The sequence below is a fragment of the Streptomyces sp. NPDC102490 genome, from assembly GCF_044765285.1.
GTDB lineage: Bacteria > Actinomycetota > Actinomycetes > Streptomycetales > Streptomycetaceae > Streptomyces.
Genome location: NZ_JBIWJU010000003.1, coordinates 228,923 through 286,593, shown reverse-complemented (window position 1 = coordinate 286,593; position 57,671 = coordinate 228,923). Strand labels below are relative to the sequence as shown.

The 57,671-nt window shown below is 69.4% G+C and carries 46 protein-coding genes and 3 pseudogenes (2 of these 49 running past the window's edge); 23 read left to right on the top strand and 26 right to left on the bottom strand.

Annotated features, from left to right (window positions below; translation table 11 throughout):
- Positions 1–655, bottom strand: partial view of a spermidine synthase gene (locus tag ACIRGB_RS07900; RefSeq protein ID WP_403859882.1) — the 5' portion only. It extends 65 nt beyond the left edge of the window; the window shows 655 of its 720 coding nt (coding positions 1–655); it begins with the start codon at positions 653–655; its stop codon lies off the left edge, out of view.
- Positions 652–1,104 (bottom strand): MerR family transcriptional regulator, encoded by a 453-nt coding sequence (locus ACIRGB_RS07895; protein ID WP_403859880.1) that lies wholly within the window; start codon positions 1,102–1,104, stop codon positions 652–654. Before ACIRGB_RS07895 ends, ACIRGB_RS07900 begins: the two co-directional genes overlap by 4 nt.
- A 263-nt stretch (positions 1,105–1,367) precedes the next feature.
- Between ACIRGB_RS07895 and ACIRGB_RS07890 the strand changes: the two genes are divergently transcribed.
- A complete protein-coding gene (locus ACIRGB_RS07890; RefSeq protein ID WP_403859877.1) occupies positions 1,368–2,870 on the top strand; it encodes a SulP family inorganic anion transporter in 1,503 nt (500 codons plus the stop codon).
- A 35-nt stretch (positions 2,871–2,905) separates the two neighbouring features.
- On the opposite strand, the gene ACIRGB_RS07885 is transcribed toward ACIRGB_RS07890, so the two are convergent.
- A complete protein-coding gene (locus ACIRGB_RS07885; RefSeq protein WP_403859874.1) occupies positions 2,906–3,325 on the bottom strand; it encodes an arsenate reductase ArsC in 420 nt (139 codons plus the stop codon).
- A 119-nt stretch (positions 3,326–3,444) separates the two neighbouring features.
- Here ACIRGB_RS07885 and ACIRGB_RS07880 point away from each other — a divergent pair, with 119 nt between their 5' ends.
- Positions 3,445–3,753, top strand: a complete 309-nt coding sequence (locus tag ACIRGB_RS07880; protein WP_403859871.1) for an ArsR/SmtB family transcription factor — start codon at positions 3,445–3,447, stop codon at positions 3,751–3,753.
- Positions 3,750–4,858, top strand: a pseudogene (gene arsB, locus ACIRGB_RS07875) (ACR3 family arsenite efflux transporter). Before ACIRGB_RS07880 ends, arsB begins: the two are co-directional and overlap by 4 nt.
- 66 nt (positions 4,859–4,924) lie before the next feature.
- On the opposite strand, the gene ACIRGB_RS07870 reads toward arsB, so the two are convergent.
- Positions 4,925–5,290, bottom strand: a complete 366-nt coding sequence (locus ACIRGB_RS07870; RefSeq protein ID WP_403859868.1) for an ArsR/SmtB family transcription factor — start codon at positions 5,288–5,290, stop codon at positions 4,925–4,927.
- Between the two features lie 143 nt (positions 5,291–5,433).
- On the opposite strand from ACIRGB_RS07870, the gene ACIRGB_RS07865 reads away from it, so the two are divergent.
- Together ACIRGB_RS07865 and ACIRGB_RS07860 are read left to right on the top strand one after the other, a co-directional pair.
- Positions 5,434–6,831, top strand: a complete 1,398-nt coding sequence (locus ACIRGB_RS07865; RefSeq protein WP_403859865.1) for an NAD(P)-binding domain-containing protein — start codon at positions 5,434–5,436, stop codon at positions 6,829–6,831.
- 173 nt (positions 6,832–7,004) lie between these two features.
- On the top strand, positions 7,005–7,493 hold the full coding sequence (locus ACIRGB_RS07860; RefSeq protein ID WP_403859862.1) for a GNAT family N-acetyltransferase: 489 nt from the start codon (positions 7,005–7,007) through the stop codon (positions 7,491–7,493).
- A 174-nt stretch (positions 7,494–7,667) separates the two neighbouring features.
- Here ACIRGB_RS07860 and ACIRGB_RS07855 read toward each other — a convergent pair whose 3' ends face one another.
- Entirely contained in the window at positions 7,668–8,342 is a 675-nt protein-coding gene (locus ACIRGB_RS07855) for an NUDIX domain-containing protein (RefSeq protein WP_403859859.1), read from the bottom strand.
- Positions 8,339–8,722, bottom strand: a complete 384-nt coding sequence (locus ACIRGB_RS07850; protein ID WP_403859857.1) for a DUF4406 domain-containing protein — start codon at positions 8,720–8,722, stop codon at positions 8,339–8,341. Before ACIRGB_RS07850 ends, ACIRGB_RS07855 begins: the two co-directional genes overlap by 4 nt.
- Positions 8,723–8,770: 48 nt before the next feature.
- On the opposite strand from ACIRGB_RS07850, the gene ACIRGB_RS07845 reads away from it, so the two are divergent.
- Entirely contained in the window at positions 8,771–9,526 is a 756-nt protein-coding gene (locus ACIRGB_RS07845; protein WP_403859854.1) for a DeoR/GlpR family DNA-binding transcription regulator, read from the top strand.
- A gap of 886 nt (positions 9,527–10,412) precedes the next feature.
- On the opposite strand, the gene ACIRGB_RS07840 is transcribed toward ACIRGB_RS07845, so the two are convergent.
- The gene (locus ACIRGB_RS07840; RefSeq protein ID WP_403859852.1) at positions 10,413–13,790 is read right to left on the bottom strand and encodes a type ISP restriction/modification enzyme; all 3,378 of its coding nucleotides are present in this window, start codon (positions 13,788–13,790) and stop codon (positions 10,413–10,415) included.
- 259 nt (positions 13,791–14,049) lie between these two features.
- On the opposite strand from ACIRGB_RS07840, the pseudogene ACIRGB_RS07835 reads away from it, so the two are divergent.
- Positions 14,050–14,245 (top strand): annotated as a pseudogene (locus ACIRGB_RS07835) (VapC toxin family PIN domain ribonuclease); the annotation flags it as partial.
- A gap of 3 nt (positions 14,246–14,248) precedes the next feature.
- Here the strand turns inward: ACIRGB_RS07835 and ACIRGB_RS07830 are convergent.
- Entirely contained in the window at positions 14,249–15,331 is a 1,083-nt protein-coding gene (locus ACIRGB_RS07830; RefSeq protein WP_403860655.1) for a hypothetical protein, read from the bottom strand.
- A 1,036-nt stretch (positions 15,332–16,367) separates the two neighbouring features.
- Between ACIRGB_RS07830 and ACIRGB_RS07825 the strand changes: the two genes are divergently transcribed.
- Together ACIRGB_RS07825 and ACIRGB_RS07820 are read left to right on the top strand one after the other, a co-directional pair.
- Complete coding sequence (locus ACIRGB_RS07825; RefSeq protein WP_403859849.1) at positions 16,368–16,976, top strand: transposase; 609 nt, start codon at positions 16,368–16,370, stop codon at positions 16,974–16,976.
- Between the two features lie 108 nt (positions 16,977–17,084).
- Entirely contained in the window at positions 17,085–17,279 is a 195-nt protein-coding gene (locus ACIRGB_RS07820) for a transposase (protein WP_403859846.1), read from the top strand.
- A gap of 497 nt (positions 17,280–17,776) precedes the next feature.
- Here ACIRGB_RS07820 and ACIRGB_RS07815 read toward each other — a convergent pair whose 3' ends face one another.
- On the bottom strand, positions 17,777–21,250 hold the full coding sequence (locus ACIRGB_RS07815) for a DNRLRE domain-containing protein (protein ID WP_403859843.1): 3,474 nt from the start codon (positions 21,248–21,250) through the stop codon (positions 17,777–17,779).
- Between the two features lie 612 nt (positions 21,251–21,862).
- Between ACIRGB_RS07815 and ACIRGB_RS07810 the strand changes: the two genes are divergently transcribed.
- Both ACIRGB_RS07810 and ACIRGB_RS07805 read left to right on the top strand, forming a co-directional pair.
- On the top strand, positions 21,863–28,885 hold the full coding sequence (locus ACIRGB_RS07810) for a polymorphic toxin-type HINT domain-containing protein (RefSeq protein WP_403859840.1): 7,023 nt from the start codon (positions 21,863–21,865) through the stop codon (positions 28,883–28,885).
- Positions 28,875–29,213, top strand: coding sequence for a hypothetical protein (locus ACIRGB_RS07805; RefSeq protein ID WP_403859837.1), 339 nt, complete (start codon positions 28,875–28,877; stop codon positions 29,211–29,213). The genes ACIRGB_RS07810 and ACIRGB_RS07805 overlap by 11 nt, the downstream gene beginning before the upstream one ends.
- A gap of 99 nt (positions 29,214–29,312) precedes the next feature.
- On the opposite strand, the pseudogene ACIRGB_RS07800 reads toward ACIRGB_RS07805, so the two are convergent.
- The 7 genes and pseudogenes from ACIRGB_RS07800 to ACIRGB_RS07770 form a co-directional block, all read right to left on the bottom strand.
- A pseudogene (locus ACIRGB_RS07800) lies at positions 29,313–30,591 on the bottom strand (tyrosine-type recombinase/integrase).
- The gene (locus ACIRGB_RS07795) at positions 30,591–30,815 is read right to left on the bottom strand and encodes a helix-turn-helix domain-containing protein (RefSeq protein ID WP_403859834.1); all 225 of its coding nucleotides are present in this window, start codon (positions 30,813–30,815) and stop codon (positions 30,591–30,593) included. The pseudogene ACIRGB_RS07800 and the gene ACIRGB_RS07795 overlap by 1 nt, the downstream one beginning before the upstream one ends.
- Positions 30,815–32,260, bottom strand: a complete 1,446-nt coding sequence (locus ACIRGB_RS07790; RefSeq protein WP_403859831.1) for a replication initiator — start codon at positions 32,258–32,260, stop codon at positions 30,815–30,817. The genes ACIRGB_RS07795 and ACIRGB_RS07790 overlap by 1 nt, the downstream gene beginning before the upstream one ends.
- 136 nt (positions 32,261–32,396) lie before the next feature.
- Positions 32,397–33,134 carry a DUF2637 domain-containing protein gene (locus tag ACIRGB_RS07785; RefSeq protein WP_403859828.1) on the bottom strand — a complete coding sequence of 246 codons (738 nt, stop codon included), beginning with the start codon at positions 33,132–33,134 and terminating at the stop codon, positions 32,397–32,399.
- A gap of 35 nt (positions 33,135–33,169) precedes the next feature.
- Positions 33,170–34,579, bottom strand: coding sequence for a cell division protein FtsK (locus ACIRGB_RS07780; RefSeq protein WP_403859825.1), 1,410 nt, complete (start codon positions 34,577–34,579; stop codon positions 33,170–33,172).
- A gap of 1 nt (position 34,580) precedes the next feature.
- Positions 34,581–34,769, bottom strand: coding sequence for a hypothetical protein (locus tag ACIRGB_RS07775; RefSeq protein WP_403859822.1), 189 nt, complete (start codon positions 34,767–34,769; stop codon positions 34,581–34,583).
- Positions 34,766–35,119: a hypothetical protein gene (locus ACIRGB_RS07770; RefSeq protein WP_403859819.1), complete on the bottom strand. Its 354-nt coding sequence runs from the start codon at positions 35,117–35,119 to the stop codon at positions 34,766–34,768. The genes ACIRGB_RS07775 and ACIRGB_RS07770 overlap by 4 nt, the downstream gene beginning before the upstream one ends.
- A 164-nt stretch (positions 35,120–35,283) precedes the next feature.
- Here ACIRGB_RS07770 and ACIRGB_RS07765 point away from each other — a divergent pair, with 164 nt between their 5' ends.
- On the top strand, positions 35,284–36,177 hold the full coding sequence (locus tag ACIRGB_RS07765) for a GntR family transcriptional regulator (protein ID WP_403859816.1): 894 nt from the start codon (positions 35,284–35,286) through the stop codon (positions 36,175–36,177).
- Positions 36,178–36,754: 577 nt separating this feature from the next.
- On the opposite strand, the gene ACIRGB_RS07760 is transcribed toward ACIRGB_RS07765, so the two are convergent.
- A complete protein-coding gene (locus ACIRGB_RS07760; protein ID WP_403859813.1) occupies positions 36,755–37,000 on the bottom strand; it encodes a hypothetical protein in 246 nt (81 codons plus the stop codon).
- Entirely contained in the window at positions 36,988–37,230 is a 243-nt protein-coding gene (locus ACIRGB_RS07755; RefSeq protein ID WP_403859810.1) for a hypothetical protein, read from the bottom strand. Before ACIRGB_RS07755 ends, ACIRGB_RS07760 begins: the two co-directional genes overlap by 13 nt.
- Positions 37,231–37,511: 281 nt before the next feature.
- On the opposite strand from ACIRGB_RS07755, the gene ACIRGB_RS07750 reads away from it, so the two are divergent.
- From ACIRGB_RS07750 to ACIRGB_RS07740, 3 genes are all read left to right on the top strand, one after another.
- Positions 37,512–38,231: an XRE family transcriptional regulator gene (locus tag ACIRGB_RS07750; protein WP_403860631.1), complete on the top strand. Its 720-nt coding sequence runs from the start codon at positions 37,512–37,514 to the stop codon at positions 38,229–38,231.
- A 2-nt stretch (positions 38,232–38,233) separates the two neighbouring features.
- Positions 38,234–38,704, top strand: a complete 471-nt coding sequence (locus ACIRGB_RS07745) for an NUDIX domain-containing protein (protein WP_403859807.1) — start codon at positions 38,234–38,236, stop codon at positions 38,702–38,704.
- Between the two features lie 584 nt (positions 38,705–39,288).
- Entirely contained in the window at positions 39,289–39,708 is a 420-nt protein-coding gene (locus ACIRGB_RS07740) for a hypothetical protein (RefSeq protein ID WP_403859804.1), read from the top strand.
- Positions 39,709–39,773: 65 nt separating this feature from the next.
- Here ACIRGB_RS07740 and ACIRGB_RS07735 read toward each other — a convergent pair whose 3' ends face one another.
- Together ACIRGB_RS07735 and ACIRGB_RS07730 are read right to left on the bottom strand one after the other, a co-directional pair.
- Positions 39,774–40,457 (bottom strand): transposase, encoded by a 684-nt coding sequence (locus tag ACIRGB_RS07735; protein ID WP_403860628.1) that lies wholly within the window; start codon positions 40,455–40,457, stop codon positions 39,774–39,776.
- Between the two features lie 40 nt (positions 40,458–40,497).
- Positions 40,498–41,094 (bottom strand): hypothetical protein, encoded by a 597-nt coding sequence (locus ACIRGB_RS07730; protein ID WP_403859801.1) that lies wholly within the window; start codon positions 41,092–41,094, stop codon positions 40,498–40,500.
- Positions 41,095–41,226: 132 nt separating this feature from the next.
- Here ACIRGB_RS07730 and ACIRGB_RS07725 point away from each other — a divergent pair, with 132 nt between their 5' ends.
- From ACIRGB_RS07725 to ACIRGB_RS07705, 5 genes are all read left to right on the top strand, one after another.
- Entirely contained in the window at positions 41,227–42,408 is a 1,182-nt protein-coding gene (locus ACIRGB_RS07725) for a tyrosine-type recombinase/integrase (RefSeq protein ID WP_403859799.1), read from the top strand.
- Between the two features lie 29 nt (positions 42,409–42,437).
- Positions 42,438–43,778 (top strand): alpha/beta fold hydrolase, encoded by a 1,341-nt coding sequence (locus ACIRGB_RS07720; protein WP_403859796.1) that lies wholly within the window; start codon positions 42,438–42,440, stop codon positions 43,776–43,778.
- Positions 43,779–43,821: 43 nt separating this feature from the next.
- Positions 43,822–44,457 carry an MBL fold metallo-hydrolase gene (locus ACIRGB_RS07715; RefSeq protein ID WP_403859793.1) on the top strand — a complete coding sequence of 212 codons (636 nt, stop codon included), beginning with the start codon at positions 43,822–43,824 and terminating at the stop codon, positions 44,455–44,457.
- An 86-nt stretch (positions 44,458–44,543) separates the two neighbouring features.
- A complete protein-coding gene (locus ACIRGB_RS07710; protein ID WP_403859790.1) occupies positions 44,544–45,323 on the top strand; it encodes an exodeoxyribonuclease III in 780 nt (259 codons plus the stop codon).
- A gap of 108 nt (positions 45,324–45,431) precedes the next feature.
- Positions 45,432–45,839: a DUF6278 family protein gene (locus tag ACIRGB_RS07705; protein WP_403859787.1), complete on the top strand. Its 408-nt coding sequence runs from the start codon at positions 45,432–45,434 to the stop codon at positions 45,837–45,839.
- Between the two features lie 313 nt (positions 45,840–46,152).
- On the opposite strand, the gene ACIRGB_RS07700 is transcribed toward ACIRGB_RS07705, so the two are convergent.
- The gene (locus tag ACIRGB_RS07700) at positions 46,153–47,760 is read right to left on the bottom strand and encodes an amidase family protein (RefSeq protein ID WP_403859784.1); all 1,608 of its coding nucleotides are present in this window, start codon (positions 47,758–47,760) and stop codon (positions 46,153–46,155) included.
- Between the two features lie 212 nt (positions 47,761–47,972).
- Between ACIRGB_RS07700 and ACIRGB_RS07695 the strand changes: the two genes are divergently transcribed.
- Positions 47,973–48,689, top strand: coding sequence for a lytic polysaccharide monooxygenase (locus tag ACIRGB_RS07695; protein ID WP_403859782.1), 717 nt, complete (start codon positions 47,973–47,975; stop codon positions 48,687–48,689).
- A gap of 175 nt (positions 48,690–48,864) precedes the next feature.
- On the top strand, positions 48,865–50,319 hold the full coding sequence (locus ACIRGB_RS07690; protein WP_403859780.1) for a class I adenylate-forming enzyme family protein: 1,455 nt from the start codon (positions 48,865–48,867) through the stop codon (positions 50,317–50,319).
- A 42-nt stretch (positions 50,320–50,361) separates the two neighbouring features.
- On the opposite strand, the gene ACIRGB_RS07685 is transcribed toward ACIRGB_RS07690, so the two are convergent.
- From ACIRGB_RS07685 to ACIRGB_RS07670, 4 genes are read right to left on the bottom strand one after another with little or no spacing between them, the layout of a single operon-like run.
- The gene (locus ACIRGB_RS07685) at positions 50,362–51,624 is read right to left on the bottom strand and encodes a cation:proton antiporter (protein WP_403859777.1); all 1,263 of its coding nucleotides are present in this window, start codon (positions 51,622–51,624) and stop codon (positions 50,362–50,364) included.
- On the bottom strand, positions 51,621–52,997 hold the full coding sequence (locus tag ACIRGB_RS07680) for a cytochrome P450 (RefSeq protein WP_403859775.1): 1,377 nt from the start codon (positions 52,995–52,997) through the stop codon (positions 51,621–51,623). The genes ACIRGB_RS07685 and ACIRGB_RS07680 overlap by 4 nt, the downstream gene beginning before the upstream one ends.
- Entirely contained in the window at positions 52,994–54,064 is a 1,071-nt protein-coding gene (locus ACIRGB_RS07675; RefSeq protein ID WP_403859772.1) for an alpha-hydroxy acid oxidase, read from the bottom strand. Before ACIRGB_RS07675 ends, ACIRGB_RS07680 begins: the two co-directional genes overlap by 4 nt.
- Complete coding sequence (locus tag ACIRGB_RS07670) at positions 54,061–55,635, bottom strand: FAD-dependent oxidoreductase (protein WP_403859769.1); 1,575 nt, start codon at positions 55,633–55,635, stop codon at positions 54,061–54,063. The genes ACIRGB_RS07675 and ACIRGB_RS07670 overlap by 4 nt, the downstream gene beginning before the upstream one ends.
- 62 nt (positions 55,636–55,697) lie before the next feature.
- Between ACIRGB_RS07670 and ACIRGB_RS07665 the strand changes: the two genes are divergently transcribed.
- Positions 55,698–57,233, top strand: a complete 1,536-nt coding sequence (locus ACIRGB_RS07665) for an aromatic amino acid ammonia-lyase (protein ID WP_403859766.1) — start codon at positions 55,698–55,700, stop codon at positions 57,231–57,233.
- Here the strand turns inward: ACIRGB_RS07665 and ACIRGB_RS07660 are convergent.
- Positions 57,214–57,671: the 3' end of a sensor histidine kinase gene (locus tag ACIRGB_RS07660; RefSeq protein ID WP_403859763.1), read on the bottom strand. The gene runs 823 nt beyond the window's last position; 458 of the gene's 1,281 nt are visible here — the last part of the coding sequence; its start codon lies off the right edge, out of view; it ends in the stop codon at positions 57,214–57,216. The genes ACIRGB_RS07665 and ACIRGB_RS07660 overlap by 20 nt on opposite strands.

Here is a 57,671-nt window from a genome sequence, read left to right as displayed (position 1 = left end):
TGACGACGTGAGCCCGCGGTGCGGCGAAGACGTCCGCGAGCGCGGAGGTGAACTGCTCCTCCAGCGGGTCGTTCGACCACAGGGCGAACACTCCGTCGGGGTGGAGGTGCGCCGCCAGAGCGCGGAGCCCGGCGGGCCGGTAGAAGGCGGCGTTGCGGGGGTTGAGCACATGGCTCGGCGAGTGGTCGATGTCCAGCAGGACCGCGTGGAAACGACGGCCCGGCATCGTCGGGTCCAGTCCACCGGGATCGGCGGCCAGCGCGAAGAAGTCGCCGTGCACCAGTCGGCAGCGCGCGTCCGAGGTCAGTCCGGTGCCGAGGGGCACCAGCCCGCGTCGGTGCCAGTCGATGACTTCGGCGAGCGCGTCGATCACCGTGAGGGTGCCGGTCCGGGGGTCGTCCAGCGCAGCCCGGGCGGTGTATCCCAGTCCCAGGCCGCCGACGGCCACGTCCAGCTGGGCGTCGTCCGGCAGCGCCGCCAGCCCCAGTTCGGCCAGCGCGATCTCGCCGGCCGTGAAGAGGCTGGACATCAGGAACTCGTCGCCCAGTTTCACCTCGTAGACGTCCTCGCCCGTCGCCGGATGGCGGCGCCGGCGCAGACTGATGTCACCGATCGGCGTCTGTCGCCAGTCGATCTCCTCGAAACGCAGACTCATCCGTTCGCCTCTCCCTCGCCCGCTGCCGTGCGGGCCGCAGCCTGCCGGGAGTCGGTGTCGAGCCTTCGCCGCAGGGTGGCGGCGATGTCCTCGGCCATCGTCAGGCGCGCGCGCAACGTCTCGCAGCGCGCGTCGGCCACCTTCCGGTAGGAGTCCAGCCGCTCCCGCAGCCGCTCCCTCTCCTCACCGGCCGGTGCCTCGTCGGGAGCGGCGAGCCGGTCGGTGATCTCCAGCAGGTCCCGCATCTCCTCGAGGGAGAAGTCCAGCGGCTTCATGCGGCGGATCACCATGAGCCGGTCGACGTCGGACTCCGTGTAGAGGCGGAAACCGCCCTTGCTGCGGGCCGAGGGAACAACCAGGCCGACCTCTTCGTAGTGACGGATCGTACGCAGCGACAAACCGGTCCGTTCGGCCACCTCGCCGATCTGCATGTGCCGCTGTTCCGTCATCGTCCTGCCGTCTCTGTCCGCTCGGTCCGCCTGGGCTCCGAGACCACACTCTCCCCTCACGTCAGGGTAGAGTGCCCTGGCCGCACTGAAGACTTCCGGGCAATGATGCCCGACCGGCGACCCGAGGGTTGCCGCCCTGTCCGGCGAGGCCCCCGCCGAGGCGGCTGGACCGCCGGACGATTCCTCACCGGGATCACGTACGCCGAGCGCGTGTGTCCAGCGGCAGCGGACGCCTGCGCCTGCGCCTGAAAAGAAACGGTTGCATGTCCTCACCGCTGTCCCAAGCCCCCAAGCTGCGCCTGTCCAGGCCGGAGTGGCTCGCGTCACCCAAGGTCGCGCGCACCGAGGTACTGGCCGGGCTGGTCGTCGCCCTGGCGCTGATCCCGGAGGCGATCTCGTTCTCGATCATCGCCGGCGTCGACCCCGAGATCGGCCTGTTCGCCTCGTTCACGATGGCCGTCGTCATCTCCGTCGTGGGCGGCCGCAAGGCGATGATCTCCGCCGCGACAGGTGCCGTCGCCCTGGTGATCGCGCCGCTCAACCACGAGTACGGCTTCGGGTACCTGGTCGCCGCCGTCATCCTCGCGGGCGTCTTCCAGGTGATCCTCGGCACGCTCGGGATCGCCAAGCTGATGCGGTTCGTGCCGCGCAGCGTCATGGTGGGGTTCGTCAACGCCCTGGCCGTCCTGATCTTCATGGCCCAGGTGCCGGAGATGCACGACGTGCCCTGGGCCGTCTACCCGCTCATCGCCGCCGGCCTGGTCCTGATGGTGTTCTTCCCGAAGGTCACCAAGGTGGTCCCGGCACCGCTGGTCTCCATCGTCGTCCTGACCGTGATCACCGTGGGTGCGGGCATCGCCGTCCCGAACGTGGGCGACAAGGGCGAGCTGCCGTCCTCCCTGCCGGTGCCGGGCCTGCCGGACGTGCCGTTCACCCTGGACACGCTGACCACCATCGCCCCGTACGCGCTCGCCATGGCGCTGGTGGGCCTGATGGAGTCGCTGATGACGGCCAAGCTGGTCGACGACATCACCGACACCCGCTCGGGCAAGACCCGTGAGTCGATCGGCCAGGGTATCGCCAACATCGTCACCGGCTTCTTCGGTGGCATGGGCGGCTGCGCCATGATCGGCCAGACCATGATCAACGTGAAGGTCTCGGGCGCCCGCACTCGGCTCTCCACCTTCCTGGCCGGTACCTTCCTGATCATCCTGGTCGTCGTCTTCGGCCCCGTCGTGTCCGACATCCCGATGGCCGCCCTGGTCGCCGTCATGATCATGGTGTCGGTCGGCACCTTCGACTGGCACTCGATCCGGCCCAGGACGCTCAAGCGGATGCCCATGGGCGAGACCCTCGTCATGGTCATCACCGTCGTGTGTGTGGTCGCCACCCACAACCTGGCCATCGGCGTGGTGGTCGGCACCATCGCCGCGATGATCATATTTGCCCAGCGGGTCGCCCACCTGGCCCGCGTCTCCGGCGTCGTCGACCCCGACGGCAAGCGGGTCGTCTACTCGGTCACCGGGGAGCTGTTCTTCGCCTCCTCCAACGACCTCGTCTACCAGTTCGACTACAAGGGCGACCCCGACGACGTCGTCATCGACCTCTCCGGCACCCACATCTGGGACGCGTCGTCCGTCGCCGCGCTGGACGCGATCGAGACCAAGTACGCCCAACGCGGCAAGAGGGTCACCGTCGTGGGCCTGAACCCGCCCAGCGCCGATATGCGCCGGCGCCTCGCCGGACAGCTCACCGGCGGACACTGACGCACCCGTGAGTCAGTCACCGGGGCCGCGCCCGGTCACGCCCCCTGCCTCGCGTCGATCTCGGCGACGAGGGCCTCGACGCGAGCCCTGATCTCGTCGCGGATGGGGCGGACGGCGTCGACTCCCTTGCCGGCCGGGTCTTCCAGGGTCCAGTCGAGGTACTTCTTGCCGGGAAAGACGGGACAGGCGTCGCCACAGCCCATGGTGATGACGTAGTCGGACGCCTGGACGGCCTCGGTGGTCAGGATCTTCGGCCTGGCACCGGCGATGTCGATACCGACCTCCTGCATCGCCTCCACGGCGGCCGGGTTGACCCGCGCGCCCGGGACGGAACCGGCGGAGCGGACCTCGACGCGGTCGCCCGCGAGGTGCTGGAGGAAACCGGCGGCCATCTGGGAGCGGCCGGCGTTGTGGACGCAGACGAACAGCACGGAGGCGAGCGGAGCAGAGGACATGCGTTCTTCCTTCGCGGAGTGGGCGAGCCTTCGGCTGCTATCAGTGTCAGCTGCTATCAGTGTCAGCTGTTATCAGTTTCGGCTGTTATCAGTGTCGGGTGATGTGAAAGTATCAGCCCATGATGACGTCAGTCGACGCTGACCTGATCCGGGTGCTGGCCGACCCGCTCAGGCTGCGGATCGTGACCCTGCTCGCCCGCGAGACGCTGTGCACCACCCACCTCGTCGAGGAGACCGGCGCCCGGCAGACCAACCTCTCCAACCACCTGAGGGTCCTGCGTGAGGCCGGGGTCGTGGAGACCGAGCCGTGCGGGCGCTTCACCTACTACAAGCTGCGCCCCGACGTCATCGGCCGGCTCGCCGGGCAGTTCGCCGACCTGGCCGAGTCCGCCCGTACCGCCGCCGACAACAAGAGGGCCTGCCCGTGACCTCCACCGAGCCCACCACCTCCGCTCCGGCCGGGGCCGGGGACGACTCGATCGTCGGGAAGCTCTCCACCCTCGACCGCTACCTGGCGGTGTGGATCCTCATCGCCATGGCCGTCGGCCTGGGGCTCGGACGGGTGATTCCCGGGCTGAACGACGCGCTGGCGAAGGTGGAGGTCGGCGGCATCTCCCTGCCCATCGCCCTCGGCCTGCTGATCATGATGTACCCGGTCCTGGCCAAGGTCCGCTACGACAAACTGGACGCCGTCACCGGCGACCGCAAGCTGATGATCTCCTCCCTGGTCATCAACTGGGTCCTCGGACCCGCGGTCATGTTCGCCCTGGCGTGGATCTTCCTGGCGGACCTGCCCGAGTACCGCACCGGTCTGATCGTCGTCGGCCTGGCCCGCTGCATCGCCATGGTCATCATCTGGAACGACCTCGCCTGCGGCGACCGCGAGGCCGCGGCCGTGCTCGTCGCGCTCAACTCGGTGTTCCAGGTCCTGGCGTTCGGCCTGCTCGGCTGGTTCTACCTCGACCTGCTGCCGGGCTGGCTGGGCCTGGGCGACGGGGAGCACCTGGACATCTCGATGGGGAGATCGCCTTCAACGTGGTCGTCTTCCTGGGCGTCCCGCTGCTGGCCGGCTTCCTGACCCGGCGGATCGGCGAGAAGACGATGGGCCGCGAGGGCTACGAGGCCCGTTTCCTGCCGAAGATCGGCCCCTGGGCGCTGTACGGGCTGCTGTTCACGATCGTCATCCTCTTCGCCCTCCAGGGCAGGACCATCACCTCCCAGCCGCTGGACGTCGCCCGGATCGCGCTGCCGCTGCTGGTCTACTTCGCGGTCATGTTCTTCGGCAGCTTCCTCCTCGGCAAGAGCCTGGGACTCGCCTACGACCGCACCACGACCCTGGCGTTCACCGCAGCGGGTAACAACTTCGAGCTGGCCATCGCGGTCGCCATCGCCACCTTCGGCGTCACCTCCGGCCAGGCCCTCTCCGGAGTCGTCGGCCCGCTCATCGAAGTACCCGTCCTGATCGGCCTCGTCTACGTCGCGCTCGCCTGGCGCAGGACATTCCCTGCCGACGCGGTGACGACGACTCCATGACGCGGCATCCGGACGCGGTGGTGGCCGGGGGTGGCCGAGCGGGCTCGCCGCCGGCCTCGGTGGCGGTCAGCCGCGCAGGTCGAGCATGGCCGCCATGGCCGCCACCACGGACGGGGCGACCTGGTAGTAGACCCAGGTGCCGCGCCGTTCGGAGGTCAGCAGGCCGGCCTCGCGGAGCTTCTTCAGGTGATGGGAGACGGTCGGCTGCGAGACGCCGACGTCCGCGATGTCGCACACGCACGCCTCCCCGCCCGGATGCGAGGCGATCTTGGAGAACAGGCGCAGGCGCACCGGGTCGGACAGCGCCTTGAACATGGCGGCCATCTTCTCCGCGTCCGCCGGGGACAGCTCCCCGGCGGTGATCGGCGGGCAGCACGGCACGACGTCACCGCCCTGAAGGACGGGGAGTTCCAGGGCCTCTGATTTCGACATACGTCTATGTTGACACTCGTCGATACGGGTGCCAAGCTCCGAGACGGGGAGGGATATCGACAGACGTCGAATCAAGGAGCCGTAGTGGTCCCTCCGTGCCACCCCCGGCTGACCGCCGTCGCCCGTCAAGGAGACCGAGCATCATGAGCACCCAGCAGCTCCCCGTCGTCGTCATCGGGGGCGGACCGGTCGGACTCGCCGCCGCCGCCCACCTCGTCGAGCGCGGTATCGAGCCCCTCGTTCTCGAAGCGGGCGCCAAGGCCGGCGCGGCCGTGCGTGAGTGGAGCCACGTACGCCTGTTCTCCACCTGGGGCGAAGTCGTCGATCCGGCCGCCGAAAAGCTCCTCGCCGCCACGGGCTGGACCCGGCCCGACCCGGCGACGTATCCGTCCGGCGGAGAGTGGGCCGAGCGGTACCTGCGGCCCCTCGCCGACGCCCTCGGTGACCGGGTCCGCACCGGGGCCGCCGTCACCGGTGTCTCCCGGGCCGGCCGTGACCGGATCGTCGACGCCGACCGGGAGCGGCAGCCGTTCGTCGTGCACGTCGAGCACGCCGACGGCCGAGAGGAGCGCATCCTCGCCCGCGCCGTGATCGACGCCTCCGGTACCTGGGCCACGGCGGGTCCGGCCGGGGGCAGCGGCCTGCCCGCGCTCGGTGAGAAGGCGGCGGCCGACCGGATCACCTACCGCGTGCCGGACCTGCGGAACCCGGCCGTCCGCGCCCGGTACGCGGGCAGGCGCACCGCCGTCATCGGCTCGGGCGCGTCCGCGTTCACCGCGCTCGCCTCCCTCGCCGAGCTGGCCGAGTCGGAGGACGGTGCGGGCACGCACGCGGTGTGGGTCCTGCGCCGCGGCATCTCCGGCTCCACCTTCGGCGGCGGCACTGCCGACCAGCTCCCCGCCCGCGGCGCCCTCGGCCTCGCCGCGAAGACCGCCGTCGACCAGGGGCACGCCGACGCGGTCACCGGCTTCCGCACCGAGGCGTTCGAACGCGATGCCGACGGCCTCCTCGTCCTCGTCGGCGAGGACGGGCGCCGCCTCGACCCGGTGGACGAGGTGATCGTGCTGACCGGCTTCCGCCCCGACCTGTCCTTCCTGGACGAACTTCGCCTGGGCCTGGACGAGCGCCTCCAGGCACCGGTGGAACTCGCCCCGCTGATCGACCCCAACCAGCACTCCTGCGGCACCGTCTACCCGCACGGCCACCGCGAGCTCTCCCACCCCGAACAGGGCGTCTACCTGGTCGGCATGAAGTCCTACGGCCGCGCCCCCACCTTCCTCGCCATGACCGGGTACGAGCAGGTCCGCTCCGTCGCCGCCGCGATCGCTGGCGACCTGGACGCCGCCGACCGCGTGGAACTCACCCTTCCCGAGACCGGAGTCTGCGGCGGCGCGGGCCTGTTCGACACCCCCGACTCCCGGCAGACCGACGCCGGCGGCTGCTGTGCCGCACCGGAACCGCGGCTCGTCCAGCTCACCGCGCCCGCGGCGGTGCGCGCCGACACCGAGGACACCGCGGCGGGCGGCTGCTGCGGTTCGTGAGGGCGGCGCCGGGTGGACGCGAACCCGTGGTGGGCCACCCCGTTTTCCGGCTCCTCCGCAGCGGTTCGGGCGTCCTAGTTGCCGAGCGGTTCCCGCTAGCGGTGTGCGAAACGCCTGCCCCGGGCAGCCGACCTGCCGCACGAAGGCACTCCCCGGTGCGAAATACTCTCCCGATGACGTCACGCACTTCTCCGATCAGCCTGCCGGTCACGATTCGGAGGGCGGTCGCGGGGGATGCCAAACGGCTCACGCGGCTCGTGCGTGGCTCAGGCGCCTACGAGGGTCAGTACGCGGCCGCAGTCGCGGGCTACCGGGTCGGGCCTGACTACATCGAGGCCCACCGCGTTTTCGTGGCCGTCGGCGCCGACGAGCGGGAAGGCCGGGTCCTCGGGTTCTACTCGCTCGTCCTCGCCCCACCGGAGCTCGACCTGCTGTTCGTCGCCGACGAAGCGCAAGGACGGGGTATCGGACGGCTGCTTGTGGCGCACATGCAGTCCGAGGCCCGTGCCGCCGGGCTCGACCGTGTCAAGGTCGTGTCGCATCCTCCCGCCGAGGACTTCTACCACCGCGCAGGCGCGGTGCGGATCGGCACCGTGCTCGCGAACCCGCCCGCCGTGCCGTGGGACCGCCCCGAATATGAGTTTCGCCTGTCTTCGGAATGACGCGGTTCGCAGGGAACCCGGCTTCGCTTGCATGGTGGGACGCCGCTACGCGCCGTAATGCTGCCGGAGCCGTCGCGGCGGGAGCAGGCGCGATGGTCGTCGGCCCGCGGCGTTCGTCATCAAGCGAAGGCGTTGAGCGGGCAGAGTCCGGCCGGGGTCTCTGGAGGCGGGCTTTCAGGCGTTCTGCTGCCGGGCGAAGGGCCCCGACAGGGCCGCCCATTGCAGGAGCATGACGGTCTTGCCGTCGCTGATGCGTCCGTCGCCGGTCATGGCGAGGGCCTCAGTGAAGGGCAGTTCGAGGACTTCGATGTCCTCGCCTTCCTCCTCGACTCCTCCGCCCGCGCCGGTCCGGTCGGCCGGGGTGTAGGGGGCGGCGAAGAAGTGGAGGCGCTCGGTGACGGAGCCCGGGCTCATGTAGGCGTCGAGCACGTGAGTGAGGGGGCCGAGCCGGACGCCGAGTTCTTCGGCGCTTTCGCGGCGGATCGCGGTGTGCGGGTCTTGCGCGTCGAGCAGTCCGGCCGCCGCCTCGATGAGCATGCCGTCGGGATGGCCGTTCACGTAGGCGGGGTAGCGGAACTGGCGGGTGAGCAGGACGCGGCCGCGTTCGGTGTCGTAGGGCAGGACGACAGCGCCGTTGCCGCGGTCGTAGGTCTCGCGCTGCTGGGTCTCCCACCGTCCGTCGCGGCGTCGATAGTCAAAGGTGGTGCGGCGCAGGACGTGCCAGCCCTGGGAGGTGAGTTCGACGTCGCGTATCCGGACGTCGGGGTTGCGGGCGAGGTCGCGTCCGGCGAGGTGGAGACCGGTGCGTCCGCGGTGATCGGGGGTGTCGACACCCGGGCGGCTTCTCACATGGTCTCCTGCGGGATGCGGCGCGGAATCTCAGCGACGTCGTGGTAGACGGGCAGGCCGCGGCGGCGGGCGGTGGCGACGTCCTGGTCGGCGCCGGCGGATGCGCCCGGCAGACGCAGCACGGCGTCGCAATGGGTGAGGAGCCGGTCGGCGGTCGGGTACAGCACCTGGTTGGCCAGTGGGTCGGTGGGGCCCGCGCCGGCGGAGCGCAGGACGGGCAGGGCGATCCACTCGCCGATCACAGGGAGATGCCCGGCCGCGAAGACGGGCCAGGCCGCCGCCTCCAGACGGGCGAGGTTGGCGGCCATGGCCTGCGGGTCGCCGCCGGTGCCGGAACGGTAGGGGCCTGCGATGAGGATGAGCAGGGGCTTGTCGGTCATGTCAGCTAAGATACATGCAGAAACGTGCAAGAACAGGAAGGAACGTGGATGCTGGCCGCTGAACGACGCGAGCACCTGCTCGGTCTGCTCGCCCGCGCGGGAAAGATCGTGGCCAAGGATGTCGCCGCCGACCTGGGCATTTCCGAGGACAGCGTGCGGCGTGACCTTCGCGATCTCGCCGCGGAGGGGTTGTGCCAGAGGGTGTACGGCGGCGCGCTGCCCGCGTCTCCCGCAGTGGTGGACTACGGCTCCCGGCAGTCGGTGGCCCCGGACGGCAAGCGGAAGGTCGCCTCGGTGGCCGCCGGGCTGGTGCGGCCGGGCGGCTCGGTGATCCTCGACGGCGGCACCACCGCACTCGCCGTGGCGCGGGCGCTCCCGAAGGACCTCGCCTGCACGGTGATCACCCACAGTCCGACGATCGCCACGGCCCTGATCGACCATCCGCGGGCGGAGCTCTTCCTCCTCGGGGGGCGCGTCTTCAAGCACTCGGCCGTCACCTGTGGCGCCGCCGCGGTCGAGGCCGCGCAGAACGTCTCCGCCGACCTGTGCCTGCTCGGCGTCACCGGCGTCCATCCCGAGGCCGGGCTGACCACGGGGGACGCCGAGGAGGCGGCCATGAAGCGCGCCCTGTCCGCCCGGGCCGCGGACACCTACGTCCTCGCCTCCTGCGAGAAGATCGGTACGGCATCGCCGTACCGCGTCCTGCCGTGGGAGAAGATCACCGGACTGATCACCGACGCCGATCCGCACGACCCGGTCATCGAGCAGCTCAGAACACTCGGCGTGGAGGTCCGCGCCGCCTAGTGAGCCGAAGAACCCCGGACCGGCAGCTGCCGCGAACCTTCTGGGCCTACGCGATCCGGTGAACCGGCCGGCCGGACACCGGCAGGGCCCGACGAGTCGAGCCGCGGAAGCGCCGGGTCGCAGGATTCCCCCGGCTGTGTGAGATTTCGTGAGACGTGAGAGGGTGCGGGGCGTGAGTGAGACACCGCCGAACACCCTGCAATACCGCTTTGACGGGCCGGAAGACGCACCAGTCCTGATCCTGGGTCCCTCACTGGGCACCACCTGGCACAGGTTGTAGAGACCGTCCAGGGGCGTCTACGCCAGTCCAGCGCGGGCATGAAATAGCAGGTCAGGACCTGCTGGTCTGGGAGGGTCCGCCCAGTTGGTGATCCCGGTGTGATAGACGAGTGATACGGCGTGGCCCCGCCTGGGGGCTGTGCGTGGAGCCGTGAGACGACGAAGCCGCACCGGAGAGCTCCGGCGCGGCTTCGTCGTGAGATCGGCTGCGCTGTCAGGCACAATGCGTTGGGCGCCTCATGCGGCCCGTGTCCCTGTACCGTTTTCGGGGCGCGCCTACACTTTGCGATTGCACTCGCATATGAGTCTGAAGAGCCGTTTCCTTCAGAGAGCGCAGCACCTCCTCGAGCACGGATCTGCCCAATCGGGGTGAGGTCGACCTGGGTGTGGACACGCACGGCGAGGTTCACGTCGCCGCTCCAGTCTCCCAGCTGGGGAAGGTCATGGGCACCGAATCCTCTCCGGCAAGGGCCGCCGGCTGCCGGCAGCAGACGTGTGCAACCGCCAGACTGGATGCGGTTGCGCCGAGCCGGGGTCTGCGGCGGGGCGTCGTCGCGCAAATATTCCGTTGATGTTGCGGGCGTCAGGCACTCAGGCCGGGCGGGTATCAGTCCGAGAAGCCGAGGCTCTCCTGACCAGGCCCGGGGGCGCGTCGAGACTTCCGCGGCGGTTTCGGTTCCTTGGTTGCGTAGGCAGGTACCGGCAGGATGCCCTGGCCCCGTAGGTCGTCGGTGGTGATGAGCGGGCCACTGCTCACGGCGTCCAGCAGCCGGGCCTGTCGGGGTTCGAGGGCTACGAGGAGCCCGAGCGCGTTGATGAGGTCAAGCAGGTCGACGGTCCACCGGGCAGGCCAGGTCGGGGGCAGGATGTCGTTCAACGGGGTCTGCCGTTCCACGTCTGGCTTGCGCTTGCGGAAGCTGAACCACTTGCGGATCACCTGCACCCCGCCGATCCGATAGTGCCAGACTTCCGGCGCCACCGGACGTATGCAGCCCGTGCCCACCGTGAGGGTTCGCGTGGACGCGTCGTAAGAGATGTCCGCAGGTAACCCGTCGTCCTCTCCGATCACGACGACGCATTCCGGTTGTTCCTCCGGGGGAAGCCTTGGGGACGAGCCAGGTGAACTGTCGTGGTGGGAGGCGAAGCGCTGGCCGTACGTGTGGATCCACACCGTGCGCCTGCCCACTTCCACGAGCTCCGCCCATAGAGCCGGGTCGCGTGTTATGGGGATACGGACACCGCGCTCGGCGAGGTTCGCGGCGAAGCGGCGGGTGTAGCCGCTGTGGCTGGCTGTTCCGGCGATGTACGCGAAGAGGTCCTCGGCGGTGACCGTTACGCCGTGCGTCTTGGTGAGAAGACGCAGCAGGCCAGGGGTGACGTTTGGTTCAGCCTGGTGAGGGTGGCGGTAGAGAGGGGCGACGCGGCCGCCTTCGGTGCCTTTGAAGTGGTGCATGTCGGGCAGCAGGGCAGTGAAACTCACCGCCGGTCCCGGTCGGCCTGATTCCGTGTGGAGTTCGGACAGGTAGATCTGACGCTGGTCGTTGTGGGCGAACCACAAGGCCGGCCGCGGAAAGTCGATCACTCGTCTGTCCGCGATGATGTACTGCCTGTCGAAGGTCATCCGGCCGTAGGGAACAGTGACCGGCAACGGCTCCTTCTCCGCGGCAAGGCTTTCCCTCTCCTGCTGGCGGGGCAGTGGTGGTTCCGGCTTATCCGGACGGCGGTCTCTGGTGGTTTTCAGCAGTGCAGCCTTGTCCTCCGCTGGGGCTTGGACGAGTCTGCGCCACCGGCTCTCCAGGACGTCGCGGCTGGGTGAGACGGGCCAGCTGCGGTTGTTCTTGTTGCCGGAGCTCGTCCAGGGCAGTAGGGCGTCCACCGTTGGCATTGCCGACCACTCGGAGTCGGACAGGACGTGAAAAGGCGCGGTCCACTGTGTGGGGCATAGTTGCCAGGAGGTCCCGTCGCGATGACCGTCAAGGCCAAGCCCTTCCAGCCAGTTGAACTTCTCCTCGCGTGTGCCCGCGGGGACGTCGAGTCGCCAGACCCGCGCCGGTGTACCCGCGTCCGGGGCGCCACGGCGGACGAATACGGCGATGCAGATCTCCCGCTTAACATCCTGGAAGACACGGGTGCGCGTGTCGGAGTAGGCGCCCTCGGGGGAGAGACCTATGATCCAGCCCTCGTCGGCGGCCTCGCGCAGGTAGTGGCGCATGCCGGCCGAGCCCTCGCTGTCCAGGTATCCGGAGTTGGTGATGAGGGCAACGATCCCGCTGGGGGCCTTCGGCGCTCCCGAGGCGGCCAACTGGTCGAAGACCTTCCAGGTGGACCACGCCCAGAAGTAGACGTAAAGGTTGTCGAGGGCGTATCCGACGCGTCCGTTGTCCTCTGGGTGGAAGCGGGCGAGGATCGGGCCCTGGCCGTTCGGGTTGCCCTCGGTGACCCAGCGTCCGACGCCCGACTGTCTCGCACCCCGCAGGTAGGGCGGATTACCGATGACCACCATGACCTTCTCGTCCGCCTTGATCTTGTTCGCCATTCGGCGGTGGCGGGCGATCGCCTCGTACATGAAGCCCAGGTGGTGCTCGACGGCAGGGTCGTCGAGTGTGTCGGCCACCAGAAGCCTCGGCGGGCGGCGCGTGATGTCGGCGTCGTGGGACCGGAAGGCGTGGTGCACACGGAGTTCGGCGACGGCGTACGGCCCGGTCTGTTTCTCCAGCCCGACCAGTCGGCCTGAGAGTTCTCGGAGAAGCCCGGACTTGAGCGTCCTGCCGTACTTCAGTGACAGGGACTTGGCGACGTGGTCGATGATGTTGATGAGGAAGGTCCCGGTGCCCATGGCCGGATCGACGACGGTGACGTCCTCGCTTCCGTACCCGTCCTCCTGGCCGAGCCGGTCTCGCAGCACCTCGTCGGTGAAGCCGACCATGAAGCGGACGACCTCGCCGGCCGTGTAGTACGTACCCGTCCGCCGTCGCAGTTCCGGGTCGTAGGCGCTCAGAAAGCCCTCGTACAGGTGGAGGTAGGCGTCTCCGGTCTCGTCCTTGAACATCTCGGGGTCGACGGCCGACAAGACGTCGATCAGCGGGTCGATGATGCCACGCAGATCGTCGAGGGCGTCGTCCGTCAGCACCGCGAGCGCCTTGCCCATCAAGGAATGCCGCTTGCCCAGTCGGATCGCGACCTCGGGAAGCGTGAGCCTGCCCAGATCAATGTGCTCAAGACGAGCCAGCAGCATGGCAAACGTCAGCGTCTGACTGTATTGGTCCGCGAACTCCTCCGGGCGAGCGTCGGGGAAGAGCAGGTCCTTCCAGTTGTCGGCCAGGATCGAGAACGCAGCGTCAGCCTCCCCGTGCTCCTCGCGGGTGAGACGTTCGGTGACCTCGTCACGCAGTAGGGCGCAGATTCCCGCGATGCGCTTGACCAGTTCGTTGACGCTGTCGTGGACGATGGGCGCCGGCAGGAAGAAGTGCGTGAGGGCACGCTCGAACCCGGTGTCCGCGACGACGAGTTGCCGGCTACCGGAATCAAGGTCTCCGACCAGGATTCCGGTCGGGCCGACCTGTACGCCGAAACGGTAGACCGCCCACTGGTATCCGTCGGTGTACAGCACATTGTGGAGTGCCTTGATCTTCTCCCACTGCTTGCGGTCGTGGCTCTTCACCGACCACTTCTCCGGATCGGCCCCCGAGCCCGGCTGCTTCAGCTCGACGTGCCCTATGGTCCTGCTGCCGCAGGCGATGGCGAAGTCGGGCCGTATCCCGAGTTCCTTGATACGACTCTGACCGTGGACGATGAGCTTGAGGCGTTGCCGCGAGGCCATGCCGCGCAGCAGATGCTCCACCGGCGCGGTCAGGGTGTCCTCCTTACTGCTGACTGCCCCTGCGGGACCTTGCAGCTTGGCCCTGACCTCCTCGCCGAACTGGGCGACGAGGTCCGCGACCGATCCGGTCGTGCCCTTTCCCGCCCAGACGTCCCCTCTTGCCATCGGCCCCCCAAGGTCGCACCCACGCCGACGATCAGACCCATACAGAATGCCCATGACATCTCAAGCAGCAAACACCAGTGGATGTAGGTTGATTGGTGACAAGCCGCCAAAGCTGCGCGTACGGAGGTGGGTTGGAGCGTGAGCCGGGAGTGCGTCCCGGGCGTGCGTCAACGTGCGGAGCGCAATCGGTGGACGGTACGGCGATCTTGCAGACACGCTGGGGCGATCGCGGGGGCAGCGTGCGTCAAACGAAGCCATCATGGCTGCGGGGCTCCCGGTATGTCCCCGCTGCTGCTCTCGGAGATCGACCACGTCGCCACGCGCGAGCTCGGCCGTGAAGCGGCGCTCAGCGCGGTCGACGACATCCGACATTGGGTGCGACGAGGCCGCGCCGTTCTGTCCGAGATCACCGATGATCATCTGAGTGCCACCAGTCGGTGCGCGTCCGCTATCGCGGCTCAGGGGCCGTAGGGGCTCCAGCGCCCGAGGAAGGGTTTCAGGTCGTCGGCTCGTGGTTCGGGGATGTCGGGCAGTCGGGGCGGTGTGTGCAATGGGTCGAGGCGCTCGACGGTGGATGCTGCCCAGCTGATCCATGCTTCGGCTTCGATTCTGGTCTGCCCCGGTGGCATGGCCTCGACGCGTGTGCGTACCGCGCTCACGTACTCGATCAGTCGGGTGGCGTGGCGCCATGCCGCTTCCTGGGATTCCAGGTGCCTGACGCGGTACGCCTCGGCGTACCGGATGCGGGCTTGTTCCATGGCGGCTTCCCAGCGGATCCGCTTCTGGCGTGCCGCTTCGGCCTCATCCCGGCGTCTGCGTTCGGCGGCTTCGCCGCGCAGCGTGACCTCCTGTGCGATCTCGGCGAGCTGCTCTTCGAGGGGACGGCCGGGAGTGTCGGCCCATTCGCTCGCTCGGTGTGGCTGGCCGCCGCTGATGATGAAGCGGAGGCGTTCGGACGGGGTGTAGTCGAAGCGGGGGATCCTGACCCAAGAGTGCTTCTTGGCGTCGGCGAGTTCCTTCTCGGTAGCGACGTGTTCGGCTCGGTCCTGCTCCTGGAGGACAAGAAACCCCACGGTCTGGCCCTGGGCGGTGATGGTGAAGTGAGGATTTGCCCTGCGGCGGCGATGAGACGGAGGTGCGAAGCCGGTTTGACCGGCCGAGCAGGTGTGTCCTTCGGCCTCGGCAGCGGTGATCAGTGCTTGGATGAGCCGGAGAGCGCGTCCTTGAACGGGCTTGGTCAGGCCGAGCGGCTGCCGTTCGTTCTGCATGGCCCGGACCACGGCGTGCGGCCGAGTGAGCCGCGAGGGCACCGGGACGGTGTCGAGGACGGCAAGACGCCAGGCGGGAATGTCGACGAGCTTAATCTCGTACCCGTCGCGGCACCAGTTTCCGTACAGTTCCTTCGCCTCCGGAATCCGTCCGGATCTGCGTGCGGCGGCGACGCGGGACGGCCACTTCTCCAGGTCAGGACCGCTGCCGCTCTTGATGATCCTGCCGCCGGCCTCCGCGAGCTCCTTTAACAGCTGCTCCGTGAGCGTCACACGAGGCTGCGAGGGAGGGCTTGGCTTCCGCAGGGCGGCCTGAGTTACCTGCGCTCGGGGAGACTGGGGACGTGGAGCGGCGACCTGGGTCTTCCGCGGGCTTGACCCGCGGGGAGGGTACGTGCCGTGTGCCAGGTAGTGCTGGCCGGCGCTTGTCAGGGTGACGCTCCACTGCCCGCTTTTCCGGGAGACCGTTACCAGGCCCCGGTTGTGCAGTGCCTGACAGGTGGTCTTGTAGGAGTTGGTCTCCCAAATGCCAGCAGGACACCCGGCTTCCACCCACTGCAACACCGAGAGCTGTCGCTCATTGACCTGCCGTTCCAATGGTCCGCCTTCGACTTGCAGTGACGTACGACGGCGGCATGGTGTCAGTTCCGTTGGCAGGCGACCGGTGCTTCGACTCGATTCGTCCGAACGAGCGAGCTGACGTGGGTGCAAGCCCGCTAGACATCACGTGGCTACGCGGTACCCACGCCACCCTGCAGACGCACCTCGCAACCAGCAGCTATTCCAACAACATGAACCCGGAACCCTCGACGGATTTGCCGCCCTCCTCCCGCGGACATGGCCGCCCGGTCGAGACTGTCCGGCGGGGACCGGGTGGTCAGTCATTGCCGGTCATGACTGGGTGGGGAGTCGACTCGTTCTCAGCCTGCTTCGGCCGCGTTGGGCACTGGTTCGGGCGAAGCTTTCCGGCTGTGGTCGGGAGGTGCCGATGCGCCGGGGTCGATGGGACGGTTGCGCGATGCCGTCCCGGTTGGGGGTCTGACTCGTGAGATCTATGACCGAAGTGTCCAGTCACAGGCTTGTCGACTGCCGTTGCGGGATGGTGCCAGCTGGTACCGAGCCACAGGGCGTGTCCCTATAGGGGCCTTGCCGAGTTCCAGGCGCCATCACGGTTCAGACCGTCCGAGCGGGCCGATGCCATCCGTCCAGCAGCACGTCATCACGTGGGAGGCGAATCATCATGGCGAGCCGACATCGCAGCACCTCCTCGAGCACGGATCCTCCCGTTCGGCGCGAGGTCGTTCTGGGCGTGGACACGCACGGTGAAGTGCATGTCGCCGCCGTGATCTCCCCGCTCGGGAAGATCTTGGGGACCGAGTCCTCTCCGGCGACGGCGGCTGGCTACCGGCAGCTGCTCCTGTGGGCCCGGAAGCGGGGGCCCGTACGTAGGGCCGGTGTGGAGGGTACCGGCACCTTCGGCGCGGGCCTGTCCCGCTACCTAATGGCCCAGCAGATCCAGGTGTTCGAAGTGAACCGGCCTGACCGCTCGGCCCGCCGACTGCTGGGCAAGTCGGACCCGCTCGACGCTCAGGCCGCCGCGCGGGCCGTGCTCAGCGGCCGCGCCCAGGCCCGGGCCAAGTCCGGCGACGGTCCGGTGCACAGTGCCCGGTTGTTCAAGCTCGCCAAGGACTCCGCGGTCAAGGCCCGCACCCAGGCGATCAACCAGCTCAAGGCCGTCCTGGTCATCGCTGACCCCGCCCTGCGAGAACAGCTGTCCAGCCTGGGCAATGCCGAGCTGTATCGAACCTGCGCGCGCCTCGCCCCGTACGACGGTGGGGGAGACGAGGACGCGGTGGCCCAGGCCACCCACCTGACGTTGCGTATGCTCGCCGAGCGCATCGAGCAGCTCACCGCTTAGATCGACGAGCTGAACCAACGCCTGACCCGGCTCGTCGAACGCCACGCCCCACAGCTGCTCGTGCCGGTGGGCATCGGTCCGGACAGCGCCGTCACTCTCCTGATCACCATGGGAGACAACCCCGAGCGGCTGAACACTGAGGCGTCCTTTGCTGCCCTTTGCAGAGTCAGCCCCATCGAGTACTCCTCCGGCCGGCGAAGAACCCGGCGGCTCAACTACGGCGGCGACCGGCAGGCGAACGCCGCCCTGCACCGCATCGTCTTCACGGCTGCGCCACGACCCGCGCACCCAGGCGTACTATGAACGCCGCACCCAGGAGGGCAAGACTCGACGCGAGATCATCGGATGCCTCAAGCGATACGCAGCCCGCGAGGTATTCAACCTGGTCAGACCGGTTGCCCACACCCCCGCGTTATAGGGGCGTCTGTGATACGCGGGTGTTAGGGCGAGGCCCCGCTGAGGTACGTCCTAGCGGGGTCTCTGCCCGGATCCGTGAGACCTCGAAGCCGCACCGGAGCGCTCCGATGCGGCTTCGACGTGAGGTCGAACGCACTGGCGCGCACGATGCGGTCGGTGCCCGAAGGAGTCCATGCCCCTGTGACTCTCTCGAGTGCCTGATTTGCGATCGCACCCGCTCATCCCCTCGAACGAGGGGTCTGTCCCTCTCAGCGCGACCCGGTCATGTAAAGCAGCACGCGGGGGCCGGTCATCAGCTGTGCCCAGGTCTCGATCTCTTTTTCACTCAGCGCGCCCGGACCCGCCATCCCATGGAGTCGCTCCGGGCGCGCGGCGGTCGAGGGTCATCCGATGGCGATGCGGTCCTTCCAGTATGAGCGGGATGTGATGATCTCGGAGCCTGCGCCGGGGAGTACGTCGGGTTTTCCGGCGTATATCCGGACCGAGCCGTCTGCGCGGACGGTCCAGACGTCGGGGGTGGAGTCGCCGGTGACGTCGGGGGTGCCGAGGATGTGCGGGATGGAGGCGCGGGACCAGCCGCCTCCGGAGTAGGCGATGTCCGCGCCGCCTGCGGAGTTGGCCCCGGAGGCCAGCGAGTTGAGGTTGACGCCGCTGCCGGATGCGTTGGCGATGCCCTTGCGGAGGCGGAGGGCGGCGTCGGGGTCGGACCGGTAGATCATGTCGGCGATTCCGTCGCCGGATACGTCTCCGACGGTGACGATGTCCCGCGCGTCCCAGAGGGTCGAGGTGAGCCGGGTCGCGCTGCTGATCGTGGCCCCGTGGTATCCGACCAGTGCCCACAGTTCTGTGCCTACGCGTGCGAGGAAGTCGGTCTTGCCGTCACCGGTGATGTCACCGGCGGCCATGATTTGGTCCATGGACGCGGGTGACGGGGCGCCGGCCGGAAGGATGATCTCTCTGCGTTTGTCGACGTTCACCGCGCCGTAGCCGTCGCCCGGGTAGACCCACAGCTTCCCGCCGACCCTGACGACGAGGTCCTGGAGGCCGTCACCGCCGTAGATGTCACCGTTGTGTGTGATCAGGGATCCCTTGAAGTGACCGGAGGGTGCGGCGACGAACGGGGGCAGGCCGTCCTCCGAGCCCGGGTCCTTGGCGGGGTTGGCGCGGTAGGCGCCGGGCATGGAGTAGTCGAGGTCACCGCTGGCGCGGGCGAGGTCGGGTGTGGCCTGGGACGGGTAGAGGGCGAGGTTGCCCGCGGCAGTCACGACCATGAGGTCGGCGAGGTCGTCGCCTGTGAAGTCGCCGGCGCTGTCAGCTTCGTCGCGCGGGCTGACGTAGAAGAAGTAGAGGGCGGGGGTGGAGGCGTTGCCTGCTCCGTCGATAGCGCGGATGTACAGGACGTTGGGGCCGGCTGTCGGGGGTTTGGCTCCGGTGATGGTCGTCGGGGTGGTGACGGCGGTTCCGGCGGTACGGCTCTTGGAGAAGTTGTAGTTGGAACCGTTGAAGGAGTATTCGAAGCGGACGGTGTCTGTGGAGCCGGCGTAGACCGTGAAAGAGCCCGCCGTACCGAACTTCAACTTCGACCAGTTGGCGTCCTCTGCGTCGTTACCGAAGCCGTTCTCCGAGCCGTCGGCGTCGGGGAAATCGGTGGAGGTGACTTTCGGACGCTTGGGGGCGGTGGTGTCGAGCACGAACCGGCAGGGCGTCTTCGCCGGCGAGTAGCCGGAAGTGGCGCCCTTGTCGTCGACGCTGCGGACCCGCCAGGAGTACAGGGTGCCGTTGGTCAGTTTGCTGGTGGGGAAGGCGGGCGTGGAGCGCAGGGCATCGCCGCCGTCACTGCCGGTGGACACCTTGCCCGTGGAGCCGAGCACGTCGCCGGTGGTGCCCCACTTGCCGGTGGGCCAGAGGTCGAAGTCCAGATAGTCGAGGTTGCTGTCCTTGTCCTTGCCTCGCGCGGTGAAGGTGACGCTGCCTGCGCCCATGCGGACGTACGGCTCTGTGGTGGTGCACTTGGCGTCGGGGGACAGGTCCAGGTTGGTGGGGGACGAGGGGCGCCGGTTGTAGACGAGTTCGAGTGCAGGGCCGTTGTCGCCGTTGGCCTGGAACTTCTTCCACGCGTACTGGGATTTCTCGTCTCGGGCGCGCATCCCGAAGGTGATTTTGGAGCGGCCGAGGTCGGCGTAGTTCTGTGCGGCCTTCTTCACGTCGAAGGTCTCGTAGGCGTCGCGGCAGCCGGATTTGTAGCCGTGCGCGAAGCTACGGGTTTGCAGTTTGTTGCCGTCGGTCAGTTTCGGGGCATTCTTCCAGTTGGTCTTCTTGCTGATCGCTCCGGTGACGTGAACGCTCATCGACCGGGCGCTGCAGGACCAGGAGTACGTTTCCAGCAGGCGCAGCTTGGCGCTGCTGATCTTCGCTCCCTTGAGGTTCTTGTCGAAGTTCATGTTGAAGAAGGAGCGGGACGTGCCCCAGGTGTCGGACTCGAAGCCGACCCGGGCCTCGTGGGTGCCGCCCTTGTTGAACCCCTTGCCGTTGTAGAAGGTGGCGTTGGGATGCCGGCTGTAGGCGGTTGTCCAGTTGTCCATGTGCTTGGTGACGGACGGGTCGACGAAGACCGGGTACTTCGTCTCCGGATCATTGAGGAAGTTCAGGTCTGGCGTGATGACCCAGTTGTCGCCCGAGAGATCGGATTCCACCGTGTTGCCCAGGGAGTCCGGTGACGGGCCGTCGAGCAGCGGGAGGGAAAGGGTTGCCGCCGATCCCGTCTGTGACGGGCTGGGGGTGGGTTCGGCGGGGGCGGTGGGCGTGGCGGTCTCTGAGGGTGTGACCTCAGGGCCGTCGGTGGGCGTCGGCAGGCTCGGGGCTTCGGATTCCCGGTCGGTCTGTTCGTCGGACTCGGCGTCGTTCGTCGCCTCCTCGGCCGGTACCGGCTCTGGCGTCCAGGACTCCGAGTTGCTGGGCTCGGGGCTCTCCGAGCCCGTTGGCTGGGCCGTGGCTCCCACCTGTCCGTCAGTGACGGCGGGCTGGCCGGTGGAGTCCCACATCAGCGGGGTGCCGGAGCTGGCCACCTCGGTGCCGTAGAAGGTCTCGGCCGTCAGTACGCCTGACAGCGGGGCGAGGCGGAAGGTCAGGTCTTCGGAGGTGATGCCGTACGAGAGGTGTTGCACCAGCGGGTTGGCCGCGGCCGCACGGTTCTTCAGGACGAGGAGCTGGGCGAAGCCGTCGTTGTCCGCGGTGAGCACCAGGTCGGCGCCGGGGAAGATCTCCGGGTACAGGGCGCGAGAACCGTCGATGACGGGAGCGGGGACCGGGCCCGGCCAGGTGAGCTGGATGGCGTACTCACCGGCGTCGCCCACATAGAGCGTGACAAGGTCGCTTGCTCCGGCTGCGGCCGCGGCTGGAGCACCTTTTGCCAGCGACACACGCCGCACCCCGGCTCGCGAGGCCCGCTCCGGGGCCTGCTTGCCTGAGCCCGCGGTGAACACCATCCGGGTGCTGGTGGCCGTGGTCTCCCAGCCGGCTTCGCTGCGCCGCAGATCCGTGTTGATCGCACGCCATTCGCCGTCCTTGTGGACCCGGACCGGCGAGGCGTGGAAGCGCGTCGCGAGCTGGCCGTCGGGACGGGCCCATGTGGTCGAATGCTCGGTACGGTCCGCCGTGACCTCGACCTGCTTGCCTGAGCGGGCGGCCTGGACGAAGGCGGCGCTCTCCGTGACCGCCTTCGCCCGCTGAGGCTTGGCAGGCTGTCGTGCATCGGAGCCGTCGAACCCGGCATAGCCGATGCCGGTCGCTGCGACCGCCGCGGCGAGGGCGAACACCAGGGTGCGCCGTCCGGGCATGCGGAACTGGCTGGTTGGCATCGTAAGAGGTCCCCTTCCCCATGCCCGGCACGCAGATCCACGTGTGCGGGCTCCTCCGGAACGATGTGGCCGGCCATGGCGAAGCGAACCGTTCCGTACGGGGGCGCGGGCATGGCAGGGCGAGCTGATGATGACTCATGAGCCGCCTGTCGTCACCCTGTGAATTCACACGCCAGAGGCTCGGGCCGGCTGGCTCGTCTTCGTACGGGTGCGTCACCCCGCCGGGCTGATGGGTGAGGAAGAAGTCGAGCGAGGTCCCCATTTCGGCATCAAATACCCTCTATGCGGTCGGCTTTGAGTGGGTATCAGACGCCATTCCGCGAACTCATGCCTTCCGCGGGATCTACACCCTCTCAGGTCAATACGGCCTGCTTGCTGCACTCTGTGAGTGACTTTGTCGATACATGGCGTGACGATGATCACTAATACTCCGAGTGTCTGGCATTTCTTCACAGACCTCTCACAGAATTCGCCCGATCTGTTTCGTCCTGCGCGAGGTCCCTCTCCGACCCCGCTCCAAGTGGTCCGGGGGGACCCTCCGTGTTCGGTCGAACTCGCTCGTCTCGAAGCCTGCGCGTCCGCAGAGCCGTCGTCGCAGCAGCCGGTGCCGCCGTGCTCGTTGGTCTGCTGCCCGCGACATCGGTGGCCGTGCCACCGGTCCCGCCGGTCAACGAACCGGGGCGCGAAGCCCTGCTGCTCGAGTCGCTCGACAAAGTCGTTCCGGCCGACGGCACTTCGGTCAACCAGGACGTCGAGAGCCTGAAGACCGACGTTCCGCAGGACAGGCAAGAAGCACCGTCCGGTACCGCCACCCCGCTTCCCGCGTCCACCGCAACGGTCACCTTTCCGTCCGGTGCCGCACGGAGCCTGTCCGCCACCGTCGAGCCCGAGTCCTCGGACCAGATCCCGGTCACGCTCGCCCCGGCCGAGGGGCAGCCCGCGCCCACCGGTGCGTGGGGCGTGAGCGTGGACGCCCGCGTCGACGTCACCACGCAGGGCGTGGACGGTGCGGTCATCCGCGTCGACCCGCCGGACACGGGGGCGGTGCCGGTCGCGCTCTCGTTGGACTACCGGACCTTCGAGAACCTCTACGGCGCCGACTGGGGCTCCCGCCTGCGCCTGGTCCAGTTCCCCGCGTGCTACCTGACCACTCCCGAGGCCGAGGAGTGCCAGACGTACACGGAGCTGGAGACGGTCAACGACCCGGACACCAACACGGTCTCCGCGACCGTCGATCCGGCCGCCGACGACACCGTCGCCGCGGCGTCCGAAGGCACCTCCGCGCAGTCGGCGGGCTCCCGCCTCCTGAACGCGGAAGGCAGCGGCGACTCCACGGTGATCGGTGCGGTCGATTCCGGAGAGGGCCCCGGCGGCTCGTTCAAGGCGACGCCCCTCGCTTCGACCGGCTCCTGGTCCCATGCCGGCAGTTCCGGCGCCTTCGTCTGGTCCTACCCGCTGACCGTTCCAGCACCCCCGGCCGGCCCCGTGCCGAAGATCGCGCTCACCTACAACTCGCAGTCCGTGGACGGCCGCACCGGCGTCTCCTCCCCGCAAGGCTCATGGATCGGCGAAGGCTGGGACTACGACCCCGGTCACATCGAGCGCCGTTACCGCAGCTGCAAGGACGACCGGAAAACCCTGGATGCCGGCGCTCCCAACAACACTGCCAAATCCAACAAGACTTCCGACCTGTGCTGGGTCTCGCACAACGCGGTGATGTCCCTCGCCGGCCGAACCACCGAACTGGTCCGCGTCGGCACCACCAACACCTACCGGCCCGCGTCCGACGACGGCACCAGGGTCACGCTCAAGACCGGAGCGGCGAACGGCGACAACGACGGTGAGTACTGGGAGGTGACCAGCACCGACGGGACCGTGTACACCTTCGGTCGGCACGAGGTCGGCGCAGGCCACGCCGACACCAACTCGGTCTCGACGGTCCCTGTCTTCGGTAACCATCCCGGTGAACCGTGCCATGCCACCGCCTTCGCCGACTCCCGCTGCGGAGCGGGCAAGCAGCAGGCGTGGCGCTGGGGCCTGGACAAGGTCGCGGACGTCCACGGCAACGTGATGGTCGTCAACTGGAAACAGGAGACGAACTACTACGCCGTCCGCGACAAGCGGAAGACTCCGGAAGCCTACGAGCGCTTCGCCTACCCCACCACCATCGACTACGGAATGCGCTCGGACGACCTGTCCAAGCCCTCCGCGCAGGTCAGCTTCGGCGTCAAGCAGCGCTGCCTGAAGTCCACCACCGCCTGTGACCCGGCGAACTTCGCCAAGACCCACGACCCTGGCGCCTACCGCCCCTGGTGGGACACTCCCGGCAACCTCAACTGCAAATCGACGTCCAAGCTCTGCCCCGGCTTCCCGTCCTTTTGGACACAGATGCGCCTGGAGACCGTCACCACCCTCGGTGCCCGCCCCGGCGTGACCGGCCTCGGCAAGGTCGACGTCTATGCCCTGCACCAGTCGTTCCCCGACGACTGGTATGACACTTCCCCGGGACTGTGGCTCAACTCGATCACCCGCACGGGATACGGTCCCGGTGACACGAGCGGCACCGTCCAGTCCAAGGACGGCGTGAGCTTCGCCGAGTACCGCGTCGGCTCCTCCTCTCCGCTCCAGTCCCGCCTGCGTGACCGCCAGCTCCCCAACCTCGTCCGCACCGGCCCCAAGGACCAGCGACCCGCCTTCACCCGTCCCCGCATCGGCACCGTCGCCACCGAGGCCGGCGCCGACATTGAGGTCGAGTACACCGGAGGCTGCGCCACCCCGCCGTCCGAGGACAAGGGGAAGGCGAACGGAACCTGCTACCCCGTCCGCTGGTCACCGGACGGCGACGAGAAGACGCCTGCCAAGCAGTGGTTCAACAAGTACGTCGTCGACTCCGTTGTGGAGACCGACAAGGTCACCAACCACGGCGTGCCGATCGTCACCAAGTACAAGTACACCGGACCCGCCTGGGCCAAGTCCGACGACGAGTTCCAGCGTCCCGCTTTGCGCACGTACAGCGACTGGCAGGGCTACCGCCAGGTGTCCGTCACCAAGGGCAGCAAGACCACTTCGAGCAAGACCGGCAACGACGACCCGCAGTCGCAGTCGTACTCCGAGACCCGCTACTTCGTCGGCACCGGCGGTGAGGTCAAGGACTCCACCGGCGCGTACACCCTGGTCAGCGACGATGCCCCCCAGTACGCGGGCCAGGTAGCGGAGGCCCTCGTCTACAAGGACTCGGACAAGCAGCTCGTCCGGCGCACCCTGAACTTCCCCTGGTCCAAGCAGACCGCCTCCCGCGCCCGGGAGGCGGAGGACGGCTCGGCCATGGAACCGCTCCTCGCCCACCGCGTCGGCATCAAACGCACCGACGACATCCAGTCCCTCGACAGCGGATGGCAGTCCAAGCGCACCCTGACCACCGTCGACGACACCTACGGACTGGCCACCGAGATCGAAAGCTTCGTCGTCAAGCCCGACGGCACCGGCGAAGCGCGCTCCGAGCAGGAATGCACCCGCAACACCTACGTCCACAACACCGACGCACACCTGATCGGCCTGATCTCCCTGAGCCGGACGATCGCCGTTCCCTGCGCCCAATACGACAGTGCCAACTACGCCACGCACCTGCTGAAATCGGTCCGCACCAGCTACGACAACCTCGCCAACGCCGCCACGCCGCTCAAGGGCATGCCCACCACCGTCGCCGAATCCAACGGCGAGGGCGACGCACACAGCGTCGTCACCACCACCACCTACGACCCGCTCGGCCGCGTCCGCAAGGTCACCAAGCCCAGTCAGGGCACCACCGAGAACGTCTACACACCAGCCGACACCGGAGGCCCGCTCACCGGCCTCAAGACCATCAATGCCCTCGGGCACGCCACCACGACCACCTTCGACCCCGGCCGCTCCCTCCCGCTCACCGTCACCGACCCCAACGGCCGCGTGACCCGGTACGAGTACGACGACCTCGGCCGCCTGGCCAAGGGCTGGTCCCCGACCCGCTCCAGCGGCACCCAGACCCCCGACGTCCAGATCAGCTACCAACAGGCCACAGCCACCCCCTCCAGGACCAGCCCCGCCGCCGTCACCACCAAGACCATCAAGGACGACGGCAGCTACGCCTCCTCGGTCACCATCTACGACGGACTGCTCCGCCCGGTCCAGACCCAGAACGAGGCCCACGGCCCCGGCCGCATCATCACCGACACCTCCTACGACGACCACGGCCGGACCAGCATCGTCACCAACGGCTACCTCGCCGCGGACCAGCCCACCACAACCCTCTTCCAACCCAGGTCCACGACCCTCATCCCCAGCTACCTCAAGACCCAGTACGACGGCATGGGCCGCACCATCCGGCAAGCGACCTACCACGACGGTGACTTCGAGTACGAGACCTTCACCTCGTACGGACCGAACACCGTGCACGTAGACCCCCCGGGCAACACGTCCCCGTCCACTTGGACCACCACTGACGCCCTTGGCCGGGTCACCGAGATCGAGCAGTACACGGACGCCGCCCAGACGACCACCCGGTCGACCCGCTACGCCTACGACGTCCGAGGCAACCGCTCGGAAGTCACCGACCCGGCCGGCAACAAGTGGACGTACAAGTACGACGTACGCGGCCGTCTGGTCGAGGCCACCGACCCGGACACCGGCACCACCAAAACGACCGCGTACGACGGCGCCGACCGCCCCCTCACCACCGTCGATGCCAACGGCAAATCCCTCCACACGACCTACGACGCACTCGGACGTGTGACGGCCGTCCGCGAGGGTTCAGCCACGGCGAGCCCCATCAAGTCCTTCACCTTCGACGCTGTCGGTGCACTCGGTATGCCGGTCGCCTCGACCCGGCACATGCCGGACGGCGACTACGTCACCAGGATCACCGGCTATACCACGGACTACCAGCCCATCGGGCGGGACATCACCATCCCCGCCAACACCAAGACCGCCGGGCTCTCGGGCACGTACAGCTACACCTACAGCTACACACCGACCGGCAAGCCCCTCTCGGTGACCTACCCGGCCAAGGGCGGCATCGCCTCCGAGAAGGTTGTCACCCGCTACAACGAGGACGGCCTGCCCGAGTCAACAGCGGGCGCCGACTGGTATACCGCTGACGCCACCTACTCCCCGTTCGGTGAAGTCCTGCGCACCGTCTCCGGCTCCCAGCCCTATCGCGTGTGGACCACCAACTTCGTCGACCCCCACACCGGGCGGCTGCAGCGCACCGTCGCCGACCGCGAGACGGCGTCACCGCACCGCATCACCGACAGCTACTACTCCTACGACGCTTCCGGCACCATCACCTCGCATGCCCGCAAGCTGAGTGAAGCCGCAAGCTCCACCTGGGACACGCAGTGCTTCACCTACGACGCCCTCGGTGAACTCGTCCACGCCTGGACCTCCAACATCGCCCCCACCGGTACGGGCAACGGCTGCAAGACCGCCAACGGTGCCACCTTCGGCTACCGAACCGACTACGCCGCCTCGTCCGGCCCCGTCGCGGACGCTCCGAACGCGGACACCGACACCTCCAGCCCGGACACCTCACTGACCAGCACGCTCGCAGCAGCCGCCCCGGCCACCGGCACCGTGGCATCCTCCACCACCGCCTACCGCCAGGCATTCACCTACGACTGGATCGGCAACCGCTCCACCCTCACCGAGCACCACGTCACCGACCCCACCAAGAACATCACCTACCGCTCCAACTACGGCACCACCACCGGAAACGGCACAACCGAACCGGTCGCCACCCAGCCGCACACCCTCGCCTGGGTCTCCACCACCCCCACCGGCTCCGGCAGCTCCTACACCTACGACCTCGCCGGCAACACCACCAAACGCGACCTCGCCAACGACACCCAGAACTTCACCTGGACCACCGAAAACAAGCCCGCCACCGTCACCACCGGCGCCACCACCGTCAACTACACCTACGACACCGGCGGCCAACGCCTCCTGGAGAACTCCAGCGAAGGCTCCACCCTCTACCTTCCCGGCGGCGAACTCACCACCGACAGCACCGGAAAGATCACCAAGGCAACCCGCAACTACGTCCACCCCGGCGCCCCGACAGTCGTCCGCACCTCAAACGGCACCAGCACCGGCCACACCCGCAACATCCAACTCGCCGACCATCTCGGTACCGCCAACACCACCATCCAGATGGCCGCCAACCAGTCAGTCACCAGACGGGCCTTCAAACCCTTCGGCGAGGCCCGCGGCCCCCAGCCGACCTCCTGGCCGGACAAGCGCAGCTACCTGGGCACCGGCATCGACGACACCGCCACCGGCCTGACCCACATCGGCGCACGCGAGTACGACCAGGCCAACGGACGCTTCATCAGCGCGGACCCGCTCCTGGACATCACGGACCCGCTGCAGATGAACGGCTACGCCTACGCCAAGAACAGCCCCATCAGCACCAGCGACCCCGACGGCATGAAGCCGGTCACCGACTGCTGGAGAGGCTGCAAAGACGGCGACAGCATCTACCGGGACTGGGTGGTCCCCGGCAGTGACGGAGGCTGGTCCACCCGTCACGAACAATCTGTTTACACCTACGACTCGGAAGGTGACGTCCACAGCGTTACCCGAACAGGCAGCTACCACCCGACGATGGGCACAACGACCCTCATCAAGCCGTACAACCTGACAGCCCAGAAGAACGCCCTCAAATTCATTTCCGGTCTCGTCTTCCCTGACGTGGAAGCATGGAAAAAGGCAATTTCCGGACAGGCTGACGGGTGGGACTACTTCGGTATCGCCTCGGACCTTCCCTTCGCGAAGGTAGCGAAACTGGTACCTGATTCGGTTGTAAAAAAGGGCAGGGAAGCCGTCGAAAAGTGGCTCGCACGGGTCAGTTCGGGATGTAAGTGCTTCCTTGCCGGCACCGAAGTCCTCATGGCCGACGGCAAGACCAGGGAAATCGAGAAAATCAAGGTCGGTGACGAGGTCGTTGCCACAGACCCGGAAACAGGGCAGACCCGCCTCCGCAAGGTCACCCGCCTGATCATCACCGAAGACGACAAGCACTTCAACGAACTGACCATCAAAACACCCAACGGACCCAAAAAGCTCACCGCCACACACGAACACCCCTTCTGGGTCCCAGAAATCGGAGCCTGGGTCGAGGCCCGCAACCTCGCCGCCGGCACGACCCTCAGAACCCCCGACGGCACCACCGTCCGCGTCATCAGCAACCGTGCCTACACCAAGCACGCGCGGACATACAACCTCACAGTCGAAGACCTGCACACGTACTATGTGCTGGCGGGGGCCACGCCGGTTCTGGTTCATAATTCCAGTGGCTGCCTTACGATGTCTTCCGCGATTGGCGGGGACTCGTCCCTGGTGAAGGCTGCGCAGCAGGCAGGGAAGAATCAGAAGGTTCAGGCCGACCTGGATAGCCTGTTCCAGCAGCTGTCGCGCGGAAATATGAATCCGGGACTCGGAAGTAAGGCATTGTCTGGAACGGATGTCACCTACGCGCGAGGACGAAACGGCGGTCGCCTATTCTTCCGGAATGTTGACGGAGGGATTCAGATCGTTGGGAAATCCGATAAGGCAAACGAGTCAAAGGTGATTGCGAGGCTGAACCAGCTCTATGGTCAGTGATTCTCTCTACCGCGTAGAGAACCAGCAGTTCAGTGCCCTCTTCATGTTGGGTGCGGAGGACGACAAGGAAACCGTTGAGAACGTTGACGCTGAACTAAGCCTCCCGGATGGGACGCGATGGAGCGCCACGTTCATGACGCTACGGGCGATCGAACAGGTGATGAATCGATGGCAGGAGACTGGGGAATGCGCCAGCGGTGCGTACTTCCAGTGTTCCGACCTCGTGATCATTCCAGAGGGCGGTCTGGCGGCGATGCTGGATTCCTTCAAGGGGATTATCGATTCAGGTGGGCCTGAAGGAGTTTTGCAACTCCTGAGTGACGACTGAATCACCGTAGATGCTCCTGTGGAGCGAAACAGGATGCCCCTTTCCCGGGTGACGGAGAAAGGGGCATCCTGGGTTTTGACGGCAACGGTGACGGCAACGTCAGCGGACGACGGCTGCGGTGGGCGGGTCGTCCGGGGCGTCGGTCTGGCTGAGGATGCTGCCGAGGGTGTCGATGGCCTGGCGTTGGAGGCGGAGTCGGACGTGGGCGTAGACGCCGGCGGTAACGCCGATGTGGGCGTGGCCGAGGAGTTCCTTGATGACGACGAGATCGACGCCTTGCTCCAGGAGCAGGGTGGCGGTCGAGTGTCGGAGGTCGTGGAAGCGGATCGTCCGGAGCCCTGCGCTGTGGAGGAGGCGGCGGAAGCGGCGGGTGAGGTTGGTGGGGTCGAGTGGCTGGCCGTTCGGGGTGGTGAAGACGAGGCCGTTGTCCGTCCAGCCCGTTCCGGCCGCCTGGCGCTCTTCCTGCTGCTGTTCCTGGTGGATCTTGAGGGAACTGAGGCACTCGGTAGGGAGGGCGATGCGCCGCTCGGAGGCCAGGGTTTTGGTATGCAGGACGGTCAAGCCCTGGGTGCGGGTGCGCTGGAGGGAGCGGTGGATGGTGGCGGTACCGCCGTCGAGGTCGAGGTCTTCCCAGTTGAGGCCGAGGAGTTCGCCCTTGCGGAGTCCGGTGCGCAGAGCGAGTTCGTACAGGGCGTGAAGCCGGTCGCTATTGGCCGTCTGAAGCAGTTGCCGGGCTTCGACGGCAGTGAGGGGCTGGAAGCGTCTGGGCGGGCGTGGCGGTCTTGACGTTCCGGGCGACGTTGCGCGGCAGTTCGTCCTCGCGGACGGCGTGTTCCAGGGCGGACTTGAGTACGGCGTGGACGTACGTGACGGTCAGCGGTGAGAGCCGCTTGCCGCAGCACTGGCCGATGGCGCAGCAGGATCGCCGGGCGGAGTCCCGTTTCTGGGCGCAGCACTGGCAGGTGGTGCGGAGTCCGTCGAGGAAGGTGCGGACGTCGCGGGTGGTGAGCCGGGCGAGCTTCTTGGCGCCGAGGCCGGGATTGATGTGGAGGCGGATGGCGGCGGCGTAGCGGGTGTGGGTGTTCTCCCGCAGGTGGTGAACGGCGACGCCGTCCAGCCAGTACGCGAGGTAGGCGCTCACGGTGCTGTCGGCTGCGGCGATGGGGAGGCCGCGGTTGCTGGCGGCGATCTTCTCGGTGAGCTTGGTCACCGCGTCTTTACGGGTGGTGCCGTAGACGCGGACGCGCCTGCGGGTGTTACCGGGGGCGAGGACGTATCCGGCGGCTTCCCAACGTCCGTCCTTGCGCTGGTAGACGGTCCCGTCGCCGTTCGCACGGGTGCGGGAGCGGCGGGACGAAGCGGGGCGGGCTGTGGTCATCAGGCGGCTTCCTGTTCCATGCGGGTGCGGATGAAGTCGGTGAGGGCGTGGGTGGGGATGCGGCGGGCGCGGCCGAGGGTGATCGAGGCGAGTTGTCTGGTGCGGAGCAGGTCGTAGACGGCGGAGCGGCCGAGCTGGAGGCGGGCCATCACCTGGGGCACCGTGAGTAGATCCAGGGCAGGGGCCGCTTCCGCGTGGAGGACGGCGAGCGGGGGCGAGGCCATCAACAGCCCCCCTCGGCCGCGAACTGCCTTTCCAGTTCCTTGCGGTGCCAGACGTGGGCTGCGAGGAGTGCGGCGCCGGGGCTGTACCCCGAGCCGAGGTAGTCCCACCGGCTGATGACGAGGGTGGTCGTCGGGGCGAGATCGGGCAGGCCGGCGTGGATGCGGGCCTGTTCGGTGCGCCAGGCGCGGCGGGCGTCGCGTAGCGCGCCCAGGGTGATGGAGTAGCTGCGGGACTTGGTGGAGAAGTGGCCCCGGAAGCCGAGCATGTGTGCCCACTTCCGGAGCTTGAGGTGGGCGAACTCCGGCAGCCTGCCCAGCTCCCAGCAGGTGCGGATCATCTGCCGGACGTGTCGGGTGACGGCGAGGCGGGGCAGCGGGCGGGCCTGTCCGGTGCCGTCGCAGGCGGTGCACGGGAGCGGGGTGCCGTGGGGCAGGAGGGTGGCGCCGCGTCCCTGGCAGGGGCGGCAGAGGAGGGTGTGGTCGAGGATGCCGGAGGCGTCGGCGGACTTGGTGGCGTATTTCGCCACGTAGGCGGCGACGGCCTGGTCGGTGAATTCGGTGTCGGTGCCGAAGGCTGCGATCTCGCGTACGTCGAACTGTTCGCCCCAGGTGAGTTCGCGTTTCCCGACCGCATCTGGCTCGACCGTGACGCGGACCCGCGCGGCGGCGGCGCGGGCGGCCTTGGTGAGTACGGCGACGGTGGCGTACGGCGGTGGGGGCTGGTTGTTGCCGTCGGGGCCGTCGAGTCGGATGACGGCGTGGAAGTGGACCAGGCCGCGCTGCTGGTACTCGGCGACCTTCGCGAAGGACACCCGCAGGACCGCGTGGGCGGCCTTCTGGGTCATGCCGAGCTCGGCGGCGATCTCGCGGCGCAGGTAGGTGGTGAAGCGGGCCCACAGCGTGGAGGCGTGGGCGTTGAACAAGACCGCGCCTTCGTAGTCGTACGTCCCGGGGTTTAGCGGCGTCCCGATCAGGGCGTCCGTGGGTTCGTGGAGCTTGCGGCAGCGGCAGCGCCGGATGTCGCCGTCGGGAGTGGTGAGGCGGTTGTGGACGGGGCCGAAGGATGGCGGGGTGAGGGTGACGAAGACGCGGGGGTGGGTGCGGACGGTGTCGGGCACGGTCTTGCCGCCGGAGAGGCCGGCGCGGATGAGGTGATAGGTGTCGGCGGAATAGATGCGGGAGCAGGCCGGGCAGCGGGAGGCGCGGCGGTTGCCGCACATGGTGAGCAGGCTGCCCGTCGGTTCGGCGGAGGATGTGTAGGAGCGCAGCACCTCACCCGTCGCGGAATCGGCGGTGGTGGTGTGGCCGGTCAGACGCACGGGCTCGGTGCAGCCGCCGAGGCGTTCGATCTGCTGTTGCGCGCGGTCGAAGTCGGGGTGGTTGACGAGGTGGAGCAGGTCCCGCACGGCGGGGCTTGCCACGTGGCGCAGGTCTAGGGTGACCATTCGAGGCGTGTCCCTTCTGTCGGGTGGGTGGCCCCGAGCAGCAACCAGCCAGGCCAGAGGGCGTGTTGGTGCTGCTCGGGGCATGACGAACCAGGCCCTGGGGCGGGCGAGGGGGATGCGGCCGGTGAGGGCCGGCTCAGAGCTGAGCGAGTGCGGCGGTGGCCACCGGCTGGGCGACGCCCATGCGCGTTCCTAGGTGGGCGGCGGTGATGGGTGTTCCGTGCTCGGCGTGGTGGGTGTCCGCGATGCGCCGGGCCGCGTCCAGCAGGGCGGCAGGCAGGGCCGGGCCGGAGGCGGGCCGAGTCGTCTTGGCGACGGCGATGGGCAGAGCGGCGGCCGGAGCCAGAGCGGGCTCCAGTTCCTCGGCCGGGGAGGCGGCGACGACCGGGGCGGGCGTCGGGGGCTCGGGTGCGGGTGCTTCGTCGGGCACCGGTTCGGAGATGGCGGCTGCCTCCAGGTGCGGGGTGGGGCGGGTGAGGGTGTGGAACTGGGCGAGGAAGGCGGGGCCGACGTGTCCCCAGCCGAGCAGCAGGAGCGGAGCGACGGTGTCCAGGCAGGCCCGTCCGTAGCGTCCGGTCAGCAGCGGTTCGGTGGTGTTCAGCGCGAGGGTGAGCAGGCCGCACAGGTGCAGCAGCCGGGTACCGGCCTCCAGCTCACGCTTGGGGACGCCGCGCAGGGCCAGGAAGCGCAGTGCGACCAGGAGCCCGACGACGGACAGGTCCACCATGGGGGCGATCAGCGGCGCGATCGGGCGGGGGACACCGAGCCGCAGGGCGAGCGCCCAGACGTTGCCGAAGGAGAAGACGAAGGCCAGCGCGGCGATGACCACCATGACCACGGTCACGGTGCGCCGGGTGAACCGTTCCTCCGCCATGCGATCAACCTCCCTTCTGACGTGGGCTTTTCGTGTCACTTGACGAGCGGGACGGGGGTGCCGTCCGGCCCGCTCTCGGGGAGCCTGCGGCCGGTGTTGTCGACGAGGGCGTCAAGGAGGAGGGTGGGATCGGCGGTCAGATCGGAGGTGTCCTCGGCGACGCGGGCCGCGTCGGCGTCCGAGACGTAGGGGGTGCGGATGCGGGTGTAGCCGGGGCGGCCCTGCATCGCCATCACGGCGACGCCGACATAGGCGGGGTCCTGCAAGGTAACCGGGCTGGCGTCGGGCCAGTTGCGGATGTCGTCACCCAGCGCGGCCACCGCGGCTTCCACCGTCTTCTGCGCGAAGGACAGCCCGATGGGGCACACGTCGCGGATGAAGGTTGGGAGGGCGTCACCGGTGGTCTTCTGGCTGATCAGGATCACCAGGAGGCTGACGCTGCGGCCCTTCTTGACCAGGTCCTCCACCAGCCGGGCGTTCTCCGCCGTTAGCGCGCCCAAACGTTTCGTCTCGGCGTCGCTGCCCTTGTACTCGCGGAAGAATGTGTGTGCCTCGTCGATGATCAGGACCGTGAGCGGCCACTGCGGCGAGGGGCCGACGTGCCACATGTTCTTCACGCCCAGTACGTCACGGATGGTCGAGGACCGGCGTCGACGCAGCTCCACCAGCCGCTTGAACAGTGCGTTGGCTTCGTCAAGGTCGTCCCCGCAGAACGCGAACATCCGCTTGACGAGGTCGGCGTAGTCGCCCTCCGAGGCCCGCGATACCTTGCCGTCCGCAGTCGCGATCTGCACGGACGGAGACGGCGCGAAGTCACAGACGAACTTGTTGACGGTCGAGGTCTTGCCCGCACCGGGAACGCCGGCCACGGTCACGCCGGGCACGTTGGCCAAGGACACGCACACCTTGGCGGCGTACTCGTCCACGCCCAGCTCCCAACGCGTCAGGTCCGTGGGCGGGCGGCCGATGGGCCGGTGTGCGGTCGGCGTGGTCAGCGGGTCGGAGCGCACGCCCCGGATCACCACCCGGCCAGGCCCGTCCGGCAGGACGGAGACCCGCGTGCACCGCCAGGCGTCCGCCAGGAACCGCGCCGCCTTCTGGTACTCCTCCAGCTCGACCTGCGGCAGAGTCTTTGCTCGCACGACCACGCCGAACCGGTCGGGCTTCACCTTGATCCGGGGAGTGAGCACCCGAGGTGCGGGGGCGGGGCCGTCTTTGGACGCGGTGATCTGCGCGAGCAGGCTCGGGGTCTTGTCGGTGACCGTCAACCCGGCCATCCGCGCGAGCCGTACCCAGCCACACCGCACCCGGACGGCCTGCCGCATGCTCACCCGCGTGCCCCGGTCGGCACGCACGTAGCGCACCACCGTCACCAGCAGCCACACACCGACCAGCGCAGTAGCGATCGGCAGCGCGTACGACGCGTATCCCGCGATGGCTTCCATGTCATGCCCCCTCTTCGCGTATCAGGTGGAGCACATGCCCCAGGTCCAGGCGGGCCGCCTGCACCGGGTTCAGGCCGAGCAGATCGAGCACCGCGGCCGAGACGGCGAACACGGCCTTGCCTTCGGTCCCCGGCAGCGGCCGGAGCGGGTACAACTCCCGCTCTGGTACGGAGTTTTCGAAGCGGCTCACTGGGCCGCCTCCGCCGTCACCAGCTCCAGGCGGGCGGCCCGGTAGGCGACGCCGTCGGAGAGCTGTCCGTTGAAGATTCGCGCCCACGGAGTTGCGAACAGCTCCACCGGCCGCACCATCGCCCCCGGCTTGAGCCCGGCCGCCAGGCCCGTCTCCGGAACCGTGATCTTCAGGACCTCGGCCCGGCCGTCCTCCATGAGCATCACAGTCACCGTGTACAGCGACGCGCCGGTCTCCCGGTCGGTGGCGACCTCCCCGGTCTGCTGGTCCTTGATCTTCAGCGTCGGGTCGGTGCCCGCGATGCAGACCGCCGACGGCAGCAGGGCAACACGGATACGGGTCATGGCCATGCCATCACATCCTCGTTCGATGGAGCCGCTTGATCGACTGGCCATGACCATAGCGGCACACTCGCTACACCCGCGACACTCGATTCGTATCGTTACAGCGATACAGCTAAAACGCCGAGGACGCCTGAGTGTGCCGCGAGTGCTGGCCCCGCTACCCTCATGCCATGAAGCTGCCCCTGGGAGAGGACCCCCGGCCGCCATACGTCCAGGCCGCCGACGTCCTGCGCGTCGCGATCCACGACGGCGAGCTGCGCCCAGGCGAGCGGCTCCCCGCCGCGCGCGAGCTGCAAAAGCGCTTCGGCATCGCCAGCTCCACGGTCCAAAACGCCCTGCGGCTGCTCAAGGAGGAGGGGCTGATCTACTCGGTCCTGGGCCGGGGCAGCTACGTCCGAGCGCCGAAGCCGATGGCACCCGCCGAAGTGAAGACAGACGCCGTCGAGGAAGACGAGGTCGATCCTGGCGAGTCCGATCCTGAGTACATCGGTCTCGGCGACCTCCGACGCGGTTGGCGGACCGCCGACAGTCCTGCCGACGATCCGCGCCCCCCGTACGTGCGGACTGCGGACGAACTCCGCGAGCAGATCCAGGACGGCCGACTTGCGCCGGGCGCCAAGCTCCCGTCCGCCCGCGACCTGCAAGCTCAGTACGGCATCGCCAACTCCACCGCGCAGAACGCCCTGCGGGTCCTCAAGGAGGAGGGGCTGATCTATTCCGTGCAGGGCCGGGGCGTCTTCGTCCGCCAGCTCAGCCCGCGCGATCAGTTCCTCAAGCGCTACAACGAGGGGTTGGAGGAAACGGCGGCGCAGCGCCGTGCGGACGAGGAAGCGGTGCGGCTCAGCGGAAAGAGCGACGACGAAGTGGCCGCCGAACTCGCCGCCGCCGAGGAACGGTTCACCAAGGCCAGCACGGAGTTCGAAGCCGCCACCGCCCACCGTGATGCCATGCGCGCCGTCATGGAGCAACGCAAGCGTCTCAGCGGCAACTACACGCCAGAAGAGACCGCCGCCAAGGCCCAGCGCCTGCACGACCGGCTGAACGAAGGCAGACGCCGACGCTGAACCGACCGCACGCGGTAGAGCGGCAGGACACGAGGCATCCAAGGCGAGCTGTTCAGAGTTTCTTTACTTGATCAAGGGCGTCCCGCTGACGCGGGCCGCCGCGCGCCGGCGGTCGGCGACCGCCGCCCGCTCCTGTCTGCCGCCCCGCTGGCGACGGCCGCCGACCACTCGGCGCGCAGAGCCCGGGAGCGTAAGCCGGACCCCCAATCGGAAGCCCCGGTCCGACCCCTCAGCAGCAGGTTGGCCGGGCACCTGAGAGGCCGCCCGGCGGGCTCGCGCCGTCCCGGACGCGCCCATGCTTGCTGCCTGGCTGGGGCCGTGACGATGGAGATAACGGGGCTGATGCCGGTGCGGGGTTGAGCGAGACACACGTGGCGGGTGGTCGGTCGGCGCGCCCACCGTCGTGGCTGACTTTCTGTGGCAGAGGCCAGAACCCCCACAGCCATGGGCACGGCACGTACGTGAGGCCCGTCCCTGCCGGGGCTGACGAGTGCGGGGGAGCCTCGATCGGCTGCGCCCGGCAGGGACGGGAGTCGGGTGGGTCAGCGCGGTGCGGCACCTGGGCGAGCGAGGCGGATCACGTCTGGCGCCAGGTCCGCCAGGGGCGGGTGATGATCTCCCGGTAGGTGTGGTGGGACGGGTTCTGCCCACAGTGCCGCAACACCCACTCCTGCGGTTCGGCGAACTCCTCGCTTGTCAGCGAGGTCTCTCCGTCCACGGCGCACTGCATCGCGTAATGGACTGGCTCCGCGTCCGGCTCGCGGTCGGGCTGGAGCGTCCAGGTCTCGTAGCGCAGGACCGAGCGAGGGGTCACCGTCCCCACCTCCGGTTGGCCACGGCCACCTTCGCGCTCGGCTCCTCCGTCGGAGTCGGCGTACGTACGTCCTCGGGCGGCACGTCCCACTCCCGGCCACCGCACGGTGGCCGAAGCTGCACGTACGTCCCCACATGCCCCATCACCACGCCCACCTTGCCGCTCCGCCGGTCGACCACCAGGGCGCCGGCATCGGGCGAGACGGTGTGCCCGTCGGCATCAGGGGTGGGGGCCGTCATCGTGACCGCCCCGGCGAGGCGGCCCGCGACCGGGCGTCCAGTCGCAGGGCGGGAACACATGGGGTGGCGCTCATTCGCACGGTGACGCTCCTCGGCGGCGTTGATGCGTGCCCTGGGCCTGTTGGTGCCGCAGGGTCGGCACCGATCCTCACGCCGGTCACCAGGACGAAGGAACCTCCACCAAACCCCAATTCGGGACGTCCCGCACCGTGTAGAACGTCCCTGGTGCCGTCCTGGGACGAAGGGGGAGACTCGTGCCGAACGAGAGACTACGAGCCGTCATGGCGGCGGGAGGCTGGACGTACGCCGCACTCGCTCAGCAGGTCGAGGTCGACCCCAAGTCGGTCGAGCGCTGGGTCAACCTCGGGCGTATCCCACGTCGTGCCACCGCCCTCCAGGCGGCCAAGGCCCTGGGAGAAGACGTGCACGCACTCTGGCCGGCGCTCCGCCAGGCCCGCCCCGCCCGCGCCATCAGCCCCGAACTGCTCGCGCTCTACGAACAGCGGGCCGACATCCCCGTCTCGACGTTCACCGACCTGATGGCCCAAGCCCGGGAACGGATCGACATCCTCGTCTACGCGGCGGTCTTCCTCCACGAGGCATACCCGCGGCTGAACGAACTCCTCACCGAACGCACCGCCGAAGGCTGCACCGTCCGCATCGCGATCGGGGACCCCGACAGCGAAAACGTCCAAGCCCGCGGCCAGGAAGAGCGGTTCGGCCACGGCATCGAATCCCGCTGCCGCCTCGCGCTCATGCACTACAAGCCGCTCGCCGACACCCCCGGCATCGAAGTCCGCACCCACGGCACCACGCTCTACAACTCCCTCTACCGGGCCGACGACCAGCAACTCGTCAACGCACACGTCTGGGGCGTCAACGCCTACGCAGCCCCCGTGTGGCACCTTCGCCGTCACGAGACAGGCGGCATGTTCGGCACCTACGCCGACAGCTTCGACGCCGTGTGGGCGACGGCAACCCCCGTACGAGAGGAAGGCTGACCGTGGCCCGCACCGAGTACTACGACGACCCCAACGCGCCCAAGCCGAACAGCATGGTCGTCGCCGCATCCGCCGTCGTCACCGACGACCACGGGCGCATCCTCCTCCAGCGCCGCCGCGACAACGACCTGTGGGCCCTGCCCGGAGGCGGCATGGACCTCACCGACTCCCTGCCAGGCACAGCCGTCCGAGAGGTCAAAGAGGAGAGCGGCCTCGACGTCGAGATCACCGGCCTGGTCGGCACCTACACCGACCCGAAACACATCATCGTCTACACCGACGGCGAGGTCCGCCGTCAGTTCAACGTCTGCTTCACCGCCCGCATCACCGGCGGCCAACTGACAATCTCCGACGAGTCCACCGAACTCCGGTTCGTGCCATCAGAAGAGATCGAGCGGTTGCCGATGCACCACACCCAACGACTCAGGCTCCAACACTTCCTGGAACAACGCGAGAAGCCGTACCTGGGCTGAACCCTCTGACGGCAGTAGCGACGGCAACAACCCCGCACAACCACGGACACCCACGCACCTCACCGGACCAGCAGACCGCACTTGACCTGCGAAAAGGCAGGTCAAAGGCTTCGCGTAGCACACGTACTATGTACTCGCTGGGCAGACGCCGGTCCTGGTGCATAACGCGAATTGCGCAACTGCGACGGTCGATGACCTCCTTAATCTGGCCACCACTGGGGGCAAGGGGCAGCTTACCCCAGCCGGGCGGGCCCTGCAGAAGCACGGAGATCCCAGCCCGGGAAACATCGCGAAACGTGGTCAGGCCCATGTGGACATGTACGACTTCGGTCGGCTCACCAACAGTGAACGTTCGGCGGTTGCCAAGGAAATCATCGAGGAAATCCTAACGAACCCGTCGGCCCGGACTACGATTAGGCCCCACAACAATCCGCAGTACGGGGGAATGGTGCGGGATGTCAAAATTGATGGTGGATGGGGAGCTCGCTGGAGTATGCGGGGGGGGGACCTGACGTTCGAAGGATTCCTGTGATCTGGAAGGGAAGGTTGAGGGTGCATTGCTGTACGATAGTGGACTCTTTGCGGTGGATGGGGCACTCAGGGATGTGTGCGTCCTGGACGCCGATGTGGAGGACTGGGAGCGAGTGGTCCGCGACCTCGTGGCTTCAGGGTGGGTAGTCGAGTTCTCGACCACCCACCCGCGGGGCGAGGAACTGCTCCGGTCTGGGGCGCCGGAGTTGTTTGCCGCGCTTGAGCGGAGCGGGGAGGATTCGGTGACGTTAGCTGTCCGCATCGACGACATTTGGTTCACATCCTATTTCTTCGACCCGTCAGAGATTGAGTTCACGTTCGACCCTCGAGATGTCGTGGACGAATCGGACTTTGCTGTCGTCGAGAAGTTCATGAAAAGGATTGGCAACGCATGTGGAAAGCGAGTGGTCATGACCATGGAGTCTTCAACTGACCATGTGGGACTTCCCGCTTTGCTCGAGTACAGGCCCTAAGGATTGTCCCGTAAATGATCTCCGGGTCGCCTCGGGCATGGTTGATCACGGTGAAGCCCGTTGATCTATCCGGTGAGGACGAGGTTGTGCATCCGCGCGATACCGAGCATGGCGTGGTGGACGCCGTCACCTTTGAGGCGGCAGTCGCGGAGGATCTTCCAGGTCTTCATGCGGGCGAAGACGTGCTCGACCCGTGCCCGGACCTGCTTGTGGGACCTATTGTGATCCTCTTTCCAGGCTGGGAGTTCGGTCTGGCCGCGCTCCCGACGGTGCGGGATGACGAGTCCGGTGACCGGGTAGCCGCCATCGGCGATCGTGAGGGTCTTGCCGACGGCGGCCTTGGCGCCGGACTCCTCCCATGCCTTGCAGTCGTTGCGGTTCCCGGCGAGCGGTCGGCCGACCACGACGATCAGGCGGGTGACGGCGTCGATGACGACCTGGTGGTTGGTGGAGTACCGATAGTTCTTCGACCGCTCGGCGATGGTGTGATCCCGGGTGGGGACCAGGGTGCCCGTGGACTTCGAGACGCCGAACATCGGTGCGAGCTGTCGCAACGTCAGGTTGGTACGCCAATAGGCCGTGACCAATAACACCCGGTCCTCCAGCGGCAGGCTCCACGGCCGGCCTCGGTGGACTGCATCTGCTCCATCGCGCCGCAGTGTGGTCAGCAGCTTGCCGAAACAGCGCGGGCTCAGCCCTGCGAATGGGGCTATCCAGGACGGCTTCGAGGCCGTGATCACACCAGGCACGACAGAGATCATTTACGACCGGTACCATCTGGCGGCAGTCTCAGCCGAGGAAGTCCTTCCAGAACGGCACGGACGCCTGCGGAGCCCAAGGCGCATCCTCGTCAACCTCACTGAACTCGCGGTCGATGTAATCGGCCAGATCGTGGCCGTAGCAGACGATGTCGGTTCCCCACACCGACAAGACCGGATGCCCCGGGGTGTGGCGACCCGCAGGTATGAAGCGGTGCGCGTATACGGGAACGAGTTGAGGCGCTTGCGCAAGTACCGCTCGGGTCACCTCCACGGCCTCATCATTGGTGGCGGGACGCGCCCCCAGGGCCGGATGCCAGCTGCCATGAGCGACGTCGGCCAGCACCTCTCGTGCGGGCCACTCCAGCCGATGGCGCAGGTCGTCTAGATCCGCGTGACGCCAGTCGGGCCAGGGCTGCTGCCACGTCGCGCCTTCCTCGGGAGGTGAGGCAACAGGCAGCCCTCCCGTCAGGAAGGCACGATGCTCTGGGGAGAACTCAAATCCATAGGTCGCCTCGATCCGGCTGAACTCTTCATCCGTGAGCCCTGGAGCTATCTCACAGCAGTCCGCCTCAGCCAACCGCCGCGCGGCCTCCGCACCCAACCGAGCGCTATCAGTGTCGATCACTCCAGCACCGTACGCACACTGCTCGCACGGCATCGCCACTTTTCGAACCCCGGCATGGGCTTCCAGGTCGTTGCGGGACAGCCCTTAGGGGAGATCGCGAGCTGGCCGACCGCACCAGGAAAGGAAGTTGAGATGCCTGAACCGATCAAGAAGCTGCCCCCAAACGCAAAGGGACAGGTGCGCTACCGCTTCGTGGTGGACGCCGGCACGGATCCGGAGACGGGGAAGCGGAAGCAGCTCCGGCGTACCTTCAACACGCTGAGGGAAGCGAAGGCGGAGTACGCCCGCATCACCAGCAAGCGGCACGAAGGGACGTTCGTCCCGCCCAACAAGATCACCGTGAACGAGTGGCTGGATCAGTGGCTCGTGATGAAGGCCGAAGACCTGGAGCCGACCACGGTCTACAACTACCGGGTGACGCTGGATCGTGTACGCGGGAAGCTCGGGAACGTCCGGCTGCAGGAACTCACGGAGGACCATGTGATGGCGTGGATGCGGTGGGCTCTCCAGGGAGGCCGTGCGCGGGGCGGGAAGGCGGGAACGGGTCTCGGGGTCACCACGGTTGACATGAGCCTGGCCAGACTGAAGGACGCCCTGAACCGCGCTGTCACACGCGGTCTGGTGACCGTCAACGTAGCCAGCGAGGTGCACATTCCGCTGAAGGCCCGGAAGGCGGAGCGGAAGACCAAGGAGGTTGTCCAGCCATGGAACGCCTCGGAGGTGGGTGCCTTCGTCGCTGCGATGAAGAGTGACCGCCTGTTTGCGCCGCTGCTGCTGTCCCTGATGGGGCTCCGTCCGGCGGAGGTCTGCGGCCTGCGGTGGTCGGACATCGACCTGGACGCGGCCACGCTCAGCATCGCCAACACCCGGACCATGATGGGCAACCGCACGGTGGTGGAGAAGGACACGAAGAGCATGGCGGGGGAGCGTGCGTTGCCGCTCCCGAGCCTCGTACGGGAGGCGCTGAAGACGTTCCGCGCCATGCAGGCAGTGGAACACCTGGCGGCGGGCGAGGGGTACGGGGGTGGCGGGTATGTGCTCGTGGATGAACTTGGGGGCGCGCTGAACGGTCGGCAGCTCCGAACGCGGGCCTACAAAATAATGGATGCAAACGGCCTCCGCAGGGTCCGTCTGTACGATGCTCGGGCGTCTTGCCTCACGTACCTGGCCAACAACGGGGTGCCGGATCACCTGCTTGCCATGTGGGCCGGGCACACCAACGTGAAGACGACGAAGAAGTGGTACGTGAAGCCGGACGTGGCGGACCTGCTTCCAGCGGCGGAGGCGTGGGGAGGTCTCGCAGGGGGCGTGTGACAGATCGTGACAGATGAAGGTGTGAACCCGTGACCGAAGCCAAGATCGAAACACTGCAATACCGCTTTGACGGGCCAGAACACCTCCCCGTGCTGATCTTGGGACCGTCCCTCGGTACCACCTGGCACATGTGGGACCGGCAGGTGCCCGAGCTGGCTCAGCAGTGGCGGGTCTTCCGGTTCGACCTGCCCGGACACGGCGGTGCCCCGGCCCACCCGGCAGGGTCCGTCGCCGAACTCACCACGCGTCTGCTGGCCACCCTCGACGGGCTCGGCGTGCAGCGCTTCGGGTACGCCGGGTGTGCCTTCGGCGGTGCCATCGGCATCGAGCTGGCGCTGCGCCACCCCGAGCGTCTCGCCTCCCTCGCGCTGATCGCCGCCTCGCCCCGGTTCGGCACGGCCGACGAGTTCCGCCAGCGCGGCGTGATCGTGCGCACCAACGGGCTCGACCCCATCGCCCGCAGCTCCCCGGAGCGCTGGTTCACCGGCGGGTACGCGGCCGCCCAGCCCGCGATCACCGAGTGGGCCGTGCAGATGGTGCGGACCACCGACCCCGGCTGCTACATCTCCGCCTGCGAGGCCCTCGCCGCCTTCGACGTGCGCGGCGAACTCGGCCGGGTCGGCGTCCCCACCCTGGTCCTCGTCGGCTCCGACGACCAGGTCACCGGCCCCGCCGAGGCCCGCACCCTGGTCGCCGGCATCCCCGACGCCCGCCTCGCGGTCGTCCCCGGCGCCTCCCACCTGGTCCCGGTCGAACAGCCCGCGGCGGTCACCGACCTGCTGGTGCGGCACTTCACCACCGCCTGGCAGGTCGCCCACGACGCCACCTCCACCGGCCAGATCCCCGTCCCGGTCCACCCCGCCGCACACCTGGCCCCGGTCGCCGGGCCCGCCGCCGCGCCCGTCCAGCCGGTGCCGGCCCCGCCGCAGACCGCGCCCATCGCCGAGATCGCCCCGGCCCCCGTCGTGCCGCCGCAGGCACAGGGGCGGCCCGATCCGTACGACGCGGGGCTCAAGGTGCGCCGCGAGGTCCTCGGTGACGGGCACGTCGACCAGGCGCTCGCACAGGCGGACGAGTTCTCGGGGGACTTCCAGGAGCTCCTCACCCGGTACGCCTGGGGAGAGGTCTGGAACCGTCCCGGTCTCGACCGGCGCTCGCGCAGCTGTGTCACCCTCACCGCCCTCGTCGCTGGCGGCCACCTGGACGAGCTGGCACCCCACCTCCGGGCCGCCCTGCGCAACGGCCTCACCCCCGGCGAGATCAAGGAAGTGCTGCTCCAGGCGGCCGTCTACTGCGGCGTGCCGGCCGCGAACGGCGCGTTCCGGGTGGCCCAGCAGGTCATCCGCGAGGAGACGACACCACCGGAGTGAGCCCCTGGGGCGGGGAGCGGGCGCGCGGCGGCAGGATGGAGTCATGAAGCTCACCAAGAAGTCGCACGCCTGTGTCCGCCTCGAGAAGGACGGGCAGACGCTCGTCCTGGACCCCGGCGGGTTCAGCGAGGAGGACGCCGCCCTGGGTGCGGACGCGATCCTCGTCACCCACGAGCACCCGGACCACTTCGACGAGCTGCGGCTGCGCGCCGCCATGGAGGACAACCCGGCCGCCGCGATCTGGACGCTGAAGTCGGTCGCGGAGAAGATCTCGGCGGCGTTCCCGGGCCGCGTCCACACCGTCGGCCACGGCGACACCTTCACCGCCGCCGGTTTCGACGTCCAGGTCCACGGGGAGCTGCACGCGGTGATCCACCCGGACATCCCGCGCGTCACCAACGTCGGCTTCCTCGTGGACGGCGGCAAGGTCTTCCACCCCGGTGACGCCCTCACCGTCCCCGACCGTCCGGTCGAGACGCTGATGCTGCCGGTCATGGCTCCCTGGAACAAGATCGCCGAGGTGATCGACTACGTGCGCGAGGTCAGGCCCCAGCGGGCCTACGACATCCACGACGCGCTCCTCACGGATCTCGCCCGCCCGATCTACGACCGTCAGATCGGCGAGCTGGGCGGCTCCGAGCACCTGCGACTGACGCCGGGCGACTCGGCCCGGGTGTGAGACACGGGTGTGGGACCCGGGTGTGAGACCTGGGGCCGGACCCCGGGCGGGACCCGTTGTCAGTCCCGCCCGGTAGGTTGTGGGACATGCGCATCGCGACCTGGAACGTGAATTCGATCACCGCCCGCCTGCCGAGGCTGCTCGCCTGGCTGGAGAGCAGCGGCACCGACGTGCTGTGCCTCCAGGAGGCCAAGGTCGCCGAGGCGCAGTTCCCCTTCGACGCGCTGCGCGAGGCGGGCTACGAGGCCGCGGTCCACGCCACCGGCCGGTGGAACGGGGTGGCGGTGCTCTCCCGCGTCGGCCTCGACGACGTGGTCAAGGGCCTGCCCGGCGACCCGGGCTACGAGGGCGTCCAGGAGCCCCGCGCGATCTCCGCCACCTGCGGCCCGGTCCGCGTCTGGTCCGTGTACGTGCCGAACGGGCGCGAGGTGGACCACCCCCACTACGCCTACAAGCTCCAGTGGTTCGAGGCCCTGCGCGCCGCCGTCGAGGGCGACGCCTCCGGCAGCCGCCCCTTCGCCGTGCTGGGTGACTACAACGTCGCGCCGACCGACGACGACGTCTACGACCGTGCGGCCTTCGAGGGCGCCACCCACGTCACCCCCGGCGAGCGTGCCGCCCTCGCCTCCCTGCGCGGCGCCGGCCTGTCCGACGTGGTCCCGCGCCCGCTCAAGTACGACCACCCCTTCACGTACTGGGACTACCGCCAGCTCTGCTTCCCCAAGAACCGCGGCATGCGCATCGACCTGGTGTACGGCAACGAGCCCTTCGCCAAGACGGTCACCGACTCCTACGTCGACCGCGAGGAGCGCAAGGGCAAGGGCGCCTCGGACCATGCGCCGGTCGTCGTGGACCTGGACCTGTAGCCGCGCGCACGCCCCACCCGTACACCCACGTCCCGCCCGCATGTCGCACACGCACACGTTCCGCGTGCCCTGTGGTGCACATGGCGGTACGAATGACAGTGTGGAGGTATGAACTTCCCCTTCCTGGGCAAGCGGCGCCAAGATCCCCGGGCGCACGACGCGGAGGGCATCGGCGACCTGCTCGCCGACTGTGACCTGCTGCGCTCGCAGGCGCTGCGGGAGGGGGTCAGGCTCGACGACTCCGCGCTCTCCCTGGAGCAGTTGGACCAGGTGCTGCCACGCTGGCGCAGCGACGAGGAGATCCTCAGCTGGCTCGGCAACGACGCCGGTCTGTACCTCGGCACCGTGATCGTGCGCACCGTGCCCGGCGCCGTCTGGGCCATCCGCTCCGACGGGCAGCCGGTCGTCCGGCTCGCCTCCGGCCGGGAGTTCGACGTGGTGGCCAACGGCCACGCGTGGGCGGAGGACGGAGTCCCCGAACTCTCCCAGCTGTACGGCGAAGTCGCCGAGACGTGAGGCGAAGCGCGGGCCGCAGCGCGGGTCGCAGCGTGCGCCGGAACACGCACCGCAGGGCCGCCGCCACGGTCGCCCGCCGTCATGCCTTCCGCAAAGCCCGCCTTAAATAGGGGTAATGATGAAAGGTGCGTGTCGGTGGCATTCATGCCGTTTGTCTCGATACGTTGCAGTGGTCGGAGCGGACACGAACGCACGGGGGACTACGCAGGGTGCAGCCGGAGATCACTGCTCGCGGGCGAGGAGAAGGTCAGCTGCATACCGGCGAGCTACCGCGTCGAGGCGCTGCTCGACGACTTGGCGCCCGCCGGTCGGCTCAGCGTGCGGTACCGGACGGAGTCGAGGGCAGATACCGGGGCGCCCGCCAGGCGTCCAGCCGATGCTCCACCGCCGCCCCCAGGGACAGCAGTTCGGCGTCCTGGCGGTGGCCGGCCATGAGGAGCAGCCCCACCGGCAGCTCGCCGACGAAGCCGGCGGGCACGGACAGCGAGGGGTACCCGGCGACGGCGGCGGGGGTCGAGGACGGGATCACGTCGTTGTCGCCGCGGGCGCAGTCGGTGGTCCAGGCGGGCGGGTTCGTCGGGGAGGCGATGGCGTCCAGGTCGTGCGCGGCCATGACCTCGTCTATGGACCGCCGGGACAGGTCGGTCAACTCCGCCCGCATCGCCCGGTACTCCGGGTCGGTGGTGGGCGGTGCGGCCAGCGCCTGTTCGAACAGCTCCTGGCCGGCGAAGCAGGACCGCTCCCGCGGGTGCGTGCGGTTGAACTCGATCAGCCCGGCCAGGTCCTGCGGCCCGCCGCGGGTGGGGAGGTAGGCGTCGATGTCCCGGTGGAACTCGCTCAGCAGCGCCGGGAACTCGAGTGCGGCCAGCCGTTCCTGATACGGCATGGTCACCTCGACGACCTCGGCCCCCGCGGCGGTCAGCCGCTGCGCGGTACGGGTCATCAGGGCGTCGACCTCGGCGCCGAGGGACGGCAGCCGCCACAGGCCGATGCGTTTGCCGCGCAGGGTGCCGGGACGGCCGACCGCGTCCGTGAGGCTCGGGGCGCCGTCGGCGCGCACGGTGTCACGGCCGCCGAGCACGGAGAGGGTGAGCGCGGCGTCGATCACGTTGCGGGCCATGGGACCCGCGGTGTCCTGCTCGGCGGAGATCGGTACGACGCCCGACTGGCTGACCACTCCGAGGCTGGGCTTGAGGCCGACCACGCCGTTCATCCCGGCGGGGCACACGATGGAGCCGTCCGTCTCGGTCCCGATCGCCACCTGGGCCAGCGACGCGGCGAGTGCCGCGGCCGAACCGGAGGACGAACCGCAGGGATTGCGGTCCAGGACGTACGGGTTGTTGGTCTGCCCGCTCACCGCCGACCACCCCGACGTAGGCTTCGCGGCGCGGAAGTTGGCCCACTCGGAGAGGTTGGTCTTGCCGAGGATCACCGCGCCGGCCGCCCGCAGCTTCCCGACCAGGTCGGCGTCCGTGTCCGGTGGGCTGCCGGCGAGGGCCAGCGACCCGGCGGTGGTTGGCATGTCGCGGGTGTTCACATTGTCCTTGAGCAGGACGGGGATGCCGTCCAACGGGCCCCGGGTCCTGCCGAGGCGGTGCCTGAGGTCGCTGGCGGCCGCCTGGCGCAGGGCCGTCGGGCTGGTGCGCAGCACCGAGTTGATCCTCGGGTCGACGGCCTTGATCCGCCGCAGGTAGGCGCGGGTCAGCTGGAGCGAGGACAGCGACCCGCGGTGCATGCGGGCTTGCAGTTCGGGGATGGTCACCGTGTCGAGGTCGACTCCGCCGACCAGCGTCGACGCGGCGGATCGCGCCGCGTCGCCGGGTCCGGGGCCGGCGGCCGCGGCCCGTTGACCGGGCGCCGCCGCGACGAGGGAGGCCACGACCAGGATCGCGGTCAGGGCCGCCATGCTTCTCTTCTTCATGGCGGACAGCCCACTACACGGGACCGCCCGGCACAAGGGCCGCCCCGGCCTTGGTCGTTGGCGCGGCGCCGACCCCCTTGACGGCCCCCACTCCTTCGCTAACGTCTAGACCTACGCGTGCAGGTCTAGACCTGCGGGCGGGGTGGCCTCATCGGCACCGTCGTAAGCCGGGGCAGGCTGATGCGACGCGGACCGAAGGGAACAGTGATGTCATGCGCATGAAAAGAAGGACGGCCGCCGCCGTGGGAGCGCTGGTCGCTCCCGTGGTGGCCCTGAGCCTGCCGGCGCCTACGGCGAGCGCCCACGGCTGGGTGGTCTCGCCGGGGAGCCGGCAGGACCAGTGCGCCCACCGCGTGGTGCAGTGCGGCCAGATCAAGTGGGAACCGGCGAGCGTCGAGGGCCCGAAGGGGCTGCGCGATTGCAGTGGCGGGGACGCCCGGTGGGCCGACCTGGACGACGACGGCAAGGGCTGGCGGGTCACGCCGATCGGCACCACGCACACCTTCACCTGGACCATCGAGGCACGGCACGCCACCAGCAACTGGCAGTACTTCATCGGCGACCGGAAGATCGCCCAGTTCGACGGGCACGGCGCCCTGCCGCCCGCCTCGGTCAGCCACCAGCTGGACTTCGGCGGGTTCAGCGGGCGGCAGAAGGTGCTCGCGGTCTGGAACATCGCGGACACCGCCAACGCCTTCTACGCCTGCATCGACGTCAACATCGGCGGCGGTGACGACGGTGGCGGTGACGGCGGTGGCGACCAGCCGGGCGACTGCGCCGCGGGAGCCTGGAACGCCGGGAGCGTCTACAACGGCGGCGAGACCGTCTCCCACGACGGCCACACCTGGCGTGCCAAGTGGTGGGTGACGGGTGAGGAGCCCGGCACCACCGGCGAGTGGGGCGTCTGGGAGGACCTCGGCGCCTGCTGAGCACGACCGGCCGGCGCACGCACCGGAAGGAGTGTGCGCCGGCCCGGGCCGGGTCCGGACCGGGCCCCCGTCTCAGAGGCTTCTGATACCGCGCCGTTAGCGTCCGGCCCGGACGTGCGATCAACCGGTCGACGCCCTCGCCCCCGTGCCGCAACCGGCCTCGTGAAGGAGCGCCATGACGGAACAGTTCCCCGGTGCAGTCCTCGACCTCCTCGACGCGGCGGGCGACCGCACGGTCTTCGAGCACGACGGCCGGGAGGTGAGCGGACGGCACCTGCTCGGCACGATTCGGCGGGTGGCGAGCGCCCTGCGGCAGCGCGGCCTCGGGCCGGGCAGTGCCGTCGCCCTGCTGCTCGGCGTCACTCCCGAGGCGTTCGCCGCCGTCATCGCCGCGTACACGGTCGGAGCCCGCGTCGTCGGGGTACGGCCCGGCATGACGGACGACCAGCGTGCGGCCCTCCTGTGCGACGCCGGGGTCACGGTCACGGTCACGGACCGGCCCGGTGGTGCGGACGCGGGGCCGCCGACCGTCGTCCTGCCGCTCGACGAGCTGCTGGCGGCGTCGGACGACGGTCGGCGACCCTGTGTCTCGGGCCGCCCGCAGGACGTCGCCCGGCTCATCCACACCAGCGGCAGCACCGGTGTCCCCAAGGCGTGCGTCCAGACGTACGCGGCGATGACCGCGGCCTGGGCGCTGCGGCCGGGGGACTGGCCGCCGGCGGTCCGGGAGCTGGCCGGCCGGCTGGACCGGTTCCTGGTCTTCGGCACCCTGGCCAGCCAGGTCATGCTGGAGTACGGTCTGCTCGCACTCGCCGCCGGGGGCGTCCTGGTCGCCGCCGACCCGCCGGACGTCCCCGGGGCCCTCGTGCGGCACCGGGCGACCGCGAGCGTCATCACGGTCGGGCGGCTGAACCGGCTCGTGGCGGACCTGCGTGCCGCGCCCGTCGACCTCGGTACCCTGCGCGCGCTCATGGTCTCCGGCTCGCCGCTGGAACCGGGCCGGGCGCGTGCGGCCGCGCGGGTGCTCGGCCCGGTCGTCTTCCACGGGTACGGGCAGACCGAGACCGGCATGATCTCCATGGCCACCCCTACCGACCCGCCCGGCTCGCTCGGCGTGCCGCCCGTCGACCTGGAGGTCCGGGACCCCTCCGGCCGCCCCGTCCCGGCCGGCACCGAGGGGGAGATCTTCGTCCGCACGCCGTCGCAGGGTGCCGGGTACTGGGGTGAACCCGCACTCAGCGGAGAGGTGTTCGTGGACGGCTGGGTCCGCACGCGGGACCTCGGGAGCCTCGACGCCCAGGGCCGCCTGTGGCTCTCGGGACGGACCCGGGACGTGGTCATCGTCGACGCCAACATGTACTACACCGGTCCCGTGGAGCGGCTGCTCGCCCGGCACCCGGCCGTGACCGAGGCGTACGTCGTCGCGGTGCCCGACGACGCCACGGGAGAGGCCGTGCACGCCTTCGTCGTCCCCGCGGCCGATCGCGTGCCCGCCCTCGACGACCTCCGCGCGTTGGTGACCGAACAACTGGGCGGGGCCTGCGCGCCCACCCGGCTCACCCTCATCGACGAGGTGCCGCTCACCGCGACCGGGAAGCCGGACAAGCGACGGTTGACGACGGGTACCTGAGCCGGCGGGCCGGCCCCCCCGCCGACGAGGCCGGCCCGTGTCTCACCGGCCGCCGACGGCGACGGCCTCCGGCGGCCGACCGGCGCGCACCCGGTCCCGCCGGTCCAGCAGGGCCAGCAGCGGCGTCGCCATCACGGTCGTCGTGATGGCGACCACCACCAGGGCGCTGAACATCGCCTGGGTCACGATGCCCGCCGCGAGTCCCAGGTTGAGGGCGACCAACTGCATCAGGCCCCGCGCGTTCATCAGCGCCCCCACCCGCAGCGCGACCGGGTTGGGCTCGCCCGCCACCCGTGCCGCGAGCCAGCAGGCGCCGAACTTGCCGACGACCGCGACCACCACGCACCCCGCGGTGAAGAACAGGACCGGTCCGGAACCCAGCAGGGAGAAGTCGGTGTTCAGCCCCGAGTAGGTGAAGAACAGCGGCACGAAGACCGCGCCCACCGGCTGGAGGGTCCCGACGGTGTGGTCCAGCCGCGGTGAGCGGGGGAAGACGACGCCGAGAGTGAACGCGCCGAACACCGCGTACAGCCCGATGACGTCGGTGTACCAGGCGATCAGGAACAGCACGCCGACGAGGGCGAGCAGGAGCTGGTCGGGTCCGGTGCGCTCGGCGAGCAGCGCGGTACGGTCGCGCAGCCGCAGGGCCACGGCCATCACCGCGATCAGGCCGAGGCCCCCGGCGACGGCCACGGAGACCTTCCCGGCGCTGCCCCCCGCGATGCCGAAGACCCCGGCGAGCAGGACCCAGGCCGCGGCGTCGTCGACCGCCCCGGCGCCCAGGGACAGGGCGCCGAACCGGCTCTTCGCCAGGTTCCGTTCGGCGATGATCCTGGCCAGCATCGGGAACGCCGTCACCGCCAGCGCGACGCCGACGAACAGACCGGACACCGTCAGCGACACGTCCGGGGCGAGCGCGCCGGTGCGTTCGCCGACGGCGGCGATGAGCGCCACCCCGAGCACCATCGGGACCACCAGCCCGGCCGCCGACACCAGTCCGGCCGACCGGGCGACTCCCCGGAGCCGGTCCGCGCGGAAGTCCCAGCCGACATGGAACATGAACGCCACGAGCCCGATCTGCCCCACCACGTAGAGCACCGGCCGCAGTTCGGTGGGGAAGAGCGCCGACTCGACGCCGGGCAGCAGGGCGCCCAGGACCGACGGGCCCAGCACCACGCCCGCGAGCATCTCACCGACGACGGGTGGCTGCCCGACTGTCTGGAGCAGTCGGCTGACGGCCCGGCAGACGAGGAGGATCACGACGACCGCGAGGAAGAAGGCGGGGCCCAGTTCCGTGGTGCTCATCCGTTGCTCTCCTTGCTCTCCGTGTGGTGGGCGACCGGACAGCGTCCGGAGCGCGATTCCTCGAAGTACCGGGCAGCCAGGCGCAGTCGGCGGGCGTGCAGCACCATGAACGTGCCGAGCACCAGCTGCCGCACCCCCCGGGTGACGTCCTCCACGCCGTCGCGCAGCCGGACGAACCGGCGCAGGGCCGCCAGCCGCCGCCGGCCGGGGGTCAGCGGGCGGGGGATCAGCAGACAGGGCGCGCGGTGCGGGTTGGAGCGGGTGTGCGAGGCCGTCGAGTCGAGCCGGAACCGGCGCAGCACCTCGCGCACCGCGACGCCCAGGACGATCGGGGACACGCGCCACGCGGGGCAGGGACGGTTCGCCGCCATCCCGAACGGGATGTACGGGGCCTTCCTGGCCGCCGGGTCCGACCAGCGGTCCGGATCGAACGCGTCGGGCCGTTCATGGCCCGTGGCCTGGTAGTCGGGGTAGCTGAAGCACACGACGGACCCGGCCGGCAGCACCGTCGAGTCGTCGAGCGGCACCTCGTCCGTGGTGATGCGGTGGGCGATCCCGAACAGCGGGTACAGGCGCAGCGTCTCGTCGATCACCCGCGTCAGGTACCGGTCGTCGTCCGGGCGTTCCGTCAGGCGGCGCTGCACGCGCGGGTGGCGGGCCAGGGCGAGCAGGACGTGCGCGGTCGCCTCGGACAGCTGGACGACCGCCGTGTTGAAGAACGTTCCCTGCAGATACAGCGCCTGCTCGGCCGGCGTCAGGGAGGGCGGCAGCCGGTGCGGCACCTCTCCGGCGGCGATCCGCTCGTCGAGGTACGCCGTCAGCCGGGCCCGGCGGCGCGGGTGGCGCAGCCCGGTGCACTTCAGGGCGGTGATCACGTCGTCGGCGTGCGCGGTGATCAGGTCCCGGGCGTGCGGCGGGCACGGCCGGCGGAAAACCAGCTCGTAGGCGAAGGCGGCCCACGCGGGCATCAGCAGGTCCCGCAGCCGCACCAGGCTGACCCGGGTGAGCGGGACCGTGTCCAGTACGTCCGCGACGGCCCGCCCGGCCGCCTCGGCGAGACCGGCGGAGGAGCCCGCGAGGATGCGCCGCGTCGTCGCCGCGACCTCGTCGTAGCGCTCCCCGGGCTCCAGGTGCTCCTGGTGCACCTCGGGACCCGGCGCGAGCCAGTACCAGAACAGGTCGGACAGGCCCGCGCCCGCGCTCCGGCCGTTCGCCGCGGGATGGGCGTACACCCGCTCGAACACCTCGGGTCCGTGCGTGGCGTTGGGCAGGGTCACCACCCGGTCGCCGTTGACCTTCTCGAAGACGCGCACGCGCAACGCCACCACCGCGCGCGGCAGCCACCACGAGGCGGGCCGCCGGGCGCCGCTCACCACGCCGCGTCCCCGCGGACGACCATGTCGGCGCTCAGGTCGGTGTTGCGGCGCCCGCCGCACAGGGCGAGCGTGTGGTCGTACTCGGCGAGCAGCGTGCGCAGCACCTCGCGGACGCCCGCCTCGCCCTCGGCGGCCAGCCCCCACAGCACGGGGCGTCCCACGCCGACGGCCGCCGCGCCCAGCGCGAGGGCGACGGCCACGTCACCGCCCCGGCGCACCCCGCCGTCCAGGAGCACCGGCACCGCACCGGCGACCGCCTCGACCACCGCGGGCAGGCAGTCGACGGACGCCGCGGCGGTGTCGCACTGGCGGCCTCCGTGATTGGACACGATCACGCCCGCCGCCCCGTGCCCGGCGGCCAGCCGCGCGTCCGCCGGATGGAGCACCCCCTTGACCCACACGGGCAGCGAGGTCATGCCCACCGTCTCGGCGACGTCCCGCCAGGACGCCGCCGGGTGCATCGGGATGTCGGTGAGCGCGCCCGGCGGGGCGCCCGGCAGGTCGCGCATGTTCTCCGCGGCGAAGCCGGGCGGCAGCTCGTCGAACCCGTTGCGCAGGTCCCGGGTGCGCCGGCCGAACAGCGGCGAGTCGGCGGTGACGACCAGGGCCGAGCAGCCGGCCTCCTCGGCCCGCCGCACCAGCGCTTCGGTGACCTCCCGGCGCGGGTGCGGGTAGAGCAGGAACCACACCGCCGGGTCCGGGTCCGCCTCGCGGGCCGCCGCGACGACGGCCGGCACCGCCGTCGTCGCGGCGACACCCGTCACCAGGACGGCGCCCTCGGCCGCGGCGGCCCGCGCCGTGGCCCGCTCGCCGTCCTGGTGCAACAGCCGGTGAAACGCGGTCGGCGCCACCACCACCGGCGCCGCCCGCCGGGCGCCCGGCAGGTCGACGGCGGTGTCCCGCCGCGCGGCGCCGCTCAGCACCCGGGGCAGCAGCGCGTACCGGTCGAAGGCCCGCTCGTTGGCCGCCAGCGCGCGCTCCTCGCCCGCGCCGCCCGCCACGTAGTCGTAGTGGACGGGATCGAGCGCCGCGCGCGCCGCGTCGTGCAGTTCGCGGAGGGTCACGGCGCCACCGGGGCCACCGCGTCGCGTCGGGCGGCGAGGAACGCGCGCAGCGGGGCGCGGTGGTACTCCTCGCTGTCCCACTCGTTCTCCAGGTTCGACGCGAGGTGGTGCTCGGCAACGAACGCGCCCTGCCGGTACCAGCGCACGACCGGGTGGAGATAGCGGCCGTCCAGGCCGGAGACGTCGTACTGGGACCCGCGGCCCGCACTCACGTCGAAGGGGTCGACGAGGTCGTGGTCCTTGCCGTACTCCAGGGTGATGACGGCGTGCGCCGCGACGTCCCCGAAGTCCCCGGCGGCGACGGCGTCCGGCACATGGGCGACCGGGACCTCCTCGGCGTAGCGCATGGTGCCGTCCGGGGCGAGCGTCAGCAGGTCGCCGAGGACGGCGAACTGCTGCCACAGGGCCGAGGACCGGTTGACCCGGCCGATCACGGCGTCCACGGCCCGCTCCGTGGCGTCCCCCAACTGCGTTGCGGGCCACGGCTCCTGGTGGTGGCGTTGGCGCAGGCCCCGGTACATGGCCCGGACCATGTAGCGGAAGCCGTGGATGAAACCGGTCGTGGCCTTGCGGAAGTCCCGGCCCTGCATCAGCGTCCCGGCGAAGTACAGGCCGGGCACGTTGACCGACTCGCTCAGCGGCGTCAGCTCCGGGAAGCGGCCGTCGACCATCAGGTCCGGCGTACAGGTCCCGTCGAACAGCGAGGCGTCGAAGCGGAACCCGGTCGCCACGATCACCCGGTCGTAGCGCAGGTCCTTGACCACGTCTTCGTTGCGCTCGAAGGCGAACTGGACCCGGTAGCCGTCCGCGTCGCGCCGGATGTCGAGAACCCGGCCGTCCAGGAGGGCGTTCTGCGACTTGAGCTGGTAGCTGTCCAGGAAGTTGTTGTAGACCGCCCGCAGGTGCCCCACGTAGTGCGTCCGCCAGGCCATGCGCAGCGAACCCGAGCCGGCCACGTGGATGACCGCCGCGTTCTCCATCAGGTTCTCGGCGGTCTCGAACGCCGAGTTGCCCCGCCCGATGATCAGCACCCGCTGATCGGTGTAGGCCGCCGGGTCGGTGTCGATGGTGTCGTAGCGCTCGGCCAGTTCCACGCCCGGGACCGACGGCAGGTTCGGCACGTGCAGGCCGGTGGCGACCACCAGGTGCCTGGCCCGCCACTCGGTCCCGGCCTGATCGGTGACGGTGAACCCCTCGGCGTCGCGGGTGACGTGCCGGACCTCGGTGTCGTACCGCACCCGCACCCCGGTCCGCTCGGCGAAGTCCGCCAGATAGCGCACCAGGTCGTCGGCGGCCGGGAAGTAGCGGGGGCTGTACCGGGTGAACAGCAGCTCCGGGTCGTCGCTCAGCAGCGAGTTCCAGTCCATCCGCAGCCGCAGCTCCGGGTCGTCGTAGCCGGTGTGCACCTTGTTGTTCGAGATCAGGTAGCGGTGCCGGGGGAAGCGCGTGAAGAAGGCGCCCGGAACGCCGCCGCGCTCCAGGACGACGTAGTCCGCGCCGTCCCGCTCCAGGAAGGAGGCGAGTTGCAGACCGGCCGGGCCCGCTCCGATGATGAGGTAGTCATGGCTCATGGCACGGAAGGTAGCCACGGGATTTCAGAGCCCTCTGAGATCCCGGGCCTACGTTCCCCGGTGTGCTCACACCCACGGACACCGTCACGCTCACCGGCCCCCTGAACGCCGCCGCCCTGCGCCGCGCGGCGCTCCCCCTCACCGTCACGGTGGACGAGGCGGCCCGCGCACGCGTCGCCCGCGGGCGCCGTCTCTTCCACGCGCTGCGCCGCGGACCGCGCGGCGCCGACCGCCGGATCTACGGCGCCGACACCGGCTTCGGCGCCCTCGTCGGCTACGCCGGCCGCACCGACGACGCCGACCAGTGCGACAACACCCTGGCGCACCTCGGCGCCGGCCAGGGACCGGACCTCCCGCCCGGGATCGTCCGCGCCGCGCTGCTCCTGCGCACCCGCTCCCTCGCCCAGGGCCTGTCGGGGGTGTCGCCCGAGGTGGTCGACCGGCTAGCGGCAATGTTCGCCACCACCTTCGCCCCCGCCGTCCCCCGCTACGGCTCCGTCGGCGCGAGCGGCGACCTCATCCCGCTCGCCTACGCCGCCCAGGCACTGCGCGGCCGGGGCCATGCCTACGTGGACGGCGACCGGATGCCGGCCGGCGAGGCGCTGACCGCCGCCGGGCTGCACCCCCTCGCCCTCGACGGACGCGACGCGCTCGCGCTGGTCAACGGCACCTCCGTCACCACGGCGGCCACCGCGCTCGCCCTCGACGCCGTCCGCGCCGCCCACCGCGCGCTCACCGCGCTCACCTGCCTGCTGACCGACCTCCTGGGTTGCGACACCGGCTTCCTCGACGCCGACCTGCTGCGGGCCTACGGCCACCCCGGCGCCGTCGACGTGGGCGGCCGGATGCGGCGGACCCTGGCGGGCGGCACGCCCTCGGGCACCCGGCCGCTCCAGGAGCCGTACAGCATCCGCTGCGCCCCGCAGCTGCTCGGCGCCGCCGAGGACGCGCTGCGCCACGTCGACGGTGTCGTCGCCGCCGACCTCGCCGGAGTCAGCGACAACCCGCTGTTCTTCCCCGCGCCCGGGCCGGGCCCCGGCACCGACGACGTGGGGGAGGGGAAGGTCGTGCACGGCGGGAACTTCTTCGGGCAGCCCGCCGCCTTCGCCGCCGACCTGCTCGCCTCCGTCACCGCCCAGCTCGGCAACCTCGCCGAACGCCAGCTCGACCTCCTGGTCGACCCGGCCCGCAACGGCGGACTGCCGCCGATGCTCGCCACCGAGCCCGGCGTCCAGCACGGCTTGCAAGGCGTGCAGCTGGCCGGCACCGCGTTCGTGGCGGAGATCCGCCGCGCCGCCACCCCGGCCGGCATGCAGAGCCTGCCGACGAACCTGCACAACCAGGACGTCGTCCCGTTCGGCACCCAGGCGGCCCTGCGCGCCCACGACACGGCCGAGTTGCTCGGCCTGCTGTGCGGCTCGCTCGCCCTCGGCCTGCGCCAGGCCGCCCACGTCGGAGCCCGCCGCCCCACCGCACCCGGGTGCGCGGAACTCCTGGCCGCCCTCGCCGGCGCGATCCCCCCGGTCGACCCGGACCGCCCGCTGGACTCGGACGTCCGCACCGCCGCCCGCCTGCTGCTCAGTTACGCCCGGCCTTGACCCGACGCGGTACGAGGCGGGGCACCCGGCCCCGGGGCGGCGGGACGGAGACGGCCGGGACACCGCCCAGCGGCAGCCGGATGGTGAACCGGGCGCCGTGCCCGGGGCGTCCGGTCGCGGTGACCGTGCCACCGTGGTGGGTGACGACCTCCCGCAGCAGCGCGAGCCCCAGCCCGTACCGGCCGGCGGCCCCGCCCCGGTGGAACCGCTCGAAGAGCCGTTCCGCCTCGGCGGGGTCGAAGCCCTTCCCGGTGTTCGCGACGGTCAGCGTGACCGTGCCGCGCACCCGGGCCAGGGCGACCTCGATCCGCCCGCCCGGCGGGGTGTGGCCGACGGCGTTGGACAGCAGCTCCCCGACGGCCCGGCGCAGCGCCGACTCGACACCGTCGACGAACAAGGGGTGCGGCTCACCGTCCACGACGACGGTGAGCCGGCCCT

What these genes read in the sequence shown, in the direction of transcription:
- ACIRGB_RS07895 (WP_403859880.1), bottom strand. Translation starts at nt 1,104, where the DNA reads ATGACGGAACAGCGGCACATGCAGATCGGCGAGGTGGCCGAACGGACC.
- ACIRGB_RS07890 (WP_403859877.1), top strand. Translation starts at nt 1,368, where the DNA reads ATGTCCTCACCGCTGTCCCAAGCCCCCAAGCTGCGCCTGTCCAGGCCG.
- ACIRGB_RS07885 (WP_403859874.1), bottom strand. Translation starts at nt 3,325, where the DNA reads ATGTCCTCTGCTCCGCTCGCCTCCGTGCTGTTCGTCTGCGTCCACAAC.
- ACIRGB_RS07880 (WP_403859871.1), top strand. Translation starts at nt 3,445, where the DNA reads ATGATGACGTCAGTCGACGCTGACCTGATCCGGGTGCTGGCCGACCCG.
- ACIRGB_RS07870 (WP_403859868.1), bottom strand. Translation starts at nt 5,290, where the DNA reads ATGTCGAAATCAGAGGCCCTGGAACTCCCCGTCCTTCAGGGCGGTGAC.
- ACIRGB_RS07865 (WP_403859865.1), top strand. Translation starts at nt 5,434, where the DNA reads ATGAGCACCCAGCAGCTCCCCGTCGTCGTCATCGGGGGCGGACCGGTC.
- ACIRGB_RS07860 (WP_403859862.1), top strand. Translation starts at nt 7,005, where the DNA reads ATGACGTCACGCACTTCTCCGATCAGCCTGCCGGTCACGATTCGGAGG.
- ACIRGB_RS07850 (WP_403859857.1), bottom strand. Translation starts at nt 8,722, where the DNA reads ATGACCGACAAGCCCCTGCTCATCCTCATCGCAGGCCCCTACCGTTCC.
- ACIRGB_RS07845 (WP_403859854.1), top strand. Translation starts at nt 8,771, where the DNA reads ATGCTGGCCGCTGAACGACGCGAGCACCTGCTCGGTCTGCTCGCCCGC.
- ACIRGB_RS07840 (WP_403859852.1), bottom strand. Translation starts at nt 13,790, where the DNA reads ATGGCAAGAGGGGACGTCTGGGCGGGAAAGGGCACGACCGGATCGGTC.
- ACIRGB_RS07820 (WP_403859846.1), top strand. Translation starts at nt 17,085, where the DNA reads ATGGGAGACAACCCCGAGCGGCTGAACACTGAGGCGTCCTTTGCTGCC.
- ACIRGB_RS07815 (WP_403859843.1), bottom strand. Translation starts at nt 21,250, where the DNA reads ATGCCAACCAGCCAGTTCCGCATGCCCGGACGGCGCACCCTGGTGTTC.
- ACIRGB_RS07805 (WP_403859837.1), top strand. Translation starts at nt 28,875, where the DNA reads ATGGTCAGTGATTCTCTCTACCGCGTAGAGAACCAGCAGTTCAGTGCC.
- ACIRGB_RS07795 (WP_403859834.1), bottom strand. Translation starts at nt 30,815, where the DNA reads ATGGCCTCGCCCCCGCTCGCCGTCCTCCACGCGGAAGCGGCCCCTGCC.
- ACIRGB_RS07790 (WP_403859831.1), bottom strand. Translation starts at nt 32,260, where the DNA reads ATGGTCACCCTAGACCTGCGCCACGTGGCAAGCCCCGCCGTGCGGGAC.
- ACIRGB_RS07785 (WP_403859828.1), bottom strand. Translation starts at nt 33,134, where the DNA reads ATGGCGGAGGAACGGTTCACCCGGCGCACCGTGACCGTGGTCATGGTG.
- ACIRGB_RS07780 (WP_403859825.1), bottom strand. Translation starts at nt 34,579, where the DNA reads ATGGAAGCCATCGCGGGATACGCGTCGTACGCGCTGCCGATCGCTACT.
- ACIRGB_RS07770 (WP_403859819.1), bottom strand. Translation starts at nt 35,119, where the DNA reads ATGGCCATGACCCGTATCCGTGTTGCCCTGCTGCCGTCGGCGGTCTGC.
- ACIRGB_RS07765 (WP_403859816.1), top strand. Translation starts at nt 35,284, where the DNA reads ATGAAGCTGCCCCTGGGAGAGGACCCCCGGCCGCCATACGTCCAGGCC.
- ACIRGB_RS07755 (WP_403859810.1), bottom strand. Translation starts at nt 37,230, where the DNA reads ATGACGGCCCCCACCCCTGATGCCGACGGGCACACCGTCTCGCCCGAT.
- ACIRGB_RS07750 (WP_403860631.1), top strand. Translation starts at nt 37,512, where the DNA reads ATGGCGGCGGGAGGCTGGACGTACGCCGCACTCGCTCAGCAGGTCGAG.
- ACIRGB_RS07725 (WP_403859799.1), top strand. Translation starts at nt 41,227, where the DNA reads ATGCCTGAACCGATCAAGAAGCTGCCCCCAAACGCAAAGGGACAGGTG.
- ACIRGB_RS07715 (WP_403859793.1), top strand. Translation starts at nt 43,822, where the DNA reads ATGAAGCTCACCAAGAAGTCGCACGCCTGTGTCCGCCTCGAGAAGGAC.
- ACIRGB_RS07710 (WP_403859790.1), top strand. Translation starts at nt 44,544, where the DNA reads ATGCGCATCGCGACCTGGAACGTGAATTCGATCACCGCCCGCCTGCCG.
- ACIRGB_RS07705 (WP_403859787.1), top strand. Translation starts at nt 45,432, where the DNA reads ATGAACTTCCCCTTCCTGGGCAAGCGGCGCCAAGATCCCCGGGCGCAC.
- ACIRGB_RS07700 (WP_403859784.1), bottom strand. Translation starts at nt 47,760, where the DNA reads ATGAAGAAGAGAAGCATGGCGGCCCTGACCGCGATCCTGGTCGTGGCC.
- ACIRGB_RS07695 (WP_403859782.1), top strand. Translation starts at nt 47,973, where the DNA reads ATGCGCATGAAAAGAAGGACGGCCGCCGCCGTGGGAGCGCTGGTCGCT.
- ACIRGB_RS07690 (WP_403859780.1), top strand. Translation starts at nt 48,865, where the DNA reads ATGACGGAACAGTTCCCCGGTGCAGTCCTCGACCTCCTCGACGCGGCG.
- ACIRGB_RS07685 (WP_403859777.1), bottom strand. Translation starts at nt 51,624, where the DNA reads ATGAGCACCACGGAACTGGGCCCCGCCTTCTTCCTCGCGGTCGTCGTG.
- ACIRGB_RS07670 (WP_403859769.1), bottom strand. Translation starts at nt 55,635, where the DNA reads ATGAGCCATGACTACCTCATCATCGGAGCGGGCCCGGCCGGTCTGCAA.